A 57671-nucleotide genomic window follows, 5' to 3' on the forward strand; every position below is an offset into this window, starting at 1 on the left:
CCAGCCGCGTCACCCACGACATCCACATCCACCGCCTCGACCCCGAGAAGGAGATCAACACCGAGCTACAAAAAGCCGCTTAGGAAGCGACGTTGGTCTCGCCGCCAGCATCCGCCGGCGCTCGGCTCGCAAGAGCCGCGCCGCCGAGGGAGACTCCGATAGCTGACTCGACGGGCCCCCGCAAGATGTCCCAGCGGGAGCTGGAGGAGTATTTCGACGCCCTGGTTCACGCAGAAAAGAAGGACTCTCCCGAGTTCCGGCGTGCCTTCAGGGTCTGGGAAGAGAGCCAGTGACCGCTGGCCACCTGAAGAAGACCCGTGTCATCGACGACGTGCTCGCGCTGGACCAGGTCGTGCAGCACGTCATCCAACCCACATCACGCCCTTCAAGGAGGGACTGACCCATGGCCCGCACGCAGAAGATCAAGCAGTACCAGGTCGACCAGTGGAAGAACACGCTGGAGCAGATGCTCGAAGAGGGTAACTTCAGGCAGGACGGTCGGCCGCTGAGCCCCGAGGGCGTCGCAGAGCGCAAGCAGGAGATCGCGATGCTCCGCGGGCTGAGCACCCTTCGCGTGGGCCAGGTCGTCGACCTGGACACCGTTCAGCCCATCTACGAACACCCCCAGGAGGGTTGACCGCAACCCCGGGAGCCGATGAGGCAGAGCGCGCCGTTGGCCCGCCATCTTCCACCCCGAGAAGAAGTACGCGGTCGCCATCCAGACGATCTGTGGCTGCTCGCAGGGTGACTGGCTCGACATACTCGCCGCAGTCCTCGACAACCAGGGGACGCCCAAGTCCCACATCGACCAGGTTCGCACGTGGGCCTTCGGCGACGTTTGGACCGTCAGCCCGACCGCGGGGCCGGAGCCTCCGGCATCTGTGCCGACGACGCTGGCGCAGCGGTCGCGCACTTCCGCGAGAACTTCCAGGAGGATGAAGAGTCTGTGTCCGAAGGGCTCGATCCGACAGCAGATCGCGACACCACGTGTCGCGTGAGCTGGGAGATCGACGCTGAAGGAAGCACAGCTCTCGGGGCTACTCGCCAGGTTTGGGCAGACGAGTTCGGCCGCGACGGTGCTACTGACGGGGACGACTGTGTCTTCACCGTCACCGACAGCGCGACGGGCCAATCAGTGATGATCGACCTCCGTGACCACGATGGGTAGTTCGACGACCCGCTCTGAAGCGCAAGCGTTGGGCCGGCACAGCCGGCTCGGGAGCCAAAGAAACACCCGCCTGCCGGTGGGGCCGTGCTGGAACGACCAGCCCAGCTCCACCGGCAGTTTCGTTGCCGGCCCCAGCCAGCTGCCGTATCCAACAAGCTCAAGGAGCAGCGCTCTCATGACCGATCACGACTGGGACAACCTCATCACCTGCGAGTTCGTCAGCGCGCAGCCACCCGAACGCCCGGACAGGGAAAACACCGTGTCCAGTACCGCGCTTCCTGAGAAGCTCATACGCACCGTCACCGACGCCTACCTGATAGCCCTCAGGCGGGGGGATCTTTGCGCAGCGCTCGGACTCATGACGCAACTGGCCAACACTTATGGTCTGGTAGCCGTCCGCGGCCTCGCCGCCGAGCTCGCCATGGAGCTTCATATCCACTGCCCGCCACGCTTCCGTACTGCCTTCGGTGGCGCGAACCTCTCCGCTCTCGCTCCCGCGGCGGACGACGACGCGCTCACCACCCTTGATGTCGCCTCCAAGACCAACCGCCTCATGGAGCGCGGGCAGGTCACAGCTGCCGACTTGGAGGACACCGAAGTCCAGATGCGTGTCACGGAAACCGTCCGTCATGCCGTTCAGGCGGCACTCAATGCCGTTGCTGGGCACAGTCATTCGGCTGCGGCCGCTCAGCTGGGCTCGCTGAGCACACCCCGCGAGCTGTCTGCGGCCGTGGCCCTGCTCACCAACGGGCTTCGGGTCGTACTGCTGTAAGCGCATGTCATGAGCCCTCGTATCTGCCGCAAGGGCCGTAGCCGGCCGATCCCGTTCGACTGCAAGTCCGGCGCTGGACACCCAGGTACGTGCAGCCCCTTCACCCACCGGCCCCACCCACCCGAGAACGCTGACGATCACGCTGCGCTCCTCGCGATGAGCAGGGAACGCCAGAACGCCAGCGCGGGTGAACGGGCCCGCTCGGCCCCTAATTCCCCTTCACCTTCATGACGGACCTGGAGGTACCTTGCATGCCCGCATTCCTGGAGCAGCCCGCCTACGGACCCGGAGGCCCAGACGGCAACGGCTGGACCCGCCTCACCCTCGGCGCCCACTTCGACCACCTGCACCAGTGTGGGTGGCGGCCGACGCATCACACCTCACTGTTCGAGGCATTGACTGGCCGTCAGCGATGGGGCGGTTACGAGCGTTGTCCTGGAGACGGACCCGGGGCGTGCGCAGGGTGCCTGGTTCAGCGCCGTCGTCTCACGCACGACGGCGGGCTCGACTGGCCGGCGGACACGCCCCTTCTCCTGGCTCGCGTCAGGCCATGGCCGTCCGCTCCTGATGCGTTGTTCACCGACCAGGCTTCCAGGCGCAGCACTTTGGAGTTGTTTGCCTGGAGGGGCGGTCCGCCCATAGCGACAACCGGCTGGAAGGAGGTTCTCAACACACCTGGCGTTCAGATCAGCTGGAGGTGGCAGGACGAGGAGAGCGAGGCGTTCTGGATCGTCCGCAACCGCTCCGAGGCTGACGCCACGGTGGTCCTCAGCGAGCATGACGGCGAACGTACGCGCCACGAGCTGTACAGCGGGCGAGACCGGACCCGTACGGCCATTCTGACCTGCGACGGCGTCTGCGCTCACGAGGCATATCACTTGCAGCAGCTGGCCGCCGACCTCGATGGCCTCGCTGACGGCACTGCGCCTTCGGACGAGGTGACCGTGATCCCCCAGAGCCTTCCAGGCGTGCCGTTGATCAGCATCACCCAGGACGGCGCTCACGGCGTGCTGCACCTGGGCCGTTCCCGCGACTACCCGGCATCCACTGTCCATATCAACTGGGAGTTCCATGACGGTGAGCTCACAGCGACCGCCCTCGTGGCGCACGTCGTCCGTCTCACCGCTGTTTGAACCCGGGCAGTCGGCCTCCTCGGGCTGATGGCCACCACCTGCCGCACCGAGCACACACAGGTACCTCGAGATCGCTGAGATGAAATAGATGACCAAGGTATGCACAGGCCCCAGCACCCCCACACCTCCCGTAGCCTCAGACCGCGACGCAGAAACGCCGATCGCGCAGATGGAAGCGGCGGCCCTCACGGAGCCCGCGCGACCACACGACCTGGCAGACAACGAAGACTTCGACTACATCACCGGCACAACGGTGATCCGGCTCTCCGAGACCGAGAAGCTACGCCAGAGCGTCGTACGGGCTCTCGTCGATCAGTACGGCATCGACCCGCGCGACGTGGCGGCCGACGTCCCTCTCCACGTGACGGACCCGGAAGGCGGCCGTCCGCGCCGGCGACGTGTCAGCCTCGCCGTCTTCGAGCACGGCAGGCCGCATGAGCAGGAGTACATCCGCCGTGTCGTCGTGACAAGCGTCCGCCCCAGGAACAACCGGGCCTCAGCCAAAATCCGCTCCTACACGCATGCCCACCACCAGGACGACACGGCCGACGAGGTCACCGCGCTCATGCAGGCGGCTGGGCCCGCCTGCTGGTACGGCCTGTGGACCGACGGCAACGACCTGCTCTTCATCGGTCGAGACACCACGTCCGTGGGGAACAAAACGTTCCTTCCTCTGACGAACTGGCCAACTGCAGTCGCGCACCAGCGCGACACCGCACCCGCGCCTCCTTCGCGCACCACCGGGAGCACACCGGCCAACGAGACGATGCTGAGGCTCGCTTTCCGGCGTTGTCGCAACGCCATCCACGTCAACGAGGGGCAGCCCTTAAACGCGGCCTTCTGGCAGCTCCTGTACGTCCTGCTCGCTAAGTTCCATGACGAATACCTGGTCCGCGAAGGAAAGAGGGAGACCCGTTTCCACCTCCACCGCGACACGTCGGACCGTGTTCCAGGTGAAGCAGACCGTTCCGCCGCCGCGGAACGCGTGAGAGCACTCTTCGGCGAGGTCAAGGAGCGCTACGCCCACTACAACCTGTTCGACCAGACCGACGAGCTCTCTCTCAGCGATCAAGCTCTCGGCTTCCTCGTCGGCGGGCTGGCCGCCTACAGCCTTTGCACCACGCCCCTGGACACCCTCACCACCGCCTACCACGAGTTGTTCGGCGACACCTTGAGCGGCGACCACGGTCAGTACTTCACCCCCGCCAGCGTGGTCCGCCTGCTGGTGGAGATCACCGCCCCCGAGCCAGGAGCGACCGTACTCGATCCGTGCTGCGGCACCGGCGGCTTCCTCCGCGAAAGCCTCGCAGCCCTGAGCCGCAGACAGACCATCGAGGCCGCCCTCCTGACCACGCAGGAGCACGCCCGACTGGCAGCAGCTCACCACGAGGAACTGAGCAGGAATGCACAAGAGCGGGTCTTCGGCGCGGACCTCGACCCCATGATGGCCCGTGCCGCCGCGTTCGCCGTGATGATGCTGACCGGCAGCGTCGGCAACACCTTCCACATGGACTCGTTGGCCTTCCCCACGAGCGGCGCCCTACCCGGCCTCCCCGATGCCAGACGCCATCTCGACCGCATCGGTCCCGGTGCAGTCGACGTCTTGCTCACCAACCCTCCCTTCGGCTCGGACATCTCCGTGACCGGTCCTGTCCTGGAGCCGTTCCGCACAGGCCCGTCACAAGTCGAGAAGCCGAGCGTCGCCTTCAGCTGGACCCGTGAGAAGGACGGCACTCTCCGACGCGGGAAGCCGGCCTCCTCCGTGGTACCTGAGAAGCTCTTTGTCCAGAAGGCGATCGAATGGGTGCGGCCCGGCGGCCGCATCGGCATGGTCCTGCCCAACGGGATCTTGTCCAACCCCGGCGCCGACGATGAGGCGCTCCGCCAGTACATCCTCGACGAGTGCTGGATCATGGCCAGCGTTGACCTGCCCATGGAGAGTTTCCAAGTCGGCGCGGGCGTCAACGTTCTGACCAGCGCCCTTGCGCTGCGGAAGAAAACCCAGCAGGAGAAGCGCCGGGAGCGGATGCACGGCCCTGCCGACTATCCGGTGTTCATGGCCGTCGCCGAGAAGGTCGGCCACGACCGGCGGGGCAAAGCGCTGTACGTACGGGACGGTCACGGCAATCTCGTGGCCAGCTGGCATGAGGAGACGGACCTGATAACCGTCCGCGGTGTTGCAAACCTGCGCACCGTGAGGCGGCGCGCCTTCATTCTCGACGACGACCTCAGGTCCGCTCGGCAGTTCCCTCAGGGGAACGACCGGCCGTGCATCATCGCCGCGTACGACGCGTTTGTGGCCCGGCACGGCCACGAATTCCCCTGGAACAGCGGTGACTGAAGCGTTCTCCTTCCTGAGCTTGCTCAGGAAGGAGAACGCTGCCCACCTCGGGTCTCTCAGGAGAGGCCCTGACCTACGTCGAGGCTGACGTGCAGCGCGGGAACACCATGTTCCCGTCAAGGAAACTCCATTGAACCTCCAGCAACATGCGGAAGCGCTCCGCAAGGTAATCGAGCAAGCGGAAGCTGACGGGTCTGAGGTCCACATCAAGGCCCGTAGCTGTCACTGCTTCAAAGACGGTATCTGGATTACGAACCCGAACACTGGCGACGGCATAGAGCTTTACGTCTACTGGGACTAGCCCTGGAGGGCACGAAATGCATTGGGCCTACATTCAGTGGAGCCCGGAAGCAGAAGGCGTCCACGAAGTCACGGTAACCGCGGATCACGCACACAAGCGGTGCGCGGAAAAATCCGAGGACACAGACGTTGTCGTTGACTGCGACGTGAAACTTCCTGAGGAGCTGCGACACACCGTTTGGGGAGAAAGTAAGGATTCCGTTATGGCTGCGGCTCGCCGCATTGCTCTGGATATCGTTCCTTACGGAGGCCGCTACTCCACCCACTACATAGGTGAGGTCATCTAGTCCCTTATCCACTGAACTACACAGGGCCGCGAACCAAGGGAGAACCATGTCCGCCGACCGTCGACGCGAAAACCAGTGATCAGCCGTCGAACACTGCTCGCAAGATGGCTGCGACACCACCATTCCCGGGCGCGCATGGAGCCGCATCAAGTCCAACTGGTTCTTCCAGAAGAACGGCAGCCAATACTGCCCCGAGCGCACCCCCGAATGGGTCGCCGAGTGGCGTGCCCGGAAGAAACGCGACAACCCCGAGAAAGAGGGCTGAGCAGTGCCAACCATCACCCATCAGCCCCTGGCCGCCCGCATGCGGCCGACATCGCTCGACCAGATCGTCGGACAGGCGCACCTCGTCTTCCCTGGCTCGCCGGGGTGGTTACCTGTTCTGAGAGGAGAGAGTTGTGCCTGAGTGGCATTACTACAATGACCGGTTCGATTCCGCGCGAACTGGCGAGCATGGATGGCGTAAGGTCCTTTCGGATCACGCGCCGCACAAGCGCCAGCCCCATGAGGCCGGCCCGCACTGCGGCGAGCTGTGTCGTGAGGGATTGTGGCCTCTTCCCTCGGAGTTGAGGGGGATGGCAATCTCCGGCAACCCTGGTATCGGTCCGTGGGGATTCAAGCATGGTGAGCATGCCGATTCCTGGTATGTGGTGACTGACGGGAGGGTTTTCCAACTTACCCGTTGGCCAAAATCGTTTCAGGTACTGGAAATGCAGTACCGGGAGCACCAGCCCTACTCGTGGATTCCCAACTGTGAGCGGTTCTGGTCACGAACAACGGACTGGATTGGCGTTCAGTCCACTCACGAGTATCTGTGAGGCAGTCGACTCGGCGACTATAAACAGGCGTTAGGTTGAGCGCGTCCGACCCGACAAGTCGGGGTCGCAGGGGTGGTGTCCTATATTCGAGAAGAGAGAGCAATATGCCGATCATTGCTGCCAGACACGCTGTCGGCGATCCCCGCCAACCTCACCGACGCCACGGCCGACACCTGGCACGCGCTGTGCACGTCGGTGGATGAGCGGTACGGGGTGTACCGGCTCGACCTTCAAGCCGCCATGGACGCAGGCAGGGCCGCGCTCGCCGTGCTCGCCGCCGATGAGGAGTCGGAGGCGCAGGAGTCGCCGGAGCTGTGGGCGTCGCGTGAGTTCGTACAGACCGCCGAGCCGGGCACGGATGCCGAGGTGATCGAGTGGGCCGGGGCGGGTCTGCTGTGGCAGCGCGGTGACGGGTTCGGGCACGCGGGCCGTAGGGTGTCCGCTGCCCGTGTGGCGCCGCTGATCGAGACGGGGACGCTGTACCGGTCCGCCGACGGACGCGTCTACCCCGTCAAGGACGCGAAGGCCGAGACGACCGCGCCGGTCATGGTGGGCGAGTGCTGCTCGTGCAGTGCGGCCGTCGAGTTCCCCCGGAGCGAAAGCCGCCCCACCTGCACCCACAACGGGAGCAGTGGGGTAGCGGGGTCGTGGTTGCCGGGTACGTCGTGACGCCCCGGCCGTGGCGGGCCTGCTGAACATCCAATTCGGCAAGGGCAGCATCGACCGCCATGAGCGCACCGACGCCCCGATGCTGGGCGATGGCGACCAGCCGTACGTGGTCGGTCACCACCTGGTCAACCCGGCCGACCTGACCGCTGGGGCGGACAACGGGGCCGCGCCGCTGATCAAGTTCCGCCGGACCATGCTCGCGGCGGCCTACCCGACCAACGCCACCGCCGAGCGGGCGAGCAAGGAGACCTTCGAGAAGGTCCAGGACCTTGTCACCGGGCTGGTCACCACCTACCAGGCCGACAAGGCCACCCCGGCGCGGGAGGCCGCCTACGCCCAGTTCCTCGACACCAAGCGCGCCGAAGCCGTCCAGGACGCCATCGACAAGATCAACGGCAAGATCCAGGCCCTCAAGCTCGCCCGCGCCGAACTGACCGAGAAGCTGAACAGCTACAAGGCCGCCTAACCCCTCCACCCGCCACCAAGGAGCAGCACCTGATATGGGCACAACTCTCGCCGACCTGTCGGCAGAGCACATCGGCAAGCTGATCGAGGTCGACGATTCGGTCATGGTCGACTCCCGAACCGTGCTCATCGCCGCCACCCGACGCGTGCGACTCCTCGACTACCAGCAGCAGAACGGCGCCACGCGCATCCTTGACGGGGCCGTTCCGCAATGGCCGACCTGGATCGAGTGGGCCGACTGGCGCACGTTCCGCGTTCTGAACTGACCCCGCAGGGCCCCGGCTCCGCGCCCCTCGTGCCTCGGCCTCCGCGCCGCAGAGCCCCGGGGACACCCAGACCAGGGCAGGACGGACCGGCCCCCAGGACCCGTCCGCGCCCACCCCAGCCCGGCCCCAGGCCCCCAAATCCCCCTCCACCGGGGCCGGGCCGGGGCCGGGCCACCACACACCGACCACAGCCGGACTCGCCTCCCGGCCAGGGCTCCATGCGGACGTGGTGTCCGCAAGTAAACGAGAGGAGAACATGTGTCTCAGGACACCAGCTCAGTGAATCGTCAGGCGTTCATGGACAGGCTGCGCGAGCAGTGGGAGAAGCAGCCGACTGAGCAGTACGAGTTCGTCGGGCTGACCGGCATGGACTACAACGACTGGCTGGAGCACCGCCATGGCTGGCCGGTCGACGCGGCTGGCAACTGCCGCATCCACTCGGAGCTGGAGGAATTCCCGGCAACGGACTGCAAGGTCTGCTCGACCCTGATCAAGCTGTACGAGGAGCAACACGGCAGCACCACCGAGTTGGCTCCGAACAGCTTCGTCACCACCGGCGATGCGGCGCACTTGGCCGCCACCTCGGCCCGGCCCATGCGCGTGGGCCGTCTCAGCGCCTCGTTCTTGGCCGACCATGCTGCCCTTGAGGAGGCGACCGCCCACTGGTCGCTGGAACAGCTCACGGCCGCCGCCAGCTCCCTCACGGCCGCCAGCATCCGGCGCCGCGAGTCCATGTTCGTGGACGTGCTGCGCGCCCTGTTCTACATCCCCCCGAGCGCAGGCAAGCCCGTCGCCCGGGTCGAGTTCGTGACCGACTCCCCGGCGGAGAACGGAGTGTTCTGGAACGAGTCGAGGGTCTACCTCCACCACGCGGACGGGTCGGTGGACGAGTTCGAGGACTTCACCGAGGACGGTGACGAGAAGGAGCTGTACGCCGACCTGGACGGCATGTTCCGGGACCTGCTGACAGACATTGCCGCCGACACCCTGCCGCAGCCCGGCGACCACCTGATCGTGGACCTCAGGACCGGCGAGTTCGAACGGTCCGGAAAGTGGGCGGCCTAACGGATCACCAGCCCACCCCGACGCCGGTGACACTCCCGGCAGCTGGGACCGCTGAGCGGCAGCCACGCGTTCGTGGTGGGGCCCGTACCCGGCAACCCGGGTTCGGGCCCCACGTGCTGCCGTCTCCCGGGCACCGCCCGCCCAGCCGGCGGGTGCATCGATCGCAGTTGCCGAGCCCGCGCCGAACCGTCGACACTCCCACGGTCTGGCTGCCGGGTCCGCCACGGCCACCGGCGCGCAGCGGTGCGGCGGTGTTGTTCCTGGTCACCGCTCTGCCAGCAGGGGGAGCAGGACCGTAGCTTTCTGGGTGCGGCACAGCGCGGCAGGCGGCCAGGGCAGCAGCAAGTCCCGTGCTGCACAGCGCCGTTACAGATCACTGTCGCGCCGATTGTGGCCGCGCCGTATTCCCGCTCAGTCTGTGGCCAGCTGGAGGAACGCATGCCCCGGTACAAAGTCTTTCTTCATGCTCACGCCGGTGCCGAGGTCGAGGTGGACGCGCCGGACGTGCAGGAGGCCAACCGCCTGGCGCAGGAGGCTGTCAGGGAGCGCAGGGCCGTCCGCCGCCCCATCGAGAAGTGGACGCCGACGATGACGGTGAACCTCGACCGCAAGCCCTGACCCCCGGTTGCCGCACCCCTTGCCTGCCATGCCCGGACGCACCCAGCCGACGTATTCGCTGGTCGGGCGCGGTAGGGGGTGGGGTGGTGGTGCGTAGGATGCCGACGCTTACCGGCGCCGCCAATTTCGTAGACGCCTCGGATGGCGAAACCACCGTCGGCTGCGGCGTGACTGCCCCGAAAGATGTCGTATTCGTAGCGAGTGCCGACGATTACAGCGTGACGTACGTCGGCCCGAACGGCAGGACAAGCATGTCGCGCTCCCTGTTTTCCGACTTGTTCGAACCAGCAGGCACAGCTGAGCTGGAGAGCCCTATTGGTGTTGTTGGAGCCACCCTGACCGTGTTCAGCGGCCTCGGCTCCAGTACCGGGCTGTTGGTCAAGATGGAGGACGGCATCGTCCAACTCGCCCGAGGCGGGTCTCGGACACCGGCCCGGCCGCCAGGTCCGAGCCGGGAATAGCCGAGCGGGAACAGCGTCCTAGGGTGGACGAATGGATGCTGCCGACGATTTGCTGACCCGCCCATACGACGTCTACCAGAGGCTGCGGACTACCTCTCCGGTGCACCGGATCACAGGAACGGATGGACAACCTGCGTGGCTCGTCACCCGGTTCGACGACGTTCGCGCCGCCCTTGCCGATCCGCTCCTGTCGTTGGACAAGACGCATGCCCGCGAGGGCAGTTACCGCGGGCTGTCCCTGCCGCCAGCTCTGGACGCCAATCTCCTGAACATGGATCCGCCGGACCACACGCGTCTGCATCGCCTGGTCGCACGGGCGTTTACCCAGCGTCGGGTCGAGCAGCTGCGCGCCCCGATCCGGGCCACCACCGATCAACTCCTGGACGCCCTCGGCGAGCACGGCACCACAGACTTGATCGCGTCGTATGCGGCCCCGCTGCCGATCACCGTGATCTGCGATCTCCTTGGCGTCCCGGGCAGCTACCGGAGGGACTTCCGCGCCTGGACGAGCGCGCTGATTGCCCCGGATCCGGACCGCCCCCAGGCCGCAAAGGAGGCCATCGCGGCCATGCTGAACTTCTTCACGGAGCTCATAGCCCACAAGCGGCGCGAGTCGGCCGATGACCTCCTCACCGACTTGATCGCTGTGCGGGACACGGAGGGCGACCGACTCACTGAGGACGAGCTGATGTCTTTGGCCTTCCTTATCCTCTTCGCCGGCTATGAGAACACCGTCCAGCTGATCGGCAACGCGGTCCTGGCCCTGCTGCAGCATCCCGACCAGATGGCGCTGGTGCGCAAAGACCCCTCGCGGATCCCCACCGCCGTCGAGGAACTCGCCCGGTACGAGGGCCCGGCCCTGCTTGCCATCCGCCGCTTCCCGATCCAGGACGTGACGATCGGCGGCGTCCGGATCCCGGCGGGCGAGACGGTCCTGCTGTCCCTGTCCGCCGCCAACCGCGACCCAGACCGCTTCCCCGACCCGGACTGCCTGGACCTCGGCCGCGACGCAACCGGCCACCTGGCGCTCGGCCACGGCATCCACTACTGCCTGGGCGCCCCCCTGGCACGAGCCGAAACCGAGATCGCCCTGGCCGCGCTCCTTGAGCGGTTCGAGGACCTCGAACTCACCGAGAATGAACCTCGGTGGCGGCCGTCGCTGCGTGCCCGCGGACTTCTCGATCTGCCGGTGCGCTATTGGGGCACCAGGCCCTTCTCCTGACCGGGACACTCGTCGAAATCGCCGCTGCCCGGCCTCCGTTCCGGCCGGGGCGGCTAATCCTCGGCCAGCGCCTTCTTCTGGCGGAGCCGCTCACGCAGGGCACCGATCATGGGGAGCGTCAGGCCGCCGAAGAGGAACAGCACCGCCAGTCCGCTCAGCGTGGGGCTCACAACCTCCTCGGCTTTCAGCGGCCAGGGATTGTCGAGGGTGTAGAAGATGATGTACGAGCCCTTGGAGAACGCATACGCCAGGCCGAGGGCCGCCGACACGGAGGACAAGGCGAAGCCGACGCCACTCCACGGTCTGATGCCCCAGTTACGGCGTGCTGTCCTGCCGCACATGAATGCGAGTTCAGCGCAGGTGACCAGGACGTAGGAGAGGTAGATCAGCAGGTATGCGGCGACCTTCGGGTCGTCGACGTACTTGGTCGTGAACTCGACGTCGGGCCGGTTCGTGGCCACGAAGAGCGGCACCAGGATCGCCAGTTCCACCGCGGCTGCGAAGCCGCGCTGGAACATCGCGGCCTTCAGATACTCGGGCCGGTAGGCCAGATCCACCATCGTGATCTGGAGGAAGGCGCACCACAGAACCGCACAGATGTGGGCCACCAGCTTGCCGGCGTTGTGCAGGCCCGTGACGTTCTGCAGCGCATCGGCCACTGCGGGGACGGCACACAGGACACCGAGTGTGCACACCCCGAAGGCGAGGGCGATCGCCCAGGTGGAGACCCGCGGGTTACCCAGAGCCCTCCGCGTGCAGAGTGCCGTGACCAGCAACCCGGCTACGGTGCACGTCCCGAAGACTATGCCGTCGACCACTTACAGCCCCTCCAGTGAATCTGCCGCATACCGTGCGGCGTCGTCCATACTCCGGCGCCGCTGGCGCCTGCCCGGCGTCTGGGCCGTCTCGTCGTCCGGCACTGGCTCCAGGCCGAGTTCCTCCCGACGGCGTACCAAGTCCGTGATGACGTTCTGCACCTCATCGGGTGGAAGGCCGTTCAACAGGGCGAGAACGCGGCGTGCCTGAGGATCTTCGAAGGCCTCCAGGGATTTCAGATCGCCGTAGCTGTCGTGTGGTAGAAGGTGTGCGGGTGGAACGCCGCCCAGAGCCTCGCACAGCGCCAGGACGGTGCCCACGGTCGGGTTGTCCTGGGACCCCTTGGCCAGCTTGGCGATGGCAGCGTGAGACACCGACGGGTGATCACCCGGCAGCGCGTCCACGGCAGCAGACAAGGTGCGCGACGAGAATGCGCGGCCCTTGGCATCCCGACGGGAGGCCATCAGAGCACTGAGTCTCTCCGCCAGAGGATGGCGGCTACGCCTCAGCACAGGCACGAGTTGCAGGACAGCTCCCGGGAGCTGTCCTGCTGAAGACTGCACACCACCACGTATCGATCTCTCACTCAGTCGGGGCTGGGTTCGTTGCTGTGTACTTTAGTTGACATGATCGGGAGCGCAAGGCAGGATCGCGATGGGGAGAATGACACCCTGTGAAGCGGATTGATTACTGACCGTAATATCCGCAGTACAGGAAATAATCTCCCGGGCGCTGGGTCCCCAGTGGCCCGAAGAGTTGGCGCGACGGCGGGGGATACGGCGTTGGTGTTTGCCGAACTGCGGCTCGCGCTTGCAGGTTGGCGCTGTACCGGCAGGGGGAAGAGTTTACGATGGATCTGGCATCCAACAGCAGTGACCACGCTGGCCAGAGTGTGCGCGGCGGAGGGCCGACCATGCCGCGTGAGCTTCTTGACCGCCGCCGCTCTCGGTCTAGAAGGGCGGCCGCCGGGGGAGGATTGCCGGGTCGTCCTCGCCGCCGCCTGACCCTTCGCCGGGTATGCGCGCTCCGCGCCGGAAGAGGACTCCCGACCGGGGTCCTCGCCCGCACGGCGGCACCCCCGCCGCGACGCCACCTCAAGAGGACGGCTGCGCTACACCCCCGGCTTTCCCTTCTCGGCGGACGGGTGTGTCAGGGGGCGACTCCGCGGTTGGCAGCGCGGGTTGACGGGAGTGGAGCCATGAGGCCGTGATCGCCGCGCGCCCATGCCGGCGAGCCGGTGTCAGGGGTGCTACACGACCTCGTCCCAACTCCCGAGGAGCACGTCATGTCGACCCTGGGCTCACTGTCCACCGATAGGCCTGAACTCGAACTGACATTCGTGGAAAGCGGTTCCCGGCGTGCCCAGACCACGGAAATCAACGGCGTGGTGACGATGACGCCGGAACAACTGCTGGAAGGCGGAGTCCCGTCGACTCTGCCCGATGGCTCGCTCGTCCTGATGACTGGCGCGTCACCCTTCCGCCTCCGCGGTCGCATCACCACGGTGCTCGAGCTGTTGCTCCAGCGGATGAGCCGGGACGGCAGTGCTGGCCTGGCCGTCACTGCCGCTCCAGGAGCGCGTCAGCCGTTCCCCCCGGCCATCGTGGACCGGGCCGCCCGGCTGGGCATCGCCCTGCTGATCACGTCCGCGCCCGCCGAGCGCTGGGAAGGCATGCATGAGAAGATTCAACAGGCTCGCCTGATGTTCGCCGAGCGTCGTGCTGCCCAACTCGACTCGCTCGTAAAGGAGTTGCCTGCCCAGCTGGCCGATGCGCGGGCCATGCAGCGCATCGCGGACTGGCTTGCCCGGGTCCTGGACTGTCAGGTTCTGGTAAGCGAACCGGAGCGCGTCCTCGCCGCCTCACCGGCCACCGCCGCCGAGCAACTGGCCCAGGCCATCATCCGCCAGTCCGTCGACGGCATTCTCCCCGAGACGCTTTCCGGACCCCACACCCAGCTCATCTCGCTGGCCCCGGCCTCGGCAGCGGACACCGTTCTCGCGGTGGCCCGCAGAACCCCATTCGACGAGGCCGACCTGCGGTTGCTCCGGCACGCGGCCAAGCTCCTGGGACTCGTGGACCAGGCGCACCGCGAGTACCGGGCGGCCTCCGGAGCCTCCCAGGCGGCGCGCAGCGCGGCGTTCGAACTGCTGCTGGACGGCGAGGTCGAAAAGGCCCGGCGTGTCATGGCCAATCTGGCGCCCGGGCTTCTGGCACCCGAGACCGCCCGCGTCTTCGTTGTGGAGACCCCTCAGGCACGCCGGGACCTGGCTGCGCACAGCTTCAGCTTATCCGTCGGACAGCAGGCCCTCGTCGTGCCCGACCCGAGGGACGACCGGCGGATACTCATCGTGCATCCGATCCGCTCCGACGACGACACCGGTGCGGAGGTCTCCGCCGAACTCACCCGCCTGGTGGGTGCCCTGGAACCCCCCTCGTCCCTGGGCGGCAGCGGTGTCTACTCCATGACGCTGCTCGCCAACGCGCTCAACGAGGCCATCACTGCGCAAAGGTTCGCCGCCTTCCAGCCGGACTCCGTGGCCCTGTCCGTGCACGGCTCCGACCTCGTCAGCCTCCTACCACAGGCAGAAGCCCAGCAGTGGGCCCGCCGACTGCTGGACCCGCTGATGCACGACGGGACACAGTGGGAGTCCATGCGGGAGACCCTTCCGGCCGCCCTCGCCTACCCGTACACGGTGGCCGCCCGCCGGCTGCGCCTGCATCGCAACACCGTCATGCGCCGCGCCTCACGAGCTGCCGAGCTCCTGCGCATGGACTTCGCCTCCATCAGTGACCGTATCGCCGTCGCCCTGGCCATGGAACTGGTCACGCAGCGGGAGGTGTCCGCTTCGCCGCGGCTGACGGGTTCGGAACCGGCATCCCTAGTAATGCTGTTGGGCACTCCCCAAGTGCGCGCCTGGGCACAGACCCTGGTCCGGCCGGTCCAGGCGGACAGACGCGACCTGGTGTCCACGGCACTCGCCTGGCTCACGTTCGACACCCATGTCGAGCCCGCGGCCCGCGCGCTCGGCCTCTCCGAGGTCACGGTCCGTTCCCACCTGCGCGCCCTGGAAGGCCACATGCAGCGCGACCTGGCTACCCTCGCCGGCGTACGCGATCTCCAGTTCTCGTTGCACGTCGTCACAGGCCAGCCTGATCTGCGCTCAGGTCGTCCGGGCTTGTCCGTGGTCGCCTGCTGACCATTGCCACCAGCGCCCGGCGCGGGTCCCGGTCTTCATCTCCCTCTCTCCTTTGGCCTGCGGACCTCGAAGGGTGGCACGTCGGCGACGGCCATGTCCGCTCGTACCTGCACGAACCGAACAGGATGGCACAGACGGCCTCGAGCGTTCCGGGAGATATCCGCGCTGACCTCCACGACCGTCTCCGGAACGACCGGCGACGCCTTCAGCTTCTACTGTGATCCCCAAACGGCAGAGAAGGACCGCCCGGCCCACGGGTGATCCGTCTGCACCGGGCGTAGGAAGCCGCCTGCACTTCGGGCCTGGGCGGCTGGCAAGGCGCTTGTACGTCCCAGATATCGCAGTCGTCTCTCCGAGTCGTGCCGGCCGAGCAGCAGGATCCCGGGGCGGCGCGGCGCTCTGGTGACCGCACCGACGACCATCTCGAGGGTGTCGCACACGCGGAACTTCCGCTAGGAGCGCGCCCCTGGCCGGTAGCTTTTGCCGCTGTCCTTGAACACACAGCTCTCCACGCCTGCCGCTGACCAGGTCAGCCACCCGCGGGCCACCTCCGCATCATTGGTTGACGGGCACAGCGTCCAGGGCGCCGAGAGACCCTCCTGCCGGAACAAGTCCTTCAGCGCGCACCGCCTTTCGACGTAGGGACGCTCAAGCAGGCTCCAGCCGTCCAGATGGTGCAGGTCGAAGGCAACATAGTGAGCCGGCCAGACGGTCGCGGCACGTTGCGCGGCGGCACCCCGTCGGTGCAGCCGCTGTGTGAGCCGCTCGAACGCGAGCCTGGTCTCTTCTCTCACGACCAGTTCGTTAACCCGCGCTGCGAAGGCCCGGAAGCCGTCCCACTTCGGTTCGGCAAACCAATTCGACGGGAGGGCAAACGTCTCGACGGGTGTCGCCAGCATCGGCTCGGCGGGAAGCTCGATCACATGGGAGGGGCCACTACAAACCCCTCACCGACCCAAGGAGGACGCGAGGAAAGTGGCTCGTGGAAAGGGGGTAAACTCATCCCGCCAAGATCACAAAGGTCACCGGTGAAATGACGCTTTGTCGACCAACTGGCCGGTTGAGGCGTGGTGTTGTGAATGTGGTGCAGAGTTCTCCAAGTGCCGGATGAGTCATGCCGGGAATCGGGATGTGTGCACCCCCGAAACGACCGTCATGCGGAAGGTGCACTTCCGCGCTGGCGCGCGGCCGACTGGTGCAATGCCAACAGGTGTCAATGGTCGGTTTGTGCACCGGCGAAATGGCATCGCCCGCAGCAAATGCCTAGCATTGCCAATGCAAGCCCGGCCCCACCACCGGGCGAGTGAGGCACAAGCCGAACGCGCCGCATGCACCAGGAGGCGGGTACCAGAGGGTGGCTCCAACCACCGTCCCGGCACCCGCTCTCGCCAGCGCAAAACCAAGCCCCTGTCAGGGCCTGTGCATAACGACTCTCAGCAGAGTCATCACCAGCAGATCTGAGGAACCACTGGGGCCTTCCGCCGGCCTGTTCGAGCACGTCGGCGACGCTCAGAATAGACCAGTGCGCGGCGTGAGAACGGCGCGGCCGCTGGACTTTCGTGAGAGAAGGCCCCCGAGCCAGACGGGGCGAACTGCATGACATGCCGGATCTCGCATATGAAGGAGAGCACCGATGAACCACCTCCACTCAGAAGCGTCCAACTCTGACGAGTTCAAAGGCTTCAACGAAGCCCGGCGCATCATGTGGTGCTATGACGCTCGTGCCCGCGTGTACGAGCGGTTCGAGCAGACAAGCTTCATCGGTGACACGAACGTTGCAGCGGTCCATGTCGACAACACCACCAGGGCAGACCGTGTGTTCCTCGTGGCATTCGACAAGGCCGGCCAGCAGGTCGGCGTCGACACGCTCTACATCGACGAGCCAAATCAACACCTCGACATCGCGTCCGAGTTCGATCATGACTTCACCGGCATGGACGTCGTGCCGGACTCTCAACTTGACCAGGCCATCTCTCGCGAGAACGGCTGGGTCGTCAACCTGAAGGTGCTGCGTGAGTACGAGCCCTTGGCTGATCGCCGGGCCACGCAGCGCGCGGTGTTCTTAGCGCATCTGCAGGACATGATGAAGAACGGTGACGTCCGCGGATTCCTGTTTGGCCGGGGTGAGTCCGACGACACTGATGCGGCGTGAGAGAACACGACCTCGTACCTCAGACGACCCCGCCGGCAGCATGGCCGACGGTCGTCTGATCTCTGACGCTGTTACAGTGCTGCATTTTCGCAACAGGGGAGGGGATCAGCACAGCTGATCCGGGCGTCGAACCCGGGCCGAGTGCTTTGCGGGGAGACATGCCGCGGACCGGCTCACGCCGGTCCCGGGTGACGCCTCGCGGTGATCCCTACGAGGCCACGCAGTTCGTCTTCGGCACCTTCGGCGTCCAGGTGTCGGCAACCATGAGCAACCCGCTGAGCATGGAGGACCTCGCGGTGAAGTTCCACAGCAACCGCGCCGGCGTCTACCGCGGCAAGACCACGATCTGGCAGGCCTCTGAGGGAAGTTTCTACCGCGTCGTCCAGCGTCTGGATCCGGCCGAGTTCGAGATCGCGACCCTCGTCCCCACCGGGTGGATCATGCTTCTGACCCTGCACAAATAAGCAGACGGCGTCGCCGACCAGGATGAAGCGATGAACCGCTGGCTGGACATCCAGAACCTTCCCCCGACCTCGAGCAGCGACTGGGCGGCAGCGCCCAGGACCGAAGCGTAACCGCCTCCGCTGATTCCGCGCTCACGCTGGACGACGTCCTCGATCTGAGCACAGCGCTCGATCTCGTCAATGCGAAGATCGAGCTGCTCAGCGAGTACAAGCTCGAATACTCGCATTGACTACGCGCCGGATGGCATCCGGTCCATGAACGACGAGGTCGAGCAGCTGCACCAGCTGTGCACGCGACTGATGGACCTGCAAGCCCGCCGGGAAGCAGAGTCCTCCGCCTGAGAAGACGACGATGCCCTGACCGCCTCGTGGCGGTCAGGGCATCGAATCAGGCTCGGTACGCGGCAGTGCCGCCCTGCCGGGTCGTCACACCAGCGGGATGAGTAGCGAGGCCCCCGCGTAGATGAGATCCGGATTCTGGATCTTGTTCGTCTCGACCAGGATGCCGATCGGCACCCCCGTCGTCCCCGAGATCGCGGTGAGCGTATCGCCTGGCTTGATGGTGTATGGCTTTACCTTCGGCGCGGGCTTCGCCTCGGCCGGTGCACCCGATCCGTTGGGCTTGTCCTCGTCGCCGCGACCCGGCGCCGGATCCTGACTCGCCCCGCTCTCGTCCTGCTTCCCTGTGCCGCCCTCGCTCGGCTGCTGGGCGCTGCCGCCTCCGGCGTTCTTCTCGCCGGGATTCACCGGCGCCTCGACCGGGGCGTGATTGCCCTGCAGCGCCCGGATGAAGCCGCCGTCGGACGTCGCGAGCTGCGTCAGGCCCCATCCGGCGAAGAGCGCCGCTCCGCCCACCATGACGCTGGCGGCAATGACGGGTCCGTTGCCGAAGCCCATCGGGCCGGCGTGACTCCCGGCAGATGCTCTCGTCTGCGCCGGCGGCTTCAACGCCGTCCCCACTGGCCTCTGAATCGTAGCCGTCATCCCTGTCTCAACTCCTCTTTGAATAGCGCTCGCAATCATTCATGTCCAACATCGACATTCTACTCATAGCCGAACAGAAGTTGATAGAATAAGGGATTGGATGGCAGTCCGAATCCTGTCTGATAGCCCTCCAATGGACCCTCGAACCACCGACCGCCAGACCGAACGAAGGAACCGCACCACCATGGCCAACTACTCCATCTCCGCCAGCCAGATCACCGAGGGCAAAAACGTCTTCATCCGCGGGAAGCTCGGCTTCGCCGTACTCGCCCGCCTCATCGAGGGCGCGGAGCTCGTCGCCAGCGACCAGCGCAAGACGAAGAACGGCATGAACCCCGTCGGCAAGCCGCACACCACCGCGACGATCATTCACGCCGAGGTCCAGTTCGCCGATCCGGACAACCCCACCATCGAAGAGCAGTTCGTCTCCGAGCGCCGCTACGACTCCCCGAAGCGGCCCGAAACCGGACCCAACTACTCCATCGACTCCAAGGGCAGCACCCTGCCGGTCATCGCGATCCCTTCTCCGAAGGGCGACGGCACCTACGACCAGGACGAGTCCGGCCGGGAGCTCGCGCAGGGCCTCGACGTCACGCTCGTGCTGCGCACCTACAAGCCGAAGAACTTCAACAACCGCGGCCTGGCCCTCGAACAGGTGATCGTTCACGAGGTGCCGCGCTACTACAATGCCGGCGGCATCGACCAGGCTGAGCTGGCTGCGCGTGGCATCGTGCTCAACGGCACGCCGCGCCCCGTTCAGGCCACTCCTGCCAGTGCTGCCCCTGCCGCCGCCGTCCCGGTGGCGACCGCGGTCGAGGACGGCCTGTCCTTCCCGGCCCCGCAGCCGGCGTCCGCACCTGTGGCCGTGGCCGCGCAGTCTCCGGTTCAGGCCGCCCCGGCGACCGCCGTGGCTGCGCCCGTCGCTGCTGCTCCTGCTGCGGATGTTGTTCCGGCCGCAGCTCCTGCTCCTGCCCAGCAGGAGACCCTGGAGCAGAAGCTCGCGCGCCTGGAGGCCGAGAACGCCTCCCTCAAGGACGCCGGTTCGGCGGTGGGCTCGCCCGTGGCCACTGGCCCCTGGAACGGCTCCGGCCCGGCCCAGCAGGCGGGGATCACCTACCAGGGCTGATCCACGCTGACCATCGATGAGACCCCCGTACCCGCATCCGTGCAGTACGGGGGTCCTGTTTTTCTCTTCCCCTCCTGACGCCTCCGATCGAAAGCGTGCGTCCCACGATGACTCCAGCCGACCTCCATGCCTGGTTCCCGCAGTTCTACGGCAACCCCGCGATCCGCGCTCTCGCCAGTGCCTGTCGGTGGACCATCTCCGGACAGATCGGGGAAGAGACCCCCGACGACCCCACCAAGCCGCCGAAGCGCAAGGCCCCGATCGACGTACGGCACCTGCTTGCTGGCTGCACCTCCAGCTGCAAGCACGCCGGCCCACTACGCGGAGCCTTCGCCCTGGACGAGACCTGCCTGCTCACCCTCGACGAACTCACCGCGGCGATACCGAACGCCGCGAACACCGCCTTCTACCTCCAAGCCCAGACTGACGGGCTGCTCGTCCTCGACATCGAGGCCGACTGCCCGCCAGGTGTGGCCACAGACCTGCTGCGGCTGCCGGGCATCCTCTACTCGGAGCTGTCGATGTCCGGCCAGGGCTTCCATCTCGTCATGCCGCTGCCGAAGAACTTCCACGACTTCCCCGTGGCCGCCGGCAAGCGCGTCCTGCGTGAGGAACACGGCTGGTACGAGCTGCTCCTGGACCACTGGTCGACCTTTACCCGCCAGCCGGTGCCCGATCGCATCGTCGCTCACGTCAACGCAGCCACTAGCGCGTCGACCTTCGCCTCCATAGAGGACCTCTACGCGCAGCTGGCCGTGAACGCCAGCGAGAGCTCCGGTGCTTCAGCAGCAGATGTCGACACCGCCGAGGACATGCCCGACATCCCGTACTCGCAAGCCATCGTCGAGCAGACCCTGGCCAGCGCACGCCATCAGCTCCGGGACCCCGGCGACTTCAACCACGACATGTCCCGCTGGGAGTTCTCCGTTCTTGCCTCGCTCTACGGCTGGATGCGGACGCAACTGCGCGCCTACAGCGCCCTCGGCGTCAAGTACTCGACGGGCGACACCACGTGGTTGCTCTACAAGGCAGCGCTCGACGTCATCCCTGCGCGCCCCAAGCACAGCGAGCGGCGCAACGGCCGGCCCTTCCTCCTCGACCGAGCCGCCGCGCTCGTGGCCGACCGCGAGGCCCGTTCCTCGTCGACCATCTGACACTCTGTGCCTGCTGCTTCTACTCCTGGTTCATCTGCTGCCTCCGGCAGCGGGTGGGGTGAGTGACGGGTGCTGCGGCGGGGCCGAGCACAGGTGGGAGACAGTGCTGGATCGCGCGGAGCGCGATCGGGTGGCGATGTGCAGCGGGGCTCCATCGCCACCCATGGCGGGAGTGCAGGTCTCCGCCGGGCTCCGACGGCGCGGCCCGCGCCACAGGACCGTTCACGGCCTATGCAGCCTCGGCGACGCCGAGAGCAGCAGCGCCGTCCTCCGACATCTCTTGTCTTTCTCTCTCTTCCTCGCCCACGCACAGAAAAGACACCGACATGAAGTTCAACGACACTCTGACGACCCTCATCAAGCAGTCACTTGAGGTCGGCGCGACGCCCGCTCTCATGGGCGAACCCGGCATCGGCAAGTCCAGCTTCGTCGAGGCCCTGGCCTACTCCATGGGCACGCAGGCATTCACACTGCCGTGCAACCAGCTCGCCGACAAGGCCGACCTCACCGGTGCGCGCCTGGTGCCGTACACCAAGGACGACGGCACGCAGAGTTACAAGCAGGTCTTCTACCCGCACCAGGTGATCCAGGAGTGCATCGACTACGCCGAGAAGAACCCGCGTGAGTGGCCGATCCTCTTCCTCGACGAGATCAACCGCACCACCTCCGACGTCACCTCCGGCGCGCTGACCCTGGTCACGCTGCGCCGCATGGGCTACGTCGAGCTGCCCAAGAACGTCCGCATCGTCGTGGCCGGCAACGACAGGGGCAACGTCACCTCGCTCGACGAGGCGAGCCTGTCCCGCTTCGCGGTCTTTCATGTCGAGCCCGACGCCGCCACCCTCATGTCCGTGCTCGGCGACAACATGAACCCCTGGGTGAAGACGGTGCTCACGCAGTACCCCGGGCTGATCTTCCAGAAGTCGACGCCCGAGGCCATCGTCGCCGACGGACAGGACGACGATGACAACGGCAACGTCACGATGGCCGATCTGTTCGACGGCGGCGAGGAGATGAACCAGCTCACCACGCCGCGCACCATCGACAACCTGTCGAAGTGGCTCAACGCGGCCGACCCGCAGCAGCTGGCGCAGTACCTGGCCACCCCGATCCAGATCGGCGACCGCGAGACCTCGCTGCTGAACGAGGCCATCGAGGCCTACGTCGGAGACACCATGTTCACCACGCAGCTCGTGGCCACCATCTCCCAGGACCTGGCGAACAACGCCGGCGGCGTGCAGCAGAACCGGGTGAACGTCCCGAAGCCGAACTGCTACCAGAGCCTGAAGGCCGCAGCGACCATGACCGACATGGCCGCGGTCATCGCGACGCTGACCGACAACGAGAAGTCCGGGTCGCTGCTGTACGCGCTCAAGGAGAGCAAGGACAACGCGCGCCTCATCGAGCAGCTGGCCCAGGCCGTCACCCAGATCGAGCCGGAGCACACCCGCACGCTCATCGAGATGGTGACCAGCCAGCAGATCGACCGCCAGAACCTGGAGGCCTTCATGGAGATCGACGCTCCGATCGTCAACCAGGCCAAGCCGGTCCTCTCGGCCTTCCTCTGATCGCTCGCTCACCGGTGGTGGGGACTGCTGCGGGCTGCCGTCCTTGCTGCAACTCCCCACCACCGGCGGCGCTCTGCCGCTGCCTTGTCCTCAGAAGGAGACCACGACCCATGACGATCACCGTCACGAACCAGAAGCCGGCCGTGCTCGACGCACTGCACACCATCTCGTGCACCGGTGGTTACGACCCGATGCCGGCGATCCGGCAGACCCTCATCGACCCGCTGCTGGAGCCGTTGAACCCCAGCGCCCCGGCGAGCATCACCGACGCCCAGGGCGCTGATCTGACAGGGGACATCCCGGATCTGGTCCTGAGCTGCCTCGGTAACACGCTGAACGCAGCCAGCGAGCAGACGGTCAAGGAGCTGCTCGGGCAGACCCTGATCAACTTCGACCAGGGCACACCGCTGCCGGTCGCCGAGCTCTTCGCCGTCCAGGCCGGGCAGCAGAACAAGATGCCCGCACCCTCCCCGCGGGTGCTCTACACCGCGCAGGCTGACGTCCTCCCGGCCGCGAAGGCCCTGCTGGCGGGGACCGGCGATGAGAGCGCCTTCTTCGCCTCGATCGCCTACACCTTCCACCCCGAGACCCTCGGGTTCTGGTTCCAGTCCTCCGCGGCCTTCGACGACTTCAAGATCTGGCTGTCCCAGCAGACGCAGACGATGGCCAGCGCGCTGCCGCCGGCCACCACAAAGCTGCTCAACGACTTCACGGCCCTGTCTCTGAAGGGGCTCACCGAGTCGCTGCTGGTGCGCAAGGACGACTCTGACGCCAACGATGAGCACTCCTTCGCCCGCGTGCTCGTGCACATGCTCATGAACTACGCCGAGCAGCAGCGGGCCCAGGCCGGCCAGCAGAACACCGCCCTGGACACCGGCGTCCTGCCGTTCACGCTTGGGGAGCTGTTCTGCCCGTGCTCCCTCGTCCTGGTCAACGTCGAGGCCCATGCCCGGGCCACCGCGGCGAAGATCACGGGGGAGTGGAACCTCATCAACCAGTCGCTGGCTTCGCCGGTGAAGGTCGTCTCGAACACGTCGCTGTCCAAGCTCACATCGCTGCCACGGGCAGCCGCCCGGGCCGCCGCTCTGGGAGCCAAGCAGCAACCGGGCCAGCCTGGCAGCCGTAGCGCCCAGGTGGCGTTCCGCAAACAGCCGCCGAGCAAGCTCGACCTGCTCAAGGACATCACCCGGGTGCTGCGCCGGATGGGCAAGGTCAACAAGTCGCAGAACATCTTCCGCACGACGAAGGCGACCTTCCTCAAGGCCAGCCGCCGGGACCCGGACGACTGCAATAAGCCCGGCCGGATCACCTCGGTGCAGTACATGCCCGACCTGCACATCTACATCGACACCTCCGGTTCGATCTCCGAGGAGAACTACCAGGAGGCGGTCATGATGCTCATCCGGATCGCCAAGAAGCTCAACATCAACCTGTACTTCAACTCGTTCAGCCACTTCCTGTCCCAGGAGGTGATGCTGCGTACGGAGAACAAGTCGACGGCTCAGATCTGGAAGGAGTTCCGCAGGATCCCGAAGGTGTCGGGCGGAACGGAGTACACGCAGATCTGGCGGTACATCAACGCCAGCCGCGTGCGCCAGCGCAGGCTCTCGCTCATGGTCACCGACTTCGACTGGCTGCCGCCGTCCACGCGTCAGGACCACCCGAAGAACCTGTACTACGCACCGTGCTCCGCCATGGACTGGTCGTTCATGGTTGACCTGGCAAAACGCTACGCCGACTCAATGCAGCACATCGATCCGAGCATCCGGCAGAGGCTCCTCGGCATGGTCGTCTGACCCTGCTGCCCCTAAGGACCGCCAAGAGCGGTGCCGTGCAACCAACTCCCCTGGCTGGCACCGCTCTTGGCGACCTCTGACGTTCTCTCGCGTCCATCCAATCCCTGCTCGGCCGCGCCAAAGGAACCTTCGATGCGAATCCCCACGGATGTGCTCGCAGTTCTATCAGACCGCACCAAGACTGACGGTCATCGCCTGGTGCTCGTCGGCCCCCGCTTGACTCCCGTCCTGTACCGGCGCGTCAACGAGGTCCTCGAAGCGGTCGGCGGTCGATGGACGAAGACTGAGGGTGCTCACCTCTTCCCCGTCGACGCCGCCGAGGCGCTCGCCTCAGTGCTCACCACTGGTGAAGTCGTGACCCTGGGGGAGAAACGCACCCAAGCTCAGTACTTCCCCACGCCCGACCCTGTTGTCGGCCGACTCATCGCTCTGGCTGACCTTGAGCCCGGCATGACGGTGCTGGAGCCATCTGCCGGCTCCGGTGCCATAGCCACAGCCGCAGTAGCCCGTGGTGCGATCGTGGACTGTATCGAGCGGGACCCCGGGTACGCCACCGACCTGTCGGACAGGCATGTGGCACGACGAGTGCAGGTCGCCGACTTCCTCACCATCCCCGCCAACCCTGGCTACGACCGGGTGCTGATGAACCCGCCGTTCACCCGCGGCACCGATATGGCCCATGTCACCTATGCCCTGCGGTTCCTGAAGCCGGACGGGCTGCTGGTGTCGGTCATGTCGTGGGCCGTCGCTGAACAGACCGGCAGCACCACAGCCTTCCGAAAGCTCGTGGAACAGCGCGCTGGTCTCGTCGAAGCACTTCCGGCCCGGGCGTTCTCCCAGTCCGGGACGACCATCGACACCGTCCTTGTCACCATTCCTGCCACCCGTCCGGCCGACGCCCGGCCCACGGTCTGGCCTGCGCGTGAACTCCCTACGCAGGACGCGGAAGAACTCGGAAACCCGGCCGACATCGCCGCGGAGATCGTCGCTGATCTTCGCAAAGCGATCACCGCTTTCGAGAAGGTCGCTGCCACGCTCACCAAGCCTGAGCCCATCACCGCGCCGGGCACTGTCGAGGCCACCTGATCCGGCTGCCCCTCGAAAAACGTCAAGAGCGGTGCCGCTTTTGACGACCCCTGACTTTCCCTCTCACTCATCCATATCCCTGCTCGGGACACCGTGGCGCATCCACCCAGTGCGCCACCACGCCGAGCGACCCGCACCGAAGGAGGACCCGGTGGGTCTCAGTAACTTCACACCCGGCGGCTCCGACGACGACAAGGGCAACGGCGGTGGCGGCAGCTTCCCTCCGCAGTTCCCGTCCGTGGGACTGCCGTCCAGCGGTGGCAGCGCCGACGACGTCAAGGAGCTCCTCGTCGACTACAACGAGAAGTTCAAGAACGCCGATCCGACCATGTTCCGTGACACGCTCATCGGGCAGGTCCTCTCGGTCGTCATCAGCAAGACCAAGCCCAACGCTCTGCTGGTCGGTTCCGCCGGCGTCGGCAAGACGAAGATCGTCGAAGACATAGCCCGGCGTATCGCGCTCGGCGACGCCCTCATTCCCGACCAGCTCAAGGACTACACGATCTACGAGCTGCCCATCACCAACATCATCGCCGGGACCGGCATCGTCGGCTCGCTGGAGGAGAAGGTCAAGGCGATCGTTGAGTTCGCCTCGGACCCCAAGAACAAGGCCATCCTGTTCATGGACGAGATCCACCAGATCACCGGAGGGTCCGGCAGCCATGGCGACGCCGTCGGTCGCAAGATCTCGCAGATCCTCAAGCCAGCCCTTGCCCGCGGCGACATGTCTGTCATCGGCGCGACCACCAGTACGGAGTCACGGGCCTTCGACGAGGACCCGGCCTTCGCCCGCCGCTTCACCCGGCTCATCGTCGACGAGCTGAGCGTGGAACAGACGCTGGCCGTGATGACCGCGGTCCGCCCTGGCCTGATGGCCCACTACCGTCACCAGATCGGGGTCTCCGACGACGTCCTGGCCTCGGTGGTGCAGATTGCCGAAGGGAACTCCCGGGCTGGCCAGCACCGTCCGGACAACGCCATCACGCTGCTCGACCGCGCGATGGCTGATCGGGTCCTGGAGCAGAAGAAGCTCATCGTCCAGGCCGAGAACGCCGGCGACACGGCACTCGCGCAGACCTTGCGGTCCATCCCGCAGGTGCCGCTGACGAACACCCGTGTGCTTGATGTGGCCAAACGCCTGATGACCGGAAACGCCCAGCGCAAGGACCTCGACGTCGCCGCGCTGAGCGCCACGCTCACCAGCCGCCTGCAGGGCCAGGACGACGTGCTCGCCAAGCTCACGGACCGTCTGGCCCGTGAAGAGCTCGATCTGTTCCCGACGAAGACGCCCACGACGTGGCTGTTCGCCGGGGCCTCGGGTGTGGGTAAGACCGAGGCGGTCAAGATCATCGCTGAGGAGACAACCGGCACCGAGCCGATCATCCTCAACATGACCGAATTCCACAGCGAGTGGTCGACGTCGAAGATCATCGGCTCACCTCCTGGCTATGCCGGATCGGACTCCAACCAGGAACTCCCGTTCGACACGCTGGAGTCCAACCCCCACCGGGTGATCCTGCTCGACGAGTTCGAGAAGGCCGACAAGGCCGTGCAGCGTCTGTTCCTCTCGGCGTTCGACGAAGGTTACATCCGCAACGCCCATGGCAAAATGCTGGACTTCTCCAAGGCCCTGGTCATCTGCACGACCAACGCCGCCCGTGATTCGCTCGACGGCAAGATGATCGGCTTCGGCAACAGCCCGAAGACCATCTCGAACCAGAGCCTCAACAAGGCACTGGAGCAGTTCTTCGACGCCGAGCTGCTGGGCCGGTTCTCACTGGTCGTGGGGTTCAACCCCATCGACCGGCAGACCTACCGGCAGATCATGGCCGCCGACTACGAGCGGCAGCGTGAGCGGATCGTCGAGACCAAGCCGCGGCTGGCCCAGGCGCTGCCCGCGTCGATGCCCGACGACGAGCTGCGCGCCATCGAAGAGACCACCTACGTGGACTCCCAGGGCGCGCGGCCAGCGCGCAAGGCTGTTCGCACCTGGATCGAGGACTACCTGCTCGCTGCCCAGACCGGCGGCACGGCCTCGGTATCCCCGTCGGATGACTGAGCAGCCGTCCGCATCGCACCGAGGGCTTCTGTTCCGGAACATCCGGAACGGAAGCCCTCGGCGTACCTCACCCCCACGCCCTCATTGCTCAGAAAGGGGGACATTCATGTCCATCATGCTCCCCGAACCTCTGCTCCAAAAGCACCGAAAGCGAGCCATGGAGCTCTCCGCCGCGGCCCGAGCGAACCTCACCACCCATGTCCGGAGCACCGATGAACTCCGCGAACTGGGCCTCATGCTTGGCCTGATCGAGGTCGATCCCGCAGGATCCCTCGTCACGGCCTGTCCCTGGGATCTCGATGCCGGCGATGCTGCCGTCGATGGTCCCGACCGGCGCTCGGAGTCGACCTCGAAGTGAGGTGAGCTGCCGCTGATGAACGACCGCGCGCCTGGGTAGCGCGCGGTGTCCGGGGTGTGGCTTCGCCACATACCCCGGATTCAGGGGCCTAACGGCCCCTGACGGGTGGGTTGAGAGGAACACGGGCGGGGCTCGTCGGCTGACGAGAGCCCCGCCCGTGTTCGTACCTGCGCCCATGACCCAGCCCTGTCGCTGCGCTTTCGCTCTCCTTCGAGAATTCAACTGACTATTCACCTCTTGTCAGAATCGCTATGCGACATGATTCAAACTTTCTCTCAATCTGCCTCTCGGCTCACTGAAGAAAGGCGGCGACATGCCTGTCCTGCTTGATGACCTCGACCTCTCGGCCAATGCCGTTGCTCAGAAGGCCGTCGACCCCAAGTTCTTCTCCTCGAAGCTCACCGGCAACGGCAAGAAGATCGGCCTGCTCAACGAGTCCCTGCTGCCGATCAACACTGCCACCAACACCGCCTACGCCATGGCCACCGACATCGAGGTCAAGCAGAGCTCGACGCAGCACGACATCACCACGACGTCGATCCCGCTCGCGCCGATCACGCGCCGCGCCCTGAACGCCGGCGAGTCCTTCACCCTGCCGAGCCCACACACCGACGACCGCTTCGCTGTAGACACTTCGTCCAGCCAGTTCGACGACTGGGACGTCGTCTTCGACATGATCCCGCAGGCCCTCGTGTTCTACGAGGACAAGTCCGGCGGCAAGTCCACGCGCGACCTCGTCATCCAGTACCGGATGGAGCTGTACTTCTTCAAGAAGGGGCTGCCCGAGCCGGAGTACGCGACCGCCGTCCCGCGCTCGGCCGGCTACGGCAACCACGTCGCCGCCATCTTCCTGCAGTGGGACACCAGCCCGCTGGAGAACGCCCGTGACTACGTCCAGGACGTGCTCACATCCGCCGGCCTGACGGCCTCCAACCTCGGCGATGAGTTCGACGAGTGGATGCGCCAGTACTCGATCTACGAGCGCATCACGCGCCTGGCCCAGATCTGGGACTCCGAGGCGATCGCCGACGAGATCTGCCGCTACATCCAGGACATGCCCGCGGGCCCGACGGAGCAGCAGCTGAACATGCTCGCCGTCCAGCTGCGCTACCTGGAGAACTACAACGTCCCGCTGGAGGCCTACCGCCAGATCCACAAGCAGCTGGATGCGACCTTCTCCGACCAGATCGCCACGAAGCTGTCGAAGCAGAACCTCAGCCTGCTCATGAACCACACGCTCGACCACCTGGAGCAGATGAAGCCTCAGCTGATCGTGCCTGCGCAGCCGGCCACGCCTTTGAATCTGCCGCCCCACCTGTCCAAGCAGCAGCTCGACGCGCTCACCACTCACGAGCCGCTGGTGATGACGCAGGCGGGAGCAGGCACCGGCAAGTCGACCGTGATCCTCGAACGGATCAAGTACCTCGAAGCCTGCGGCGTCCCCGCCTCGGACATCACGGTGCTCTCGTTCACCAACGCCGCAGCCGACAACATCACGGAGAAGAACCCGGACGTCGGCTCGATGACGATCGCCAAGATGATCATCGACATCTACTCGATGAACCACCCGAGGCACAAGGTCTCGGCGATCGACACCATCATCAACTCGATCGACATCTTCTACCCGAACAGCCAGTTCGCGGCGACGTTCCGCCACCGCCTGCTGGAGGTCGACCAGAACAGGACCGGCGCGTTCACGGCCCTGAACACCTTCGTCGAGAGTCACTTCGACGAGGTGATCGCCCTGCTCGACCGCATCGAGCAGACGTCGCTGGAGCTGCAGATCATCATCTGCTACCAGAAGATCGACGACATGGCCGAGCCGGCCCACGTGCAGTCGAAGTACCTCATCATCGACGAGGTGCAGGACAACAGCGTGTTTGAGTTCATCTACGTGCTGAAGTACATCACCAAGCACGCTCAGTCCCTGTTCATCGTCGGCGATGCCTCGCAGACGCTGTACGAGTTCCGCTCAGCGAACCCGCGCGCGCTCAACACGCTGGAGGGCTCGGGCGTCTTCGCGACCTTCAAGCTCACGACGAACTACCGGAGCAACCAGGAGATCCTGGACTTCGCGAACGTCGTGCTCGGCGGACTGGAGACCAACCAGTTCGCCAACATCCAGCTGCAGGCGAACTCGCTCGCCATGCCCACGGCCGACTCGTTCCAGGAGAAGGTCACCCTGGAGTACCGCGAGGTGGCCAGACTCACCGGATTCGTCACCCAGGACCTGCAGGCGATCGTGCGCAACACGGTCATCCCCGACTACGTGGACAAGTGCCTGGACCGGGGCGAGCAGGTGGCCTTCCTGGCCTACTCGCGCCGCGAGGTGTCCTTGATCCAGGATGTGCTCGAAAAGCGCTACCCGGACCGCCGCGTCGCCTCTCTGGTCAGCGATCGCGTCTACGCCACGGACATCTTCTCGAAGTACATCAAGTTCTTCTGGAACGACGTCCTGCAGGCACCGCCGACCAACGCCGCGTTCGTGGTCTCCCAGGGGATCAAGGACAACATGGACAAGCTGACAAAGAACGCTGTCAACGCCAACGTCGAGAAGGCGATCCTGCGCACGATCTCCGAGTGGTGGATCGAGAACAGCGCAACCATCAACGGCTGGGTCACGCTCTGCCACCAGGGCACGCTCACGCACAAGGCGTTCTTCGATCGGCTGCGCGACAACCTGCTCTCCTTCGAGATTCAGCGGAACCAGCAGAAACTGAACATCAACAAGCAGAAGAACCAGGAGCGCAAGCGGAAGAACCTCGAGTCCAAGGCCGACCTGGTCGTTTCGACGATCCACGGTGCCAAGGGCCTCGAATTCGACAACGCTGTCGTCCTCTACAGGGAGGACACGAAGATGACCCAAGACGCCAAGCGGATGTTCTACGTCGCCTTCACCCGTGCCATGAAGAGCCAGTACGTACTCGGCTACGGCACCGTGAAGAACCCGCCGATCCAGAGCAGTTACGAGCAGATCGTGACGGCTCTGACCGAGCGCGACAAGAGGAACGCCGCTCGCGCCCTCGGCATCGATCCGGACCTCCTGGACGACAACGACAGCACTGTTCCCGGCAACACCGACGATCGCTCTGCGGTTACCGCGGCCGTCTGACCAACCGCCGCCACCCCATGGCACAGAGGCGGGTGTTCTCGACGAGCGAGACACCCGCTCCTGCGGTCTTCCACACTTCACACACCTGGATGACCCAGCCCCCAAGGTCACACCATGACCGTATTTGGCACACAGGGCGCCCGGCACGAAGGCGTACGAAGAACCGCTCGCCGAGAGCCACGCCGAAGCCTGGCACTACCTCGACCAATGGGCCATTCACGGCGAGGTCCTCTTCGCCATCAACGCCCTGGCAGAACGCCAGGCGCAGCAAGTCGCACCCGCCATGTCCCCCTCCCGCACAGCGACATAGACAAAACGGCGGTGTTTGAGCAGCGCCCGGCCTTGCCTTCCACCGCCCGCCCTCCACCACGCATTCCCGCCGAAGAACAGGAATCCACCCATGGACTTTCCCGGCCTGGAACTGAAGATCCGCATGATGCTCGTGGCCGGCCCGGACACGCGTGTCTTCGTCCCCGTGCGGCTGTACTACAAGGACACCGACCCCTACGCGGTGCAGTTCTCCTTTGACGTCACGCCCGACAAGGTGGTCCCGTGGACATTCGCCCGGGAACTGCTCGACCAGGGCCTCACCGCACCCGCTGGCATCGGCGACGTGAAGATCACTCCGATCGGCTCTCACCAGAACCGCCGCCTCAGCATCGAACTGGAATCCTCCGACGGATACGCCCGCCTTGAAGGACCGGTAGCTTCCGTCGAGGCATGGCTCGCCAAGACCTTCGAGGTCGTCCCCGCAGGCCGGGAGTCTGAATCCGTCGACATCGACAGCTTCCTCAACGAGCTTCTGACCCACTGAGCCAAGCACCGTCCCGCACGCCCGCAACGGGTCCAGCGCAAGAAGAGCCGCGCCGCCGCAAGGACCCGGTTGGCGCGGCTTCTTCTCCGGCGGAATGCACATGCTCGCGCGAGGCGGCCTGTTCCGCCGCTCCCAGAGCTTCGTCGACGTCGCACTCGGCGCCCACCAGGGCCGCATCGCCGAGCTGTACAACTCCCTGGGGCACCTCCCTATTACTCCGGACAACAGCGGGCTTCCGATCCGCTGAGCGCCGCTGCCCCGCCGCCATCTTCACCCACATACTCCTGCGAAAGCGAGAAGTCTTCATGCCCGCATCCACGATCGTCGCCTCCGGCGGGGAGTTCCGCCTCTACGGGGACTCCGTGCAGACCTTCGCTGATCTGCCCGTGGCCACCTACACGATCGCTTTCTCTCAGATGGCCGGCTACAGCCTGCGCCAGACGGAGCCGCTGGCATCCGCCGAAGAGACCGTCTACGACAGCCACGCCTCCCGCGTACAGCGGATCGTCACCGGCTACTCCGCCATGGACCGTTCGCTCGGCGTCATCCTGTCCGGCGACAAGGGCATGGGTAAGAGCCTCATGCTCCGCCTACTCGCCGAGCGGATGCGCGAGGAACACCACCTGCCCACTGTGCTCGTGCAACACGACACGCCGGGGCTCGCCGCCTTCCTCGACGAACTGGGTGAAGTCGTCGTGGTCTTCGACGAGTTCGAGAAGGTCTTCTCCAACGAGGACGACGAGTCGCAGAACCAGTTCCTGAGCCTGTTCGACGGGCTGAGCACGACGAAGCGCCTCTACGTCCTGTCGGTCAACAAGCTGCAGCGCGTCAACGACTACATGCTCAACCGCCCCGGCCGCTTCCACTACCACATGCGCTTCGCCTACCCCGAGCCCGAGACGGTTGCCACCTACCTGCGCGATCAAGTGCCCGGAGTGGCCGAGAAGCAGGTGGCCGAGATCGTCGACTTCTCCCGGAAGTACGACATCAACTTCGACCACCTGCGGGCGATCGCCTTCGAGCTGCGCCTGGGCGAGTCGTTCGCCGAGGTGATCGGGGACCTGAACATCAAGCGCAGCGAGCACGCAAGCTCGCGGATCGAGGCTCACATCGTCTGGGATGACGGCAACACCGACGTCTTCGACGATCGTGTCGATCTGTTCGACAGCGACAGCCTGCAGATCATCAACGACTGGGACACCGCTACCGGGCTGCAGTTCCGCATGCGCGACACCGTCCCGTCCGAGGATGGCTACCTGCTCCCGGCGGGTACCTTCACGCTCACCGACCTCCGCGACGAGGACGACAAGTCGCCCGACGACAAGAAGGACTTGAGCGCCGCCTCGGTGACCCTGCGCCGTCCCCCGAAGTACTCCATCGACTTCTGAGGACCGAGCTGATCGAGCACGGCGGCAAGACGCCGTTCCTCTGGCGCTCCTCCGGAATTGCCCACGTCGACGCACTGAAGAAGTGGGCTCGCGAGGAAGTCCGTTGAAATTTCCCGGTCCTGAGCGCCTCCAACTGACCCATCCGCTCGCCACCCCAGTCCGGCGCATCCAACCCGCGCCGGTCCGGCGTCCACCACCCGAGGAGATACATGAACAGCCAGGTCCTCCAGGCGTTCCCGGAGTTCCGGCTGCGTCCGCCCGCCGACGACTCCGCGCCAGCCGACGTCGTCGACGCCCACGACCTGGTCGTAGGCCATGTCGCTACCGTCAGCGGCGGATACCGCGGCCACGCCGGTGCCGACACCGGCCCCCGACGCACGGACGCGCTGCGGGCGGCGGAGGACGTTGCGGTGTTCCATTTCGCCCTGCACGGCCCGGCTGACACTGAGCCGCACCCGTACGCCGGCGCCGCCGAGGCCCGGGCCGCGATCGCCCGTCTCCCTCGCCAGCGCCAGGCAATCGTCGACTCGGCCGCCCGCGCCTACTTCTTCCACGCCTTGCGCCAGGAGCACGTGGCCGCGATCCTCGACGGCTTGGAGGCCATCGTGCGGGAGCACTTCGCCATCGGGACCCGCGGCGGATGCCTGCGCGTCCTCCGCCTCCTGGACCAGATCCGTGAACCCGCCCGAGCCCTGCTCTCCCAGGCCACCGGCGACGAGCGCGAATGGATGGCCTTCCCCCTCGCTCGCCTGCTGGCCTTCACCGAACTGGCCGTAGCCCGCCTCCGCGCTACCGCTACGGCGCCCCCCGCCGACCTCGACGGCCCCTTCCCTGACCCCCATGCCGCCGACCAGGCTCTCGCCACCACCTTCCGCACCTACCGCGACCTCCAGGCCGGCATCCACGCTCTTCTCTTCCTCCCGGACGCCGCCCTCCGTGCGCTCGGCGCGCTCGACGATGGGGCAGCCCAGCTGCCGAGCGGTCCCTGCGCGAAGAGCCGGTCCGTCTGCCGTACTACCGCCTCCGCCCTGGACGAACTGGCCACCGCGGCCCGCAGCGTCGACGGTGCCGTCCCCGATACGGCGGCCGAAGTCCACGCCCTGGCGCAGGAACTGTCCAACATCGCGACCGACACGAGCGCGCGCTTGGAAGCCACCGCCCTCCTGCTCGAGGACGCCGGCCGCCACGGCAGCGTCCGCACGATCCTCCATATCCTCCAGGACGCCGATCTGGGCGCCGAGTCCGACGCCGGCACCCGCTCGGTCCGCGTCGGCGACTGCGAAACCGGCCCCATCCAGCGCACGGTGGACGGCCGCTGGACCGGCCCCAGCATCACCGAGCCCTACCGCTCCCCCGAAGGTGCCGCAGCCGCAGTCATCGATCACTTCCACGACCACGAGGCCGGTGCCGTCCGGGTCTCCGTGCACCTCGACTCCGCGGAAGACCGGCTGGTCCGTCCCGACGGCACTGTGCCGCTACGCGTGGAGGTCGAAGACGACGTGGTGCTGGATGACAGTGCAGAGGGCACCGCCAAGCGGGATCTGCTGACCAGGCTGCTCGACACAGCCGATGACCACCAGGATCAGGCAATCCGGGAAGCGGCGTTCGCGGCCGGCGTTCTCTGGCGCTGCCCGAACTGCCAGTGGGACAACCCCCGAGAGGCCGCGTGCTGTGAAGGTCCCGGCCCATGCCGCGTCGCGAAGCCGAAGAAAACCAGCTGACAACGCAGCCCTGGACTGGCTGTCGGTCGGCCCCGGGCACGAACTTGAAGGAGCAGATCATCATGGGCGCGAGCATGCTCATCGCCACCATCGCATTCCCGGCCGAAAGTACCGAACCGCCGAACTTCGACCGCGGCCATCAGCTGCTCGAGAAGATCGAAGACCCCTCGCTCTTCACCTTCGACGAGCCCGAGATGGAGGAGCTGTTGCCGGATCTGGACGGCGAGTCCGACCTCGTCGACGAGAACGGCGAAGTGCTCATCGAGTACGCCCGGCGTGCCGGTCTTGTCATCATCAACAACCTCGAAAAAGCCCTCGACTCCCGTGAGACGACATTCCTCACGGTCGCCGATTACAGGCTCTACATCTCCGGCGGGCCCTCCAACGGCGACAACCCCACGAACGCGACCCAAGCGATCTGGGACGCCTACAAGCTGCCCGAGAGCGTGCTCCTCGCCATGGGCTTCATCCTGGACTACGAACTGCCGCTCTCCCGCGCGAACAGCCGCGGAGCCAGCACGCTCCTCACTGACACCGACGTGGTCGACGCGATCGCGCTCGGCCTGGGCACCTCGCCGGAGTGGTCCGGCGCGAGCACCCTCGAATGGATCGCCGACACCATCGGCAAGGTACGACAGCACCCCGGGGACCGCGATCCCCGCGAGTACCGCGAAGAATTCACCGAAGAGCACGCGTTCGATCCGCGCGACGACAGCTTCCTTGCCCAGTACGTCAACGAAGGGGTCGACGAGGTCGACGAAGAGGAGAGCGAGGACTGACAGTGCTCGCACGATCCATAACCTGCAGCACTTGGTCAACCAGCTCAAGCGCCACCTCGAAGAGGCCGGATACGAGACCACCCAGGCTGCCGTTGGAGGAGTTCGGCTACCTGAAGCGGACCAGGAAGCCCACCGACAAGGGCACCTTCCGGCCCGAGCAGGTGGTGTGCGATGACCCGGAGCTGCTTCAGGGTGAGCCACCAGCGCCCGAAAATCCGGCGCCGGAGAATCCGCCGGAATCGGGGCCACCAGGGACGGGAAATCCGGCGCCGGTATGCCAGTGACAACCACCCCTGAAGGAGACGCATGCCCGGCCCCATGACCACTCTCCACGTGACCCCGGACGACCTGTATGCCGCAGCTATGGAACTGGAGCAGACCAGCCCCGTCGAATGGGTCGGCCGAGCCGGCGAAACAGTCGTACTGATCCCGCCCGCCACCAACTACGACTGACTTCACAACGCACCCGCGACCGACACGGGATGCGGCACCCCAGGTTGACGACGCCAACGTGCGCGGCTGGTTCTTGCGGGAGGGCTGCCCCCAATGGCTGTCCGAGACGGATTTCGACTGATCGCCCGCTGACGACCACCACGCCCGCCTGCCGCACGCCCCTACTGGAAGGACCCTGTGATGACGCTCCCCACCCCCGGCCAGTTGCGCACGCTCATACATGACGCGCTCACCACAGCGCTGACCCGCGACGCCGCCACACTGCCGGCCTCCATGCTCTACACGCCCGGCTGCCGCCCCGCGCTGTTCATCGACAGCAGCGTGGTCCGCGGCGGTCCCGGAGTCGGCAAGACGTTGTGGGCCCGGGTCCTGACCGACCCTGACCTCCGTGCGGCAGCCGCCCATGACTTGAAGATGCCGCGCCTGGAGGATACCCGGGTGATCTCCGCCCCTGGGGCCACAGGAGACAGCGACGGCTATCCGGCCGCGTCGGAGCTGGAAGCACTGCTCGGCGAAGGAATCCGCCCCGTGACGGTGTGGACCGCTGTCGCCCTGACCGCCCTGGGCGTCTGCGACCTCACACGCCTGCCCAGCTGGCGCGACCGCGCGCAGTGGCTGCTGCGTAACCCCGACGCCCTGCGCCAAGCCGTGGCCGACCTGAACTCGCAGGGCCGCACTCATCTGGTTGTCTTCGACAGCCTGGACCGGCTCCACCCCGATCAGCGCACTACGGATCGCCTCGCCTCCGGAGTCCTCCAGCTCGCTGCCGACCTGGCCCGCCTCGGGCCGCGCGTGAGGGCGAAGGTCTTCCTCCGCCCCGACACCCTCGACGCGGCCCTGCGGGCGCTCACGTCCGAAGCCCGACGTGCTCTGCGCACCGCCGACATGAACTGGAGCACGCCGGACCACTGGGGCCAGGTGACCGGAACGCACCTCTACGGTCTGTTCTTCCAGCTCCTGGCGAACCACCCCAGTGAGGGTGCCGCCGCCTTCCGTTCTCTGACCCCGGGCTGGAGGCTCACCCCCGACGGCCGCTACAACGCCCCCGAGCAGCTGACCTCCGATCCCGCCGCGCAGGAACGCCTCTTCACCATGATCGCGGACCCGTACATGGGCACGACCGCCCGCAAGGGCTCCACGTACCAGTTCATGCTCACGTATCTCCAGGACGGCGTCGGCGGACTCAGCCCCCGCCCGTTCCTCATCGCACTGAGGCAGGCCGTGCGTCACGCCCTGGACGATCACCCCGACCACCCGCGCGCCCTTCACCACCAGGACATCCGCCGGGGCGTGCCGGAGGGAGCGCGTGCGCGCGCCGCAGAGGTCGAGCAGGCCATGCCGTGGGTGCGGGCGGCACTCGCTCCGCTGGCCGGGCAGCAGCTGCCGATCGACTCCGACCAGGTCATCGCCCAGTGGGACCACACGTGCCTGCCAGACCGTCTTCGCCGTCTCGGCTCCCGTGCGGCGGACCCGTATCCCAGCGGCATGCGGCACCTGGCCCGCTACCACGACCTCCTCGAAGAGCTCACTGCCGCTGGCGTCGTGCACCCCAGGACCGATGGGTCCTGGGACATGCCCGAGCCGTTCCGCATCGCGTACGGCCTGGGACGCCGAGGAGGCGTGAAACCGGCCTCGGCCCCTGTCTAGCCCCGGCTTAGGCGCGCCCGGACTCCCGCCACGCACCGGCACGCGCACCAGCTATCGCGCTGCCCCGCCGCCGGATACCGACTAGTGGGGGTGCGCCCCCGTCGGCTGCGACGAGTGGTCGCACAGCGTGAGCGCAGGCGCTGGTTGGCTCGGTTCCTGAAGCCGAAGGCGTTGCGCGCTTCGAACCGCGCATCACCCGCGCCCTCAAGGCCCTCGCCGAGGTGGGCAAGCCCGTGACACTCGGCACCTTGCGGTGGGAGCTGGAAGGGCCGCCGACGTTCGAGCGGCAGCCGCGCACGGTCGATGACCCCGGCACCTCGGTCAACGACCGCGGAGTGGACGAGGTGCTGTGGTGAGCGACGTCCCCGACTACGTCCGGGGCCCCGGCCTCCAGCGGCCCCGCCGCCCGCAGAGCACCACTTCGGCTGGCCGGGCCCCGGGCCCGTGGGCCGAGTGCAGGTGCACGCACGAGCCTCCGTGCGTGGCGGGCTGGATCGACATCGACGAGCAGGAGCCCGAGCGGGGCCTCGACGGCCGACCGTACCCGGGACAGCCAGCCCGTCACCCACCAGACGACACGCCCGTGTCCCAACTGCCGCCCCGAGGCGGCCCAAGCCCTGGCCGACCCGATGCTCACGCGCGGCCAGCAATTCTCGAAGATCCGTAAGTGCAAGGAGCGCTGACATGTCCTCAGCCCAACCCACCGAGACGCGTCCCCGTACGCGGTACGAGGAGCTGATCCATGACCTGGGCGACGCCGCCGACCGGACGAGAGAAAGGTGGCTGACGAAGCGCAGCGTCGTCGCAACCTTCCTGGAAACCGTCAAGCCTCACTTGGAGGCGGCTTTCCGCCGCGGCAGGCTCGGCTGCCTGCGCGACCAGGGCCTCACGGTCCCCAGCCTGAAAGCCCCCCTCTCCGAGCGCGAAAAGCAGGTCGGCGTCCGGATGGCGCGCGGCCTGTCCAACGCGGCCATCGGCCTGGGGCTCTTCATCTCTGAGGACACGGTCAAGACCCACGCGCGCCGCCTCTTCAAGAAGATCGGAGCCCATGACCGGGCCCACGCGGTCGCCCTCCTGCTCATTCGGGGCGACATCACGGCGGCCGACGTCCTGGAGCCCCTGGATGACGACCGTTGACGCCCCCTCGCCCGCACCGGGCGCCCGGTCCACCTCGTCGAAATCCGGCGGCGCGTCGACGAGTACCCCAGCCGCTGCGCTGGCGGGCATGGTGCGGCGGCTGCCAGTTTCACAGCACCACTGTGAACGTCTGGCTCCCGGACGGCTCGTATCCCATCGATTCGTCATGCCGTCGTGCTCGCCGCTTCCCCCACAACATCCCACCACACGTCAGAGAAAGCGCAGCACACTCATCATGACCAAGCCGACCAACCCCTACGCCCACGCCTACGCGGACGTCCTGAGCGAAACCGCCGAGCACCAGCTCATGGTGCTGCACGATGACGGTCTCTATCGCCATCTGCGGATCCAGAAACCCTGCACGCGCATGTGGTCCTGGAACATCACCACCTGGCCGGGGCACCTGGCCACCTCCGGCGACATCGCCGACGGCTACATGTTCACGCGCGAGCCCGACATGATCCAGTTCTTCGCGCGCAACGAGTCCACGCGCCTCAGCAGTCGCGTCTTCGGCTTCCTGGTGCGCAGCTTCCGCGCGCTCGGCCGTCCGCGACGGCGGAGCAGCCACCCGACGACCGAGGCGGTGCAGTCATGAGCCGCCGTCCTGTCCAGGACCCAGTGATTGACGTAGCGCAGGGCGATGAGATCCACCCCGCCTTCGGCGTCGCGGTCGTGACGCGGAGGAGCGGCGGAGGTCGTTCTCTGTTCCAGTCCGACCTACTCCACAACGAGACCATCTCGCTCTCAGTCCACGAGGCCACGCGCAAGCGCGACCTCAGCCACGACTGGGTTCATCCGGGCCGAGAGCTCGTGGAGATCGAGATGAGCCTCGCGCAGTGGGGCTCGCTCGTGTCCTCCATGGGGCTCGGCAGCGGCGTGCCGGTGACCATCCGGCGCACCGAGCACAACACCTTCGTACCCGAGATCCCTCATCAGCCCCGTACGGCCGAAAGCCTGAGGGAGGTCCGCGAGGTCACCGACCGGATGTACGCCGAAGTCAGAGCCGCCACCGCGGCGCTGCACGAGGCGATCCACGAGAAGAAGGGAGTGAGGGCCACCAAGGAAGCGCTCAACGCACTGGAGCGCGCCGTCGCCAGCGCAGGTAACAACGCCCAGTTCACCGTCGACTCGCTCGTGGAGGCCGGCGAGCAGGTCGTCGCCCAGGCCCGCGCCGACATCGAGGCCCACGTCCTGGAGGTCGTCCGGCTGACGGGTACCAAGCCCTCCATCGAAGCCTCGTCATTCGATGCCCCGGCGCTGCCGGGGCCCGCTGCCAGCCGAGAGGAGCCCACCGGTGCCTGAACTCACCGTGCCCGATGAGCTGTTCGACGCCGACCTTGTCGCCTCCGACGAACACAGCCTGGCCGACCGCTTCGACTGGATCATCCAGGAGGGACAGCTCGTCCACGCTCCCGTCGTCGGCTGGACCTGGGCGTGCCCCGAGTGCGGCGAGTCCGGGCCCCTGCCGGAGATCCCTGTCCGCCTCGCCTCCCCGCACGGAACGCAGCGCCCAGTGGGCCCGTTCGGCACCCTCGTGCCACTTCCGGTCTCCGTCGTGCGCAAGTTCCCCGGCTCTCCGTCGCAGGCCGACTGAAGCATAAGCCTCAACAAGGAGAGACACACCAGTCATGAACGCACTCATGGCCATCGGGACGCCGCGCTGGCCACCCGCGCAGGCCCGTCCTCACCTATGCCGACCTCTGGATGCTGCGGTGCCCCTGGGCAACGCGTGAAGCGCATGATCATCAGTCAGCGGCTGAACGGCCTCGAGGGCGCCACGCAGACTCCTGGGAGCGCGTCATCGGCGACAGGATGTCCCTGTTCGCCCACGGGCACAGCCCCACTGCCGGTGGGAACACTCGCGCGCATGACCACTCGGTCCTTGACCTTCTACGAGATCGAGTGGGACGACTTCGCGGAGCTGGCTGAGGTGGCAAGGTTCACGCACAGTCAGCGGCGCGAAGGGTGCACCCTTCGTCACTTCCGGACGCCCTGATCAATCCGCCGAGAGCGGCCCCCTTGTGACGCAGGGGCCGCTTCCTAGCACCGGACCATCGAACGGCGACGGGCACGAGTCGCCGTCATTCTGTTAAAGAGAGGACTACTTGATGCGTAATACGACGTCCCCTGTGACGGAGAAGCCGAACAGCGGAGTGGAGCCGGACGCGGTGGGCAGCCTGCCCGAGAATGCACAGGAGCCGGCAGTGGTCGCCGCGCTGGAGGTGCTACGGGCGGCCGAAGTGCCGGTGGCGACGTTCCCCGCGCGCCGGATGCTGTACCGGGAGTGGCACAGCCCCCAGGGGCCGCAGGGCGCGTTCATCTGGCCCGGGGCCGGGCGGACGCTGGAAGTCTCCTGGTACGTCGACGGAGCGCACGACGAGCGGAACCTGACTGCCCGGCAGACCCGCGCGGTGCGGGACGCCCGTAACGCGGCCCTCGACGACGTCGCCGGGGCGTTCCGCGGGGCCGGTTGGACGGTGTGGCGGGTTGAGAGCCGGCGCACGGCGACGCGACGCGCTCTCCGTGTGGATGTGACGCCCCCGGCCGAGGAGGAGCCGCCCCCGGTCATCTCCGAGGAGGACGCGGAAGCCCTGGTGGCCGAGTTCGGCATCGGGGAGGGCGACCTGGACGAGGCCGTGTACGACGCGGCCAACGAGGACGGGGCCGACGAGTACAACGGCGGCGCGCACCCGGAGCTGAGCGATGACGACGCGTACGAGGAGGTCCACGGTGCGGCGGACGTGCGGGCGAGCAGCGTGAACAACCAGGGGGCCGCGGCGCAGGTGCAGTTCCTCGCCGAGTTTTGCGGCACCGTCGAGGGCCTCCGGTCGCTCCTGGGGGACCTGATGTCGCCGCCCGCGGCCGCGGAGTCCACGTCCGCCTCCTGACGCCCCGGCGTGGGCGGGCGGCCGTGGCGGAGGGCCGGGCCGAAGCGGGGACTCGGGGAGGCGAGGCGGCGGGCCGGAGATGGGCGCAGGCGGCGAGGGCAGGACGGCGGCGGAGGGCGGTGGGCCTGGCCGGCGGATCATCGGACGGAGACGGCTGGCGTCCGGGGCGCGGCCAGGTGCGGGGGAGGCGGCTCACAGGCCGCTGCGCAGCAGCGAGTACAGGGAATTGGGTGCCTCCAGGACACCCCAGTACCGAGACCCTAGCGGCCTCAGGGCTGGGGGCAGGGCTATTCCCAGGTACGCACTTCCTCCGAGTTTCGACCATGTGGGATCGATCACCTGGCCGTCCCTGTCCGCGCACCAGGCATGGAGCGTTGGTAGAGGGCTGCCGTCCCCGAGCGCGAGGCCCTCGATGTAGGCCAGGTCCGGGTGCTCCCGCTCTGTCTCCGCCGCGTTGACGAAGCATTGCCGCTCCGGGAGCGCCCGGACCTCGGTCGGGAGGGCGGCAGGGGTGAACCAGCGGCCGTACGCAGCGACGAGCTCGTACATCGACCGATGCTTCCACTCTGCGGTGCCGTCGTGATTCAGCTGGGCCTCCACAGCGAGGTTCGACTCCAGCCAGTCCAAGAGCGCTTGCTCCGCAGGGGAGACCGGGTGGGCGAGGTCAACGACACCGACGAACTCGGGGGCCGTTGTCATGTCAGCCGGGGTGCTCCCGTTGGCTACCCCGTTCGGCATGGTTCCCCTTTCCTGCCGGGTGCTTCCCAGACGCTCCGGTCCGTTTCCTACCAGCACGCGAAACCCACGTCCAACGGCGATGTGGCCCTCGGGCATGAGCGCGAGGCGAGGTGGCGGCAACGGCGGACGGCAGCGGGCACAGTCAGCGCTGCCGCCCGGCCTCTTTGACCACCAACCGCACGAGGCCCGCCAGACAGGTCAGGACAGCAGCGCCCACGGCAAGGGGTTCGGCCAGTCTCGGATAGGCGAACGTCAAGCAGACGACCCCTGCGGTGGTGAGCAGGCCCACCGCCGTGGCCAGCAGGAGCACAAGGGTTCGCAGCTCACGGTGTTCGGCGTTCCTGGTCATGGGTGAATCCGTCTCCTTCGTCTCGGGTCGCGGCCCAGCCTGGTTCGGGTGGGCCGGCTCTTCGCCCATTGCAGCGGACCGGTAGCACGGCGACCGGGCGAAGGTGGGGGGTCTCCAAGAACCGCCGACCACTGTGAATCGGCGCCGGTACGGTCGCAGGGTGAACACCACGAAGGTGCCCAGCCGGGCGGACCAACAGCTCATCGAGCATGCCCGTGAGCACGGCTTCACGGTGACGGGCAAGCAGTTGTCCGGATGGAGGCGCCACGGGCTGCTCCCGGCGAACGCGCATGGTGGAGGGCTCGGTCGCGGTCGGGGCAGTACTTCGCAGCCGGCGGCCGCCGGCTTCGCTTTGGTGCTCGGTCTCGCCCGGCTGGCCGGGAGAGGGAAGCGGCCGGCGGACGTGGCGCTGGCCCTGTTCGGAGAGGGCCTGCCGGTGCCGGAGCCAACCGTCCGGGCCGCCTTCCGGACCGCCGTGAACGCCATCCGCCTTCCGGGCACCGCCCCGGGGCAGGACGTCGATGAGAGGCTGGACGCCGTCGACTCCTACATCGGTCGCGGCGGCCAGGCTGTGATCATGGTGCCCGCGCGGGCACACCGGGTGGACGAGCAGATCGCCGCGTTCTTCGAGTCTGCCGGTGTCCCCTGGCCACCTAAGGAACTTGTCCCGTTTGACGAGCACTTGAACGACGAGCGACTGACGCCGCAGGGCGCCACGTTGTTCGCCGCCGACGCCTTGCTCACGGGCAGTGCGCCCCTGCCGCTCGTCGGCGCGCTGCTGCGTGGGATGGCACCCGGCCTGGACGTGAATCCGATCGCGTCCCTGGTGGAGACCACGGTGCGCGACGTTCCGCACTCCCCCGTCCTGGGCCCTGACGACAGCCTGACGATGCCGTCCGGCGACGTCCGCAGTGTCCTCCGCACGCTGGCGGAGACATCCTCGCCGGAGGACCTCACCGCCGCCTGGCAAGCCGCCCAGGGTGTGCGCTCCTGGGCGCTGGACCTGTGTGCGCGAACGGAAGCAGAACTTGCCGCACGGGCGCCCGGCGACGCCACCACGGAGTGGTGGATCAGCAGGCAGATGCCGGCCGGGCTCTACCTCCTGGAGGAGCTACGCACCCGGCACGAAAAGGCCACCAGGACCGCTCTGTCGGCTCTGCTCCTGCTGCTGCAGCGCGAAACATTCGCCGAGCTCGATCGGGTACAGGCAGGCTGCCAATGGGACCTCGCCCAGACACCGGGCTTCCTTCCCCCGCCCGCCCGTGCCTTCCTCGCCCTGCCCTCGACCACTCCGGCTTCCCTGTAGGCATCTTCAGGGCCGGCGCAACGCACACGGGCGGCAGGCTGGTACGCCACGCGCAATTGCAGAACACTGCCGCCCTCGTTCTCTGCCGCTGACCAGGACGAAGACGTGCATGCCGTCGAAGGCGACCACTCCTGGGACGCCGGCAGTCGTGTCGGTGAGCTCGTCGACGTCGATAGTGCCGGGGTGCTGTGGCCCGGAAAGATGGCTCATCTCGGACGGGTTCGAGCGCACTGGTCGTGGCCGGGGTAACGGGATGGGGGCGGGGCGCCCCTCATGGCTTCAGTTGGGCGGGACAAGATCCAAGTACCACCAGGGACCGCCGGTGTGCCAGCGCCGCACCCACTCTGCGAAGCCCATTACGGCCTCACCGTGCGCTGGGAGGGCGGCATCTTCCGTGACTATCCAGACCTCGCCCCGGCAGGGTCCAGTGGTCAGCAGCAGCCAGAATGACTCGCCGTTTTGGGACCCGAGGACGACGGAGCCGGCGTTGAACACTGCGTTGATCTGCGATTTCTCGGGGCCGACCTCTGCGTTGTCGCTCTAATACCAGGCTTCCTCCAGGGGAACGGCTCCCCCGGCTGCCGCGGGACGATACCCGCCCACGTATCGGGGAGACGGTCCAGCGGCTGGAGGCCACCGTCTCCTGGGGGCCGGATCGCGATCCGTCGCTGACCTCTGAGACAGATGTCCGGTAGGGCTCCGGATGGACCACCTCGTTATCGACCCCGCCGAAGCGGTCGCGAACACCCCCTCACCGCAGCCCACCAGCGTCTGACGGTCCACCCAAGACTGTGCGGGGCCTTCTGTGAGATCCGGGAGCCGCCTGCCCACCGCTCGCACCCTCACCATCAACGGCCCGCCCGCCCGGGGTGGGCCGTCGGCATGCCCACTCCCGCTCTGCCCCCGAGACCCAGCTTGCGGGGCTTGGCGGCCGTCGCTTCACGGTGTGCTCCCCGGATCGGGCCTGCCCACTTCCTGGACGACCGTGACCGCGTGGTGGCCCTGTGGCGCTCGCTCGGCATCGTCTGCCTGCAGGTCGACGAGGGGAACTTCTGAAGTCGCGACCGTCCATCCGTCAGGGCCCGTGCCCCGGCTCCGCACCGTGCGGGGCTGGAGCACGGGTCTCCTCTTTGTCTTGCCCGTCCCACCTCTCAGAGACGGAGCGATCCACCATTCGACGCCCTTATCGACTAGGCGAGAGCCGTCGTATGCGAGTCGATGACAAGCTATTCCCGACTGATTAGGCTGAAGCTATGACTCACAACAGCAACGCTCACGACAACGGCACTCCCGACGCCGAGCTCCCGAAGTTCTCCGTCAATGTCGTCCCGACCGACCAGCTCAGGCGCGAGGACCTTGCCACGATGCTGAACCTCTATCGCCGCGGCGAGATCACGCCGCTGATCTTCGGGGACGACAACAAGCCCGAGGCCGCGATCATCCCCTTCGCCGCGTTCGTGCGCCTCATGAAGTACGACCACGCGGCCTACGCCCACACTGAGGCTGCTTTCCAGGCTGAGCTCTCCCGCCGCATCCAGGAGTCCGACGCCTCCGACGAGGCGGGCATGACCATCGAAGAGCTCGCCAAGAGCCTCGGCCCGCTCGGTCAGCAGTGGGCCGATGAGCATCGTGCTGCCCAGCAGGAGAAGCGTGATGAGTGAGCGTCAGCCTCCCATCCGTCTTCTGCCGACCGCCGGTCTCAAGCAGGACCTCCAGACGCTCCATGACGCCGCAGTGATGCACCCTCATGGACCGGAGGACCGGCTCCTGCGCGTCGCTCTCAACCGGCTGGGCCGGATCAAGCAGGGCGCGCCGGGCACGCACCCGCTGGAGTGCATGCCCAGTTATCCCGACCTCTCTGATTGCCAGACCACCTACGTCGGCGCGGACCCAAGCGCGAAGCCCTCGCACCGGATCGTCTGGCGGGAGCGGGCGCCCCAGCGCCCGGGCGAGCCCGTCACCCGCGAGGTCATCGCCCTGGGTGAACGCGCGAACGGTCAGGCCTATTACATGGCCGGCCAGCGCCTCGGCCGCCCTGTGGGCTTCACTCTCGCCGAGCTGGCCGCGCAGCGCGAGCCGATCGCGAGTCCCTCACGACCCCGACGGCGCTCGATCAGCAACTTCTATACGCCATCCGCGGATGAGCCTGGCCTCCAGTTTGAGTGACCTGTAATCCGCTATTCTGTTCATCATTGATGACTTCTCGCAGAATGGAAGTAATGGTGATTTGATAAGAGTGAGATGGTGACGATGTACGACTACGAGCCAGTGACCCAGGCGGCAGCTGTGGATGCCGATCCCCAGTCCAGCACAACCGCGGGACGCCGCCGGTGGATCGATCCTCGTTCCGCCCTCTTCGTACGGCGCGGCATCGGACTGGCGATCACCCTCGGCATGGCCTACGGAATCTTCCACGTCATCTTCCGCACTGAGGTGCTCGCCCCCGTGCTGGCCTACGCGAGGCCCCAGGTCGGGCCTGGATCGCACTGGCGGCCCTCGTCATTCCGCACATCGGGCTGTACTACCTGCTCTTCGAGGACCGGAAGTAGGGCGGGGCACCATGTTCAAGAGCGCCCGCCTCATCATCGCCCTCAGCCTGATCGGCGGCGTCAGCCTGGCAGTCATCATCGGATGGGTCACCGGCTTCTTCGTCTCGATCGCAGACACCGTCGCCGGCCTGTGGAACGACTTCACGGACTGGATCAACTTGCCGCTGGGGTGGGAGCACCTTCTCGCCGGGGCTGGCGTGCTCTTCGTCCCGGTCATCGTGCTCATTGTGATCTTCGCAATCGCCGACAACTAAGCCTCTCAGTTGGGCTCGTCCCGCCACGAAAGAACCCCCGTGATGCTTGTGCATCGCGGGGGTTCTTTTTTCTGCTGGCTCCTCGTCGCCTACGATGCGGCCCGTAGCTCACGTTCCTCAATGACGTCCTCGAACTCGTCGGCATCCTCGATCATCCCGTAGGTCTCCGGTGAGATCTCATCCTCGTTGCCCCCGAGTCGGCGGTTGAAGCTGCTCGACGCGGAGAACTTCAGCACCACGTAGTCGTCGACGTCGCTCTTACCGAAGCGCACCTTGTGGCCCTTGTGATCCTGTCGGTAGAAGCGGCCGAAGCTCGTGAGCACGACCGTCTCCCCACAGCTGACCGCGCCCGTGAGTTCACTGAGCAGCGACTCGTACACCTTGTTCACCACTCGGACCGGCAACTCGCTGCGAGTCGCGACCCGAGAGATGAACTCGCGCTTACTGACACGCGGATTTGTCGTCGTCTCCATGCCTACACCCTGTCCTGTCGTCCTTCAAGCCGCGGTTTCACTCAGAAACCAGTCTATCGAAGACAGTCATGAGTCTAGAAGGAGCGCCGGGCTTATGGAGTGCCACTCGCCACGCTTGTCATGACCCATTCGACTAAAGCTCCAGATCTGGTTCGATCTCCTCCCGGTCGTCCTTGGGCTCGTAGTCGACCGACTCGATGATGTTCCGCGTGTTCGGATCGCGGCGCTGGTTCACGATCTTGTCGTGTGACTCCTCGAACCGCTGCTGCGCCGCCACACGGTGGGCCGCGTCGAGCTTCGCGCCGATGTTGCGCTCCCCGAACTCCATCATTGAGCCCAGCAATGACTTCGTGCCCTGCTTGATCGCGCTGACGTTCGGCTTGTTCTGGGCCCGCTGCTGCTCCCATCGGCTCCGGTCCTCCGGCGTGACGTAGCCGAACATCCGCGCGAAACGCGATCCGAACCTGACTTGCTGTCCCTCATTCTGTTCCTGGCTCATGGCCCTTCCTCCTGCTCCTTGTTCGTGTTCTCGGATCGCCTTCAGGCGGGCTGGTAGTCCTCGGTATCGGCCTCAGCGTTCGAGCTCTCGTTCTGCGGGCCGGCCTCCCGCTCGGACGACGGGCCCGTAGGGCGCGACCGCGGCTTGAGCCGCTGCTCCTCGAAGAAGGCACCCGGGTCGTCGACCGCCGTCTGCAGCGTCTGCTGCCAGTTCTCCCCGAGGCTCCGCTTCAGCTCGGCCTCGAGATCCGGGTACTTCTCGTTCACCGCCTCCATCGCGTCGACGTAGGCGTTGGAGTAGACCCGCTGCTGCTCCTCGGGCGGCAAGCCGTCGATGTCCATGCTCGCGATCATCACCTCGGACTGGTCCAGGCGGTGCTGGAGCATGTCGGGCAGCTCGCTGGTGTCCAGACCCTGCTTCTGCGCCGCGAAGCCGACCAGGTAGCCCAGCATGTTGCCCCCGTAGCCCTCTTGGTCGCCGCGGCCCAGCGCGTCGAGCATCGAGGTCTTCATCGTCTCGGCGAGCTGGACCTGGTGGGCGTCCGCGTCCATGGGCCGGCGCAGCGTGAACATCCCGTCCTCGGGCAGACGCTGGCCCAGCTGGTCGTCGAACTCCCCACTCCAGACCGTGCGGACTCTGTCCGAGCCCGCGATCCGCTCCTCGTGAGCGGGAGCCTTGACGATCCGGCCGTGGGCCACGCCGTTGAACATCGTGCGCAGCTCGGGCTCGTACTCCATCCGCTCGCCGATGATCATCCGCGCGCGCTGGACGACCTCCTGGCGCTCCAGGCCGTCTTCACTCATCTGCTCGTGCAGCCGCTTGCGCATCGCCCGGTAGCTGTCGCGGATCAGGCCGGCGTCCGCGCCCGGCTCACGCATCTTCCAGAAGGCGTTCTCCATGAGCGCGACCTCGGTCATGGCCGCCGAGTCCGGAGTGAACATCTCCCGGTGGCCGCGCTCACGGTGCTGCATGGCGTCGAAGCGCTTGCGCCACTTCTTCGTCAGGTGGTCACGCGGATCGGTGCTGCCGATGAGGCGCTTGCGCCGGGCGTCGCTCGGCACGTCCTTGAAGATCCTCTGCCGGTGCGCGATGCCGTTCTCAGCGGAGGCGACCATGCCGCGGGCCCTGGTGTCGATGCGCTCCTGGATCTTGTCCTTGAGGGGCTGGAGGTAGCTGTCCATCTCCTTCTTGAAGTCCGGGGCAAGCATCCGCATCGTCATCACCATGCCGGCGGCCTGGATGATCGAGTTGGCGTTCAGTCCGCGCGAGAGCGGCTTGAGACACGACTGCATCATCATCTGCATGTAGACGTGGTGCATGACGTCGAGCTCCTGCGTCCGCTCCTCGTCGTTGAAGCCGGGCACCAGCAGCTTCGAGTCCCGCAGCGAGGCCATGTACTTCTCGCCGGCCAGCCGCGTCTCCGCCCGGAGCTTGAGTAGCTGCTCGCGCTGGTGCAGGCCCTCAGTCTCGTCCTCGGCCCGGTCGACGTCGATCCGGTGCACGCGCTCGCGGTCGGCCATCCGCTCCCGGGTCTTCTCACCGAAGAACCCGCGGGCGCGGTCCCGGAGCCGCTCGCGCCAGGCGCGCGAGCCGTCGTCCTCCGGCCCCGGCTCGTCGATCACCTCGGCGTCGATCGGCTCGTCTGAGCGCGAGTCCCGGTAGGCGTACGCGTTGTCCTGAGGCTCGTCGGCCTGCTGCCGATCGTCGTCCACCGGAAGCCCCTTGGTCGCGCGCCGGCGGCCCGCAGGGCCCGTTCCCAATTCCTTGTGCGGTGCCATCTCAGTCCCCCATCCCGTAGTCGTCGTCGTTGCCCTGCGGCTGATCGATCTCGATGCTCGGCGTGTAGACCGGGCGCGACGCGCCCACGCCCACGGCATGCGCAGAGCGGCGATGCGAGCCGCGGGTGCGGGGGGTGCGGGAGGTCCCCGCGTCCTGAGAGATCACGTCGCGCTTGACCACCGAGTCATCGACGGCAATTGCAGCGCTGTCCGAGCTGTGCGCTTCAACGGAGCCCAGCTGATCGAGCTGCCGGGACATCTCCGCCCGGGTCTTCCGGGGCCCCGAGGACGCGAACTGCTCGTTCTTCTCGCCGTCGTAGACGCTCTCGCGGTTCTTGGCCGCCTGCACGAGCGCCTCGAAGCCACCGCCGTAGGCCATCCGGTCCATCACAGTGCCGGCCAGCAACGGGTCCTCTTCGAGGTTGCGGATGAGCCCGGTCTTCGGGTCCTCCAGCGCACTGGCCACACGGGCCACGTAGTCCGGGTTGACCGTGACACCGAAGCCCTCCTTGGACTCGTAGAACTCGATGAATTGCTTCTCCCACTCCTCGGCCGTGGCCTGGACCGGCTCACCGTCGAGGAACGCCGTGCGCCACTGACCGGGGCCGACGTGTTCAATGCTGCGGCCCCTCCAGAGCTCGCGGCCGGGGCCCTGGAGCATTGCGTACTTGTGCCGGGCCTCGGCGGCGTCATGCTTGGCCTGCAGGATCGACTGAGTCACCGGGTAGGTGACCTCCAGGACGGCCTTGAGGTCTTCGCCGCGCAGCGCGCGCACGGCGCGCTGGCTGAACGAGCCGCCCAAGCCGGTGCCGTGGGCCTTGATCGCCGTGGCGAACATCGAGGCTTCCTGGTCGGCCTGCGTGATACCGGGCGTGCCCTGCGCATCGCCCAGGTTCCGGGCGTAGTCGGCGAGCTTCTTCTCGCTGCCCTTGGCACCGGTCTCGACACAGACCTCGCGCACGCTCTGCAGGTGCGCTTCGCGGTCCGAGAACGTCAGTGCCGCGCCGAACTCGCCACGCTGCGCCTGGCGGTACAGCGCGCTCAGCTCCTCCGTCACGACCTGCTGGCCGAGCTTGATGTCCTCAGGCGACCTTGCGCCCGTGAGCGCTTGCAGCCGGAGCCGGTTCGCCTCGCTCCGCGAGCTCTCCAGTTCCTCGGCCAGTCCGGCGTTCTTGGAGAGCGCGACCTGAGTGTCCAGCGAGACCTGCATGGCCAGCGGGTGCGAGCCGTCGCTCTTGACCACGCCGGTGTCCAGCAGGTTGGCCGACACCGAGAGCTTCGCCAGGGCTTCCGCCTTGGCGGCCTCGCTGTGCAGCTTCACCACGGCGACCGCGTCGCCGTCGAAGTCGCCGTCGAAGCAGGCGTCCATCACTGGGTTGATCGCGGCACCGGTGAGCCGGTCGTCGATCGCTACCCGCATGTAACGCACGCCGGCGTCACGGAGCACCGGATCACGCCACACCAGCGCGTGGTCGCCCTCGGCCAGCCCCAGCTGCTCGGCCTTGACCGAGCTGAGCGCAACCTTGTCGACGTCCAGCCGCGGGTCCGCGGTCCACACCATCGTCGCCGAGTCGGTCAGCCGCGAGGCCATCAGCCCGTTCTTGAAGATGTTGTTCTTGCCCGTGAGTACCCGGTTCTGCACGTCGGTCGTGATCGCCTCGAAGGCGCGCTGAGCGCGCGAGACCGAGTCGCTCATGCCGCGACGCACCTCGGCGCGCTTCTCCGCGGACAGACCCTGGCTGTCCAGCTGCTCGGCCATGTAGCGGTAGCGGCAGGCCTCGACGAAGACGTCCTGGTAGCTGCGGGTGTAGTCGTGCGTGACGGAGGACCCGTCCTCGAACTCCTGGCCACTGCGCAGATGCGAGGACATCACCGGCAGCTTCCACGAGCTCGCGCTCACCGTCTCGGTCTGTTCGCCGGTCGGATACGTGAGCGGGAACGGGATCTCCATGTCGCCGCCGCGGTCGCCGATGAGACCGCCGAAGGACTTGCGCATCGCCGTGGTGTTCAGTCCCGGGAGCTGGCCCGCCTTGCGCGGCTGAGTGCGCAGCAGCTCGGGCATCGGGATGAACCGGCGCTCGGGGCGCTCGTCGAGGCCCTCGGCCTGGCCGATCACCCGCAGCGTGCCGTCGGCCTCCATGTCCATGCCGGTCACCAGCAGGTACTCGCGCAGGTTCGACTCGGCCCCGCTGTTGTGGCCGTAGAACTCGCGCATGATCGCCGGGCAGTCCTGAGACTGCAGCGCCCAGGCCAGCTGCGAGGAGGCCTTACGGCCCTTGCCGGCACGCACCTGCTCGTCGTCGTAGATCTTCGTCTTCTCGTCGACGGCCATGTGGGTGACCACGAAGCGCATCTCGCCCAGGGCACTCGGCCGCAGTTCTCCGTTGGGGGAGCGCAGGTCGGAGACGTTCCCGCTCATCAGCTCGCGCGCCGAGCCCGCGTTGCGCCGGGAGATCAGGCTGAACGGGCTCATCACCACGTCCAGGCCAGGGTTGGCCCGGAACCAGTTGACCTCTTCGACAACATCCTGCTCCTGCGCGTCCTGCAGCGGCATGTCCCGGTCGACGATCAGCGAGATCACGCCCTTGTTGCCGTGCAGATCCGAGATCTTGTCGCCCACGACGAGATCGCGCTCCTGGCCGCCGGCCCCGCGGATGCGGTGGCGCTCGGCGAACTCCTTAGACACCACGATCGGGTCATCAGCCGTCCAGCCGCCGAAGGTCATCAGCGCCGTCTTCGCCGGCGCGGTGACCTCAGAAGACTGCATGATCGTCGAGGCCGTCATCTGCTGGCGGTCGAACGGGTCGTACCGCAGCGTCTCGAGCTCGGGGAGAGCCATGAGCGGCGCACGCTGCCCGGCCACGCTCTCGTCGCCCGGCACAATCCGGCCGTCGGCGTCGACCTGAGCCTGAGTGGTCAGGTACCGCACGATGCCCTGGTTGGTCGCGCCTCCGGTCATCACCGGATCGAAGTAGCCGCTGGGCGCAGCAACGTTGTTCCGGTCCTTGCCGGTGAGCACCGTCATGTTCCGCCCGCCGGTGAGCCGCCAGGCGTCGAAGCGGTTGTCGTCAGCCGGGTCAGTCCGGTCGCGCTGGGCCCGGTACTCGGCGTAGATCGTCGAGCCGGCCTTGATCTCGTTGGAGTAGCGCACACGGCGCGCCTCGGTCTGCAGGATCGCGGCCGTCCACTCGTCAAGGTGCTCCTTGATCTCGCCGGTGGACTCGTCGAGCTGGTACGTGGTGGCGCGCTCGATGAAGTCGATCGGATGCTTCGTGCCGTACAGCTGCGAGTAGACCGTGTTGAGCGAGGAGGGCTCGCCGGTCTCGCTGCGCCCGGCGATGAGGTCGCCGGCGATCTGGTACTGGATGCGCTCGTGCATGAGCTGCTCGTAGCCGCGCAGGCGCGTGCGTTCCTCGACCGAGGTCGGAGCCTCGCCCGGAGTCTGGGCCGTGATCGTGGCCTCGTAGCCCGGCACGACCAGAGAGTTCTCCCCGCTGGCGAAGGCGGTGGTGATCTCGCCGTACTCGCCGACATCGAAGACCTGGCCGATCTCACCCGAGATCGGAGTCCCCTTGCCGTCACGGCGCAGCTTCTCGCCGCTCCAGCGGATGACGCCCTGCTCGTCGACCCGGATCTCGGAGACCGTCGCCGCGTTGCGCTCGATGCTCTCGCGCACGGTGGCCCCGATGCGCCGCATGAACGCAGATTCGTGATCTGCGATCGGCACGGAGCGCTCGGCGTTGAAGCGGACGAGCCGGTCCTTGAACCGGGTCGTCTGGAAGGTCGAGCCCATCATCTCGTCGGGGGAGATCCCGCAACGACGCAGCGCCGAGGCGAGGTTGTCGAGGTTCGACCACTGCCCGGTGGGGCTGGTCATGTACCGCGCCACCCGGTCCGGGTTGAAGCGCTGATCGACCCACTCGCCGTCGACGTCGTGAGGCTCCGCCTCCCAGGTCCCGATGAGCTCGAAGGGGACGTCCTCGGCGTGCTGCCGGACCTTCTCGACGGCGGTGCCGCCGTAGACGAGGTTGCCCATCTCGGGCACCTCCTCGGCCTGCAACTCGCCGATCTCATCCAGTCGCTCCTGGTACATCTCCTCGGTCGCACCCGGGCGCAGCAGATCACTGTGCGCGCCGGTGAGCACGTCCCAGTAGGAGCGCTGGATCGCAGCGACCTCAGAGTCAGCCGAGTAATCCGGCGGCTCGATCACATCCAGATCTCCGCCCGTTCGCTCCAGCTCGGCCTCAGCGCGAGCGATCAGGTCTTCGACGCCAAGAGCTGCCTGCAGATTCTCCCGCGCGCTCTCGACGGCGGCCTTCGCGTAGGCCTCAGCGGGCTCGGCATCGACGAAGAAGGCCGGCAGGGAGCGGTTCTTCGCGTCCCGGCGCAGCATCACCTTCGACCCGGGCCGGGGACCGGCTTCGCCGGGGGCCACGTAGTCGCCGACCACGAACATCGACTCCCGGTCGACGTGGTAGCTGTCGGGCACATCCACCACCGTGCGGCCACGGCCCCGCTCCTGGTGCGTCGTGCCGGTCTCGCCGGCGGCGCGCCCCGGAAGATCCGTGCGCTCGATGCGATGGCCCTGGGCGAAGCGCAGCAGCGATACGGCCTCCGCCGGCGAGGGGGAGTAGACCGCCATGCCGCCGGGGACCCGGTAGTTCGTCGAGTAGCGCAGCACGGTGCCGTTGTCATAGATCCGGGCTCCGGCGTACTCCTCCTGGCGCGTGTCGGTGAGACGGATCTCCATGCCGGTCCCGGCGATCTTCGCCTTGATCTGCCCAGGTTCGCGGTCGCGCATCACCTCGTAGGACACGCCCTGGGCCTTCAGCTCTTCGAGCAGTGCTGCCGAGCGTGCCACGGCGCGCTGGGACATGAAGCGGTTGCGGTCGACACGCTTCGTCTGGGGATCCCGGCCGCCGTCGATGACCCACTTGCGGACCTGATCGTACTCCTGCTGGCTCATCTTGTCCATCAGCGCGGTGAGCCCAGCGGCGTCATCGTTCGTCATCGCTCGGCCGGCCTCGAAAGGCTTGCCTTCATCGTCGATACGCCAGAGCACCATGTTCCCGCGCCGGGGATCGGCCAGGGTCTCCACCTCGCCGCCGGCCACGCGTCCGATCGTCTCGTCCGGCAGGTACACCAGCGCGGTCCCGGCGCGCTTCACGGTCGCGCGTTCGGACCAGCCGGGGTCGTAGGGGCTGATCGGCAGCCGGGCCGACTTCGGGTCGACCTGGGCGCCGACGCCGGTGGCACGGGTGAACTCCCGCTGCGACTGCTGGTAGCGCTCGTTCTGCGGGGAATGGTCACCGAACTGCGGCTCGTAGTCGGACACCCGCTCGCCGAATGCCTGGTCGATGGCGGAGAGGCAGTCCGTGACGCCCAGCCGCGGGTCGGCCAGCGCGGTGCCCCGCTGGCCCAGGATCTCATCGACCCGGGCGCGGATCACCTTGGCCTGGGAGATCGGAATGACCTGTCCGGTCTGCTCCCGGGCCTGCTCGACTGCCTTGTAGTAGACGTACTCGTAGAAGTACCTGCGCAGTCCATGTGCCTTCTTCATAGCCAATCAGCCTCCTGTGGACGCTCGGGGTTACATAAGTATGTATAGAGCCTACCCCGCTTATCGAAAGGAGGTGAGAAGCTATCCGGAAAGGCCAGTGCCGAGGTGGTCTCCCTTAGTCGAGAGACGACCTCGGCACTGGTCGTGATCCTTGGCTGGCCCCCAAGTGGCCGCCAGCTACTTCGCGTTCATCTCGATGGCCATGGCCCGGTCGAACCGGCCGTCGGCCAGCACCTCCCAGCTGGGCAGTGAGGCCAGGTACTGGTAGAAGGCCGCGTGGACCTTCACCGTCGCCAGCGACTTCAGGTCCTCCTCGGTGACGTCCTCCCCGGCGAACACCCGCGAGTCCTCGTCGTTCACATGGCCGTTGATCCGGCGGGCCGCCTTGGCGTACGCGTCCGAGCGGATCTGGCTGATGTACGTCTGAGACCCATCGGCGCTGCGCAGATCGCCGTCGCCGCCGACCGAGAAGTGCTCGCGATCCTGTTCCAACTCGGTCTGCGCCGACTTGTAGGCCTCACCGATCTCGATGTCCAGGCTCTTGACCTTCGCCGAGCCGTCGGGGTTGACCAGCATCTCCTTGCTGATCGTCCCCTCGGCGTAGAGCAGACGCTGCCGCTCGGCGCTGACCGTCTGGCTCTCGGCGACCGCAACCCCGACCTCGACGTTCTCGATGAACTGGTCCTCGTCGAACATGCTCATCCCCTCGTACGCGTCGGGGTCGACGACCACCGGAGCGTTGGGGTCCTGGCCCTCGTCGACCGTGGTCATCGTCGTGATGACCTCCATGACCTCGTCGGCGTAGACATCCGGGTCCAGGCGCTCGATGTCGACCTCCTGGTAGCCGTAGATCTCCTTGTACTGCGCCTTCGCGTCCGCGGCCTTGACCGCCTGCCGCATGCGCTTCTCCAGCATCTTCACGAAGTCCGGCTGGTTCATCCGCACGTCGAAGTCCATGGCACTGGACAGGGTCGGGATCGTCTGCAGCGAGTACGTGTGCCCCGGGTGCTTGATCGTGTTCCCCAGCAGCCGGAACGACATCGGCAGGATCGTCTGGTTGCGGTTCCAGATCGGCGCGTCGCCGGCCCGGAAGACGATCGAGTTGCGCGGCGAGAGGAAGGCCATGTCGTTGTAGCTGATCAGCGGCTCCTCCTTGGTGTTCATCGTGTAGGAGACCCGGCCCTCGGTCTTGCCGCCGATGACCTTGTCGAGATCCTGGCTGATCTGCTTGCTGTCCCGGTACGACCGGTGCGTCTTGCCGCTCATCTTCTCCAGCGTCTCGATCATCGAATCGTCCGTGGACTTGAGGAAGACGATGTTCGAGGTGTTGCCCTGCACGATCTTGTCGACGCTCTCGCCGTAGACGTCGCGCAGCTGCTGCAGGGTCTGCAGGATGAGCGTGAACTGCTGTTCCTGGCCCAGGCCGATGGAGAGCATCGTCTCGAAGCCGTCGATGCCCTTGCCCTCCGACTGCAGGTTGCCGAGCTCGTCGAGCATGAACCGCGTGCGGTAGAGCGGCTTCTGGTTCGACTTCGTCATGTACGCCTGGTCGGCGCTCACGTCGAACAGCTGCTTGACCAAGATCAGGATCAGCTTCGCGTACTTCATCAGGTGAGGCGGAGTCACCAGGAACAGCGCCTTGGGGGACTCCGAGTAGCGCGACAGCGTCTGCGTGATCGCCCGTGCCTGATACGAGACCTTCTCCGGGTTGCCGCCGCCGGAGAAGTCGAGTCGCGTGTCCGGGTAGAGCGTGTCCCCGGCCTGGAAAGACAGGATCTTCCCGTCCCGGGTGCCACCCTCACGCACCGGCTTCAGCTCACGCATCACGCCGTTCTTCACGATCTTCTTGCCCGTCACCGGCTCGACCACGTAGTGCCGG

At 66.7% G+C, this 57671-nt stretch carries 51 protein-coding genes and 1 pseudogene (1 of these 52 running past the window's edge); 41 read left to right on the forward strand and 11 right to left on the reverse strand.

Annotated features, from left to right (window positions below):
• Positions 1–403 precede the first annotated feature (403 nt).
• The 10 genes from ACIF9R_RS24740 (at position 404) to ACIF9R_RS24785 (ending at position 11585) form a co-directional block, all read left to right on the forward strand.
• A complete protein-coding gene (locus ACIF9R_RS24740; protein ID WP_399983971.1) occupies positions 404–637 on the forward strand; it encodes a hypothetical protein in 234 nt (77 codons plus the stop codon).
• 706 nt (positions 638–1343) lie between these two features.
• Complete coding sequence (locus ACIF9R_RS24745; RefSeq protein WP_399983973.1) at positions 1344–1940, forward strand: hypothetical protein; 597 nt, start codon at positions 1344–1346, stop codon at positions 1938–1940.
• Positions 1941–2512: 572 nt separating this feature from the next.
• Positions 2513–3073, forward strand: a complete 561-nt coding sequence (locus ACIF9R_RS24750; RefSeq protein WP_399983976.1) for a hypothetical protein — start codon at positions 2513–2515, stop codon at positions 3071–3073.
• 169 nt (positions 3074–3242) lie between these two features.
• On the forward strand, positions 3243–5414 hold the full coding sequence (locus ACIF9R_RS24755) for a class I SAM-dependent DNA methyltransferase (RefSeq protein ID WP_399983979.1): 2172 nt from the start codon (positions 3243–3245) through the stop codon (positions 5412–5414).
• A gap of 1519 nt (positions 5415–6933) precedes the next feature.
• The gene (locus ACIF9R_RS24760; RefSeq protein ID WP_399983982.1) at positions 6934–7488 is read left to right on the forward strand and encodes a hypothetical protein; all 555 of its coding nucleotides are present in this window, start codon (positions 6934–6936) and stop codon (positions 7486–7488) included.
• 10 nt (positions 7489–7498) lie between these two features.
• Positions 7499–7954, forward strand: a complete 456-nt coding sequence (locus tag ACIF9R_RS24765) for a hypothetical protein (protein WP_399983985.1) — start codon at positions 7499–7501, stop codon at positions 7952–7954.
• A gap of 34 nt (positions 7955–7988) precedes the next feature.
• Positions 7989–8219: a hypothetical protein gene (locus ACIF9R_RS24770; protein WP_399983988.1), complete on the forward strand. Its 231-nt coding sequence runs from the start codon at positions 7989–7991 to the stop codon at positions 8217–8219.
• A gap of 258 nt (positions 8220–8477) precedes the next feature.
• Positions 8478–9284: a hypothetical protein gene (locus ACIF9R_RS24775; RefSeq protein WP_399983991.1), complete on the forward strand. Its 807-nt coding sequence runs from the start codon at positions 8478–8480 to the stop codon at positions 9282–9284.
• Positions 9285–9722: 438 nt separating this feature from the next.
• Complete coding sequence (locus ACIF9R_RS24780) at positions 9723–9902, forward strand: hypothetical protein (RefSeq protein WP_399983994.1); 180 nt, start codon at positions 9723–9725, stop codon at positions 9900–9902.
• Positions 9903–10394: 492 nt separating this feature from the next.
• The gene (locus tag ACIF9R_RS24785; RefSeq protein WP_399983997.1) at positions 10395–11585 is read left to right on the forward strand and encodes a cytochrome P450; all 1191 of its coding nucleotides are present in this window, start codon (positions 10395–10397) and stop codon (positions 11583–11585) included.
• Positions 11586–11638: 53 nt separating this feature from the next.
• Here the strand turns inward: ACIF9R_RS24785 and ACIF9R_RS24790 are convergent, their stop codons facing one another.
• Both ACIF9R_RS24790 and ACIF9R_RS24795 read right to left on the reverse strand, forming a co-directional pair.
• Positions 11639–12361 (reverse strand): hypothetical protein, encoded by a 723-nt coding sequence (locus ACIF9R_RS24790; protein WP_399984000.1) that lies wholly within the window; start codon positions 12359–12361, stop codon positions 11639–11641.
• Between the two features lie 42 nt (positions 12362–12403).
• Complete coding sequence (locus ACIF9R_RS24795; protein WP_399984003.1) at positions 12404–12865, reverse strand: hypothetical protein; 462 nt, start codon at positions 12863–12865, stop codon at positions 12404–12406.
• A gap of 821 nt (positions 12866–13686) precedes the next feature.
• Here ACIF9R_RS24795 and ACIF9R_RS24800 point away from each other — a divergent pair.
• On the forward strand, positions 13687–15600 hold the full coding sequence (locus ACIF9R_RS24800; protein WP_399984006.1) for a helix-turn-helix domain-containing protein: 1914 nt from the start codon (positions 13687–13689) through the stop codon (positions 15598–15600).
• Between the two features lie 452 nt (positions 15601–16052).
• On the opposite strand, the gene ACIF9R_RS24805 is transcribed toward ACIF9R_RS24800, so the two are convergent.
• Positions 16053–16523 (reverse strand): ATP-dependent DNA ligase, encoded by a 471-nt coding sequence (locus ACIF9R_RS24805; RefSeq protein ID WP_399984009.1) that lies wholly within the window; start codon positions 16521–16523, stop codon positions 16053–16055.
• Positions 16524–17233: 710 nt separating this feature from the next.
• Between ACIF9R_RS24805 and ACIF9R_RS24810 the strand changes: the two genes are divergently transcribed.
• Both ACIF9R_RS24810 and ACIF9R_RS24815 read left to right on the forward strand, forming a co-directional pair.
• On the forward strand, positions 17234–17752 hold the full coding sequence (locus ACIF9R_RS24810) for a hypothetical protein (protein ID WP_399984012.1): 519 nt from the start codon (positions 17234–17236) through the stop codon (positions 17750–17752).
• A 158-nt stretch (positions 17753–17910) separates the two neighbouring features.
• A complete protein-coding gene (locus ACIF9R_RS24815; RefSeq protein ID WP_399984015.1) occupies positions 17911–18216 on the forward strand; it encodes a hypothetical protein in 306 nt (101 codons plus the stop codon).
• Positions 18217–18642: 426 nt separating this feature from the next.
• Here the strand turns inward: ACIF9R_RS24815 and ACIF9R_RS24820 are convergent, their stop codons facing one another.
• Positions 18643–19113 (reverse strand): LysM peptidoglycan-binding domain-containing protein, encoded by a 471-nt coding sequence (locus tag ACIF9R_RS24820; protein ID WP_399984018.1) that lies wholly within the window; start codon positions 19111–19113, stop codon positions 18643–18645.
• 220 nt (positions 19114–19333) lie between these two features.
• On the opposite strand from ACIF9R_RS24820, the gene ACIF9R_RS24825 reads away from it, so the two are divergent.
• The 23 genes and pseudogenes from ACIF9R_RS24825 (at position 19334) to ACIF9R_RS24935 (ending at position 42286) form a co-directional block, all read left to right on the forward strand.
• Entirely contained in the window at positions 19334–20326 is a 993-nt protein-coding gene (locus tag ACIF9R_RS24825) for a hypothetical protein (protein ID WP_399984021.1), read from the forward strand.
• Between the two features lie 107 nt (positions 20327–20433).
• Positions 20434–21480, forward strand: coding sequence for a hypothetical protein (locus ACIF9R_RS24830; RefSeq protein WP_399984024.1), 1047 nt, complete (start codon positions 20434–20436; stop codon positions 21478–21480).
• Positions 21481–21806: 326 nt separating this feature from the next.
• Positions 21807–23048 carry an AAA family ATPase gene (locus ACIF9R_RS24835; protein ID WP_399984027.1) on the forward strand — a complete coding sequence of 414 codons (1242 nt, stop codon included), beginning with the start codon at positions 21807–21809 and terminating at the stop codon, positions 23046–23048.
• A gap of 110 nt (positions 23049–23158) precedes the next feature.
• Positions 23159–24844 carry a hypothetical protein gene (locus ACIF9R_RS24840; protein ID WP_399984030.1) on the forward strand — a complete coding sequence of 562 codons (1686 nt, stop codon included), beginning with the start codon at positions 23159–23161 and terminating at the stop codon, positions 24842–24844.
• A gap of 132 nt (positions 24845–24976) precedes the next feature.
• Positions 24977–25930 carry a class I SAM-dependent methyltransferase gene (locus ACIF9R_RS24845; RefSeq protein WP_399984033.1) on the forward strand — a complete coding sequence of 318 codons (954 nt, stop codon included), beginning with the start codon at positions 24977–24979 and terminating at the stop codon, positions 25928–25930.
• Positions 25931–26081: 151 nt separating this feature from the next.
• A complete protein-coding gene (locus ACIF9R_RS24850) occupies positions 26082–27989 on the forward strand; it encodes an AAA family ATPase (RefSeq protein ID WP_399984036.1) in 1908 nt (635 codons plus the stop codon).
• A 106-nt stretch (positions 27990–28095) separates the two neighbouring features.
• Positions 28096–28347 carry a hypothetical protein gene (locus ACIF9R_RS24855; RefSeq protein ID WP_399984039.1) on the forward strand — a complete coding sequence of 84 codons (252 nt, stop codon included), beginning with the start codon at positions 28096–28098 and terminating at the stop codon, positions 28345–28347.
• A 313-nt stretch (positions 28348–28660) separates the two neighbouring features.
• Positions 28661–31459 (forward strand): UvrD-helicase domain-containing protein, encoded by a 2799-nt coding sequence (locus ACIF9R_RS24860; protein WP_399984042.1) that lies wholly within the window; start codon positions 28661–28663, stop codon positions 31457–31459.
• A 124-nt stretch (positions 31460–31583) separates the two neighbouring features.
• Positions 31584–31769, forward strand: a complete 186-nt coding sequence (locus ACIF9R_RS24865; RefSeq protein ID WP_399984045.1) for a hypothetical protein — start codon at positions 31584–31586, stop codon at positions 31767–31769.
• A gap of 90 nt (positions 31770–31859) precedes the next feature.
• Positions 31860–32273 carry an SsgA family sporulation/cell division regulator gene (locus tag ACIF9R_RS24870; protein WP_399984048.1) on the forward strand — a complete coding sequence of 138 codons (414 nt, stop codon included), beginning with the start codon at positions 31860–31862 and terminating at the stop codon, positions 32271–32273.
• Between the two features lie 100 nt (positions 32274–32373).
• Positions 32374–32520 carry a hypothetical protein gene (locus ACIF9R_RS24875; RefSeq protein WP_399984051.1) on the forward strand — a complete coding sequence of 49 codons (147 nt, stop codon included), beginning with the start codon at positions 32374–32376 and terminating at the stop codon, positions 32518–32520.
• Between the two features lie 58 nt (positions 32521–32578).
• Entirely contained in the window at positions 32579–33661 is a 1083-nt protein-coding gene (locus ACIF9R_RS24880; protein ID WP_399984054.1) for an AAA family ATPase, read from the forward strand.
• Positions 33662–33870: 209 nt separating this feature from the next.
• Positions 33871–35382: a hypothetical protein gene (locus ACIF9R_RS24885; RefSeq protein ID WP_399984057.1), complete on the forward strand. Its 1512-nt coding sequence runs from the start codon at positions 33871–33873 to the stop codon at positions 35380–35382.
• A 62-nt stretch (positions 35383–35444) separates the two neighbouring features.
• Positions 35445–36161 carry a hypothetical protein gene (locus ACIF9R_RS24890; RefSeq protein WP_399984059.1) on the forward strand — a complete coding sequence of 239 codons (717 nt, stop codon included), beginning with the start codon at positions 35445–35447 and terminating at the stop codon, positions 36159–36161.
• 318 nt (positions 36162–36479) lie between these two features.
• Positions 36480–36614 carry a hypothetical protein gene (locus tag ACIF9R_RS24895; protein WP_399984062.1) on the forward strand — a complete coding sequence of 45 codons (135 nt, stop codon included), beginning with the start codon at positions 36480–36482 and terminating at the stop codon, positions 36612–36614.
• 180 nt (positions 36615–36794) lie between these two features.
• Positions 36795–38261, forward strand: a complete 1467-nt coding sequence (locus ACIF9R_RS24900) for a hypothetical protein (RefSeq protein ID WP_399984065.1) — start codon at positions 36795–36797, stop codon at positions 38259–38261.
• A 233-nt stretch (positions 38262–38494) separates the two neighbouring features.
• The gene (locus tag ACIF9R_RS24905; RefSeq protein WP_399984068.1) at positions 38495–38617 is read left to right on the forward strand and encodes a hypothetical protein; all 123 of its coding nucleotides are present in this window, start codon (positions 38495–38497) and stop codon (positions 38615–38617) included.
• 556 nt (positions 38618–39173) lie between these two features.
• Positions 39174–39398, forward strand: a pseudogene (locus ACIF9R_RS24910) (helix-turn-helix transcriptional regulator); the annotation flags it as partial.
• Positions 39399–39633: 235 nt separating this feature from the next.
• A complete protein-coding gene (locus ACIF9R_RS24915) occupies positions 39634–39993 on the forward strand; it encodes a hypothetical protein (RefSeq protein WP_399984071.1) in 360 nt (119 codons plus the stop codon).
• Positions 39994–40016: 23 nt separating this feature from the next.
• Positions 40017–40700 (forward strand): hypothetical protein, encoded by a 684-nt coding sequence (locus tag ACIF9R_RS24920; RefSeq protein ID WP_399984074.1) that lies wholly within the window; start codon positions 40017–40019, stop codon positions 40698–40700.
• Positions 40693–40992: a hypothetical protein gene (locus tag ACIF9R_RS24925; RefSeq protein ID WP_399984077.1), complete on the forward strand. Its 300-nt coding sequence runs from the start codon at positions 40693–40695 to the stop codon at positions 40990–40992. Before ACIF9R_RS24920 ends, ACIF9R_RS24925 begins: the two co-directional genes overlap by 8 nt.
• A gap of 273 nt (positions 40993–41265) precedes the next feature.
• Entirely contained in the window at positions 41266–41394 is a 129-nt protein-coding gene (locus tag ACIF9R_RS24930; protein ID WP_399984080.1) for a hypothetical protein, read from the forward strand.
• 133 nt (positions 41395–41527) lie between these two features.
• On the forward strand, positions 41528–42286 hold the full coding sequence (locus tag ACIF9R_RS24935) for a hypothetical protein (RefSeq protein ID WP_399984083.1): 759 nt from the start codon (positions 41528–41530) through the stop codon (positions 42284–42286).
• Between the two features lie 192 nt (positions 42287–42478).
• Here the strand turns inward: ACIF9R_RS24935 and ACIF9R_RS24940 are convergent, their stop codons facing one another.
• Positions 42479–42985 carry a hypothetical protein gene (locus tag ACIF9R_RS24940; RefSeq protein ID WP_399984085.1) on the reverse strand — a complete coding sequence of 169 codons (507 nt, stop codon included), beginning with the start codon at positions 42983–42985 and terminating at the stop codon, positions 42479–42481.
• 181 nt (positions 42986–43166) lie between these two features.
• Positions 43167–43373 (reverse strand): hypothetical protein, encoded by a 207-nt coding sequence (locus tag ACIF9R_RS24945; RefSeq protein ID WP_399984088.1) that lies wholly within the window; start codon positions 43371–43373, stop codon positions 43167–43169.
• 160 nt (positions 43374–43533) lie between these two features.
• Here ACIF9R_RS24945 and ACIF9R_RS24950 point away from each other — a divergent pair, with 160 nt between their 5' ends.
• The 5 genes from ACIF9R_RS24950 to ACIF9R_RS24970 all read left to right on the forward strand — a co-directional run bounded on the left by ACIF9R_RS24950 (position 43534) and on the right by ACIF9R_RS24970 (position 47482).
• The gene (locus tag ACIF9R_RS24950; protein ID WP_399984091.1) at positions 43534–44679 is read left to right on the forward strand and encodes a hypothetical protein; all 1146 of its coding nucleotides are present in this window, start codon (positions 43534–43536) and stop codon (positions 44677–44679) included.
• Positions 44680–45603: 924 nt separating this feature from the next.
• Positions 45604–45735 carry a hypothetical protein gene (locus ACIF9R_RS24955; RefSeq protein WP_399984094.1) on the forward strand — a complete coding sequence of 44 codons (132 nt, stop codon included), beginning with the start codon at positions 45604–45606 and terminating at the stop codon, positions 45733–45735.
• 197 nt (positions 45736–45932) lie between these two features.
• Positions 45933–46340 (forward strand): hypothetical protein, encoded by a 408-nt coding sequence (locus tag ACIF9R_RS24960; RefSeq protein ID WP_399984097.1) that lies wholly within the window; start codon positions 45933–45935, stop codon positions 46338–46340.
• Positions 46333–46845, forward strand: coding sequence for a hypothetical protein (locus tag ACIF9R_RS24965; RefSeq protein WP_399984099.1), 513 nt, complete (start codon positions 46333–46335; stop codon positions 46843–46845). The genes ACIF9R_RS24960 and ACIF9R_RS24965 overlap by 8 nt, the downstream gene beginning before the upstream one ends.
• A gap of 394 nt (positions 46846–47239) precedes the next feature.
• Entirely contained in the window at positions 47240–47482 is a 243-nt protein-coding gene (locus ACIF9R_RS24970; RefSeq protein ID WP_399984102.1) for a hypothetical protein, read from the forward strand.
• Between the two features lie 89 nt (positions 47483–47571).
• On the opposite strand, the gene ACIF9R_RS24975 is transcribed toward ACIF9R_RS24970, so the two are convergent.
• The 5 genes from ACIF9R_RS24975 to ACIF9R_RS24995 form a co-directional block, all read right to left on the reverse strand.
• Positions 47572–47955, reverse strand: a complete 384-nt coding sequence (locus tag ACIF9R_RS24975; RefSeq protein WP_399984104.1) for an HU family DNA-binding protein — start codon at positions 47953–47955, stop codon at positions 47572–47574.
• Between the two features lie 133 nt (positions 47956–48088).
• Positions 48089–48454, reverse strand: a complete 366-nt coding sequence (locus ACIF9R_RS24980) for a hypothetical protein (RefSeq protein WP_399984107.1) — start codon at positions 48452–48454, stop codon at positions 48089–48091.
• Between the two features lie 41 nt (positions 48455–48495).
• The gene (locus tag ACIF9R_RS24985; protein WP_399984110.1) at positions 48496–50166 is read right to left on the reverse strand and encodes a hypothetical protein; all 1671 of its coding nucleotides are present in this window, start codon (positions 50164–50166) and stop codon (positions 48496–48498) included.
• Positions 50167–50233: 67 nt separating this feature from the next.
• Positions 50234–55792, reverse strand: a complete 5559-nt coding sequence (locus tag ACIF9R_RS24990) for a hypothetical protein (protein WP_399984113.1) — start codon at positions 55790–55792, stop codon at positions 50234–50236.
• A gap of 177 nt (positions 55793–55969) precedes the next feature.
• Positions 55970–57671, reverse strand: the end of a protein-coding gene (locus ACIF9R_RS24995; protein ID WP_399984116.1) for a type IV secretory system conjugative DNA transfer family protein. It continues 2348 nt past the right edge of the window; the window shows 1702 of its 4050 coding nt (coding positions 2349–4050); its start codon lies beyond the right edge, outside the window; it ends in the stop codon at positions 55970–55972.

This window comes from Streptomyces sp. NPDC086080 (genome assembly GCF_044540255.1).
In the GTDB taxonomy this organism is placed as follows: Bacteria; Actinomycetota; Actinomycetes; order Streptomycetales; family Streptomycetaceae; genus Streptomyces.

Excerpts from the sequence above, each read along its gene's own strand:
- ACIF9R_RS24855 (WP_399984039.1), top strand. The coding sequence starts at position 28,096 with ATGTCCATCATGCTCCCCGAACCTCTGCTCCAAAAGCACCGAAAGCGA.
- ACIF9R_RS24840 (WP_399984030.1), top strand. The coding sequence starts at position 23,159 with ATGACGATCACCGTCACGAACCAGAAGCCGGCCGTGCTCGACGCACTG.
- ACIF9R_RS24780 (WP_399983994.1), top strand. The coding sequence starts at position 9,723 with ATGCCCCGGTACAAAGTCTTTCTTCATGCTCACGCCGGTGCCGAGGTC.
- ACIF9R_RS24825 (WP_399984021.1), top strand. The coding sequence starts at position 19,334 with ATGGACCCTCGAACCACCGACCGCCAGACCGAACGAAGGAACCGCACC.
- ACIF9R_RS24945 (WP_399984088.1), bottom strand. The coding sequence starts at position 43,373 with ATGACCAGGAACGCCGAACACCGTGAGCTGCGAACCCTTGTGCTCCTG.
- ACIF9R_RS24740 (WP_399983971.1), top strand. The coding sequence starts at position 404 with ATGGCCCGCACGCAGAAGATCAAGCAGTACCAGGTCGACCAGTGGAAG.
- ACIF9R_RS24880 (WP_399984054.1), top strand. The coding sequence starts at position 32,579 with ATGCCCGCATCCACGATCGTCGCCTCCGGCGGGGAGTTCCGCCTCTAC.
- ACIF9R_RS24915 (WP_399984071.1), top strand. The coding sequence starts at position 39,634 with ATGACCAAGCCGACCAACCCCTACGCCCACGCCTACGCGGACGTCCTG.
- ACIF9R_RS24895 (WP_399984062.1), top strand. The coding sequence starts at position 36,480 with ATGACCACTCTCCACGTGACCCCGGACGACCTGTATGCCGCAGCTATG.
- ACIF9R_RS24800 (WP_399984006.1), top strand. The coding sequence starts at position 13,687 with ATGTCGACCCTGGGCTCACTGTCCACCGATAGGCCTGAACTCGAACTG.
- ACIF9R_RS24835 (WP_399984027.1), top strand. The coding sequence starts at position 21,807 with ATGAAGTTCAACGACACTCTGACGACCCTCATCAAGCAGTCACTTGAG.
- ACIF9R_RS24885 (WP_399984057.1), top strand. The coding sequence starts at position 33,871 with ATGAACAGCCAGGTCCTCCAGGCGTTCCCGGAGTTCCGGCTGCGTCCG.
- ACIF9R_RS24960 (WP_399984097.1), top strand. The coding sequence starts at position 45,933 with ATGACTCACAACAGCAACGCTCACGACAACGGCACTCCCGACGCCGAG.
- ACIF9R_RS24830 (WP_399984024.1), top strand. The coding sequence starts at position 20,434 with ATGACTCCAGCCGACCTCCATGCCTGGTTCCCGCAGTTCTACGGCAAC.
- ACIF9R_RS24990 (WP_399984113.1), bottom strand. The coding sequence starts at position 55,792 with ATGAAGAAGGCACATGGACTGCGCAGGTACTTCTACGAGTACGTCTAC.
- ACIF9R_RS24970 (WP_399984102.1), top strand. The coding sequence starts at position 47,240 with ATGTTCAAGAGCGCCCGCCTCATCATCGCCCTCAGCCTGATCGGCGGC.
- ACIF9R_RS24845 (WP_399984033.1), top strand. The coding sequence starts at position 24,977 with ATGCGAATCCCCACGGATGTGCTCGCAGTTCTATCAGACCGCACCAAG.
- ACIF9R_RS24815 (WP_399984015.1), top strand. The coding sequence starts at position 17,911 with ATGCCGCGGACCGGCTCACGCCGGTCCCGGGTGACGCCTCGCGGTGAT.
- ACIF9R_RS24785 (WP_399983997.1), top strand. The coding sequence starts at position 10,395 with ATGGATGCTGCCGACGATTTGCTGACCCGCCCATACGACGTCTACCAG.
- ACIF9R_RS24940 (WP_399984085.1), bottom strand. The coding sequence starts at position 42,985 with ATGACAACGGCCCCCGAGTTCGTCGGTGTCGTTGACCTCGCCCACCCG.
- ACIF9R_RS24820 (WP_399984018.1), bottom strand. The coding sequence starts at position 19,113 with ATGGGCTTCGGCAACGGACCCGTCATTGCCGCCAGCGTCATGGTGGGC.
- ACIF9R_RS24755 (WP_399983979.1), top strand. The coding sequence starts at position 3,243 with ATGGAAGCGGCGGCCCTCACGGAGCCCGCGCGACCACACGACCTGGCA.
- ACIF9R_RS24875 (WP_399984051.1), top strand. The coding sequence starts at position 32,374 with ATGCTCGCGCGAGGCGGCCTGTTCCGCCGCTCCCAGAGCTTCGTCGAC.
- ACIF9R_RS24870 (WP_399984048.1), top strand. The coding sequence starts at position 31,860 with ATGGACTTTCCCGGCCTGGAACTGAAGATCCGCATGATGCTCGTGGCC.
- ACIF9R_RS24745 (WP_399983973.1), top strand. The coding sequence starts at position 1,344 with ATGACCGATCACGACTGGGACAACCTCATCACCTGCGAGTTCGTCAGC.
- ACIF9R_RS24900 (WP_399984065.1), top strand. The coding sequence starts at position 36,795 with ATGACGCTCCCCACCCCCGGCCAGTTGCGCACGCTCATACATGACGCG.
- ACIF9R_RS24890 (WP_399984059.1), top strand. The coding sequence starts at position 35,445 with ATGGGCGCGAGCATGCTCATCGCCACCATCGCATTCCCGGCCGAAAGT.
- ACIF9R_RS24860 (WP_399984042.1), top strand. The coding sequence starts at position 28,661 with ATGCCTGTCCTGCTTGATGACCTCGACCTCTCGGCCAATGCCGTTGCT.
- ACIF9R_RS24795 (WP_399984003.1), bottom strand. The coding sequence starts at position 12,865 with ATGGCCTCCCGTCGGGATGCCAAGGGCCGCGCATTCTCGTCGCGCACC.
- ACIF9R_RS24980 (WP_399984107.1), bottom strand. The coding sequence starts at position 48,454 with ATGAGCCAGGAACAGAATGAGGGACAGCAAGTCAGGTTCGGATCGCGT.
- ACIF9R_RS24965 (WP_399984099.1), top strand. The coding sequence starts at position 46,333 with ATGAGTGAGCGTCAGCCTCCCATCCGTCTTCTGCCGACCGCCGGTCTC.
- ACIF9R_RS24930 (WP_399984080.1), top strand. The coding sequence starts at position 41,266 with ATGACCACTCGGTCCTTGACCTTCTACGAGATCGAGTGGGACGACTTC.
- ACIF9R_RS24770 (WP_399983988.1), top strand. The coding sequence starts at position 7,989 with ATGGGCACAACTCTCGCCGACCTGTCGGCAGAGCACATCGGCAAGCTG.
- ACIF9R_RS24975 (WP_399984104.1), bottom strand. The coding sequence starts at position 47,955 with ATGGAGACGACGACAAATCCGCGTGTCAGTAAGCGCGAGTTCATCTCT.
- ACIF9R_RS24810 (WP_399984012.1), top strand. The coding sequence starts at position 17,234 with ATGAACCACCTCCACTCAGAAGCGTCCAACTCTGACGAGTTCAAAGGC.